This window comes from Rhodococcus koreensis (genome assembly GCF_900105905.1).
GTDB classification, from domain to species: Bacteria; Actinomycetota; Actinomycetes; order Mycobacteriales; family Mycobacteriaceae; genus Rhodococcus_F; species Rhodococcus_F koreensis.
In genome coordinates this window covers 1-57,250 of record NZ_FNSV01000007.1, presented here as the reverse complement: position 1 = coordinate 57,250, position 57,250 = coordinate 1, and the positions used below count along the sequence as shown (strand labels likewise).

The window sequence follows — 57,250 nt, the reverse complement described above, 5'->3', positions numbered from 1 at the left end:
CGTGACCGTGAAGTTCTATGTACTGGGCGATGGCGAAAGGTACGTCAGGGGAAAGGAGTTGGGCGAACCAGATCGCCTTCTGCGCGGCCGTCAGCGGAAGGAACTGCCGCGTGCTGCGCACTGCCTTGGTGGCCGCTTCTGTCCGTTCGCCGGCACGACAGTTGGTGTGGGGCGGCGTCATTTGACCGCCCGGATGACGACGAGTTCCTCGGTGGTTTGACCGGTCGTGATGAGGCCGCGCGTTTCGAGCATGGTCCGGCGTGATGACAGGACCGGTCCGAAGTGGATCTCGAAGCGTGCGGCGATGTCGATGCTCAGCCCCTGGTCCTCGAGTCGGCTCCGGGTCTGCTCGATCCCACTGAGCGAGGACTGGGTGAGCAGCAGGACTCCGCCTGAGGCGAGGACCGCGGGGGCCTCGGCACAGATGCGATCGAGCAGGGCCCGCCCGTTCCGTCCGGCGTCCCACGCGCGTTGCGGTCCCCGGTTCGGAAGTGTGTCGTCTTGGGCGGGGACATAGGGCGGATTGGAGATCACCAGGTCGAACTGCTCTCCTTTGACGGGGGCAGTGAGGTCTCCGTAGAGCACCCGGATTGGGTCCCGGTGCATTGTGGCATTGATCCAGGTGCTAAAGACTGCACGGCGTGACAGATCGACTGCGGTCACGTGGCCCGCACCGAGAGCGGCGGCCTGAAGACTCAGGCGACCTGTTCCGGTGCACAGGTCCAGCACCTGCGATGTCGGTCCGAGATCTTCCGATGCCAGTGCTCGTGCGAGAAGCTCCGTGTCGGCCTGGGGCGGGTAGACACCGGGCAGCCGCAACAGCATCTAGGACTCCTCCGCGCGGTTCCGAGACGACAACGCCTCGCAGTAGACGGTACGGTGTGGCATCAAAGCGTGCGCCATGAGCGAGGTCTCTTCGCTCGGCATCGTTGACCTGACGAGGAACGCCACCTCGTCCGGCGGGCGTGCCGTCTCGTCACACTCCCGTGCCGCCCCCACCAGCGGACCACACGCACCACTGCAACGCAGTCCGGTTCCACCATGAGGCTATTCATGTGATCGAGTGTCACTGATGAACTCCCAGCACGAGACAGGCTCTCAGCGTTCTTTCAGCTTCGGCGCCGACGGATATGGAAAAGGTGCAGCTCAGTAGCCGCCCTGTTGTGCTCGAGCGTCAGGGCAGGCCCTGAGGGGGGTGAGGCCTCGCCGCCACCCGATCTCGGTCGACGCCGATGGTGTGAGAGTCATCGTGGCCGCCGCGACGGCTCCTGCAAGATGGTGAGGGGTCGGTCAGGAACTGGTGCAGGCGATATCATGGGCGAAGGTCATCGCGTGGCCTTGTCTCGTGCGATTGTGGAAGATCACTCGAAGTCGGGGGTTCCCCCTCGAGTGTGGACATCGTGAACACTGGATCGTGAAGGTCCAGAGGAAGAGATGTCACTGATGGTCATGAAGGCGTACTCGGCGGAGTTCAAGGCCGATGCCGTCGCGTTGTACCTGTCCGATCCAAGCCACACGTTCGAGGGCATCGGCAACGACCTGGGAGTCAGCCGCGAGACCCTGCGCAACTGGGTGCGGGCCGAACGCAAACGCACCGGTACCTCCACGGCCGAGCTCCGGTCCGGCGGGGCGGAGCGGGCGGTATCGCCGGGCGCGGTATCGTCCGAGTCCGTGTTGGAGGAAGAGAACAGGCAGCTCAAGGCCCAAATCCGGAAGCTCGAAACCGAGCGGGAGATCCTGCGGAGGGCAGCAAAGTATTTCGCGGGCGAGACGTCTTGGTGAGCAGCCACTTCCAATTCGTTGACGACCACTGCGACACCTTTCCGGTGAAGTGGCTGTGCCAGATCCTCGAGGTCTCCCGCTCGGGTTTCTACCGGTGGCGGGCCTCCGGACCGGCCCGGGCCGCCCGCGCCCACTCCGATCAGGAGCTGGCCGAGCGGATCCGCACCATCCATGCCGATTCCGACGGCACCTACGGGGCCCCGCGGGTGACCGCTGAACTGCGCGATGCCGGGATCGAGGTCAATCACAAGCGGGTCGAGCGGGTGATGCGTGAGCACGGGATCGTCGGGGTGCATCTGCGCAAACCGGTCCGCACCACTATCCCCGCCCCGGATGCGGCGGCGGTGCCGGACCTGATTCGGCGGGATTTCACCGCGAGCGCCCCGAACACCAAATACGTCGGCGACATCACCTACCTCCCGGTGGGTGACGGTGAATTTCTGTATCTGGCGACGGTGCTGGACCTGGGCTCGCGCCGGTTGGCGGGGTGGTCGATCGCCGATCACATGCGTACCGAGTTGGTCACCGATGCGTTGCGGGCGGCGGCGGCCTGTCGCGGCGCCGCAGGGCTCGATGGGGCAATTTTCCACTCCGATTATGCCGAGGTTCTCGTTAAGCCGAGGAATTGTGAGTCTGTCTGAGCTGCTTAGATGTTATGAATATTCCTTCGGTTTAACGAATGCTCACCTGGCTTACGTTTGTCGTGTCCATGCCCCTATGGGAAGGAGACGGCGATGGATACGACGATCACCAGGATCGGTGCGGTTGTTGTTGCCGAGTTGCGTTCGGTCGGCTACATGGAATCGACGATAGGGCAGTACGGAAAGTCCATCAAGGCGCTCACCGAATATGCGAGGCGACGCGGCGCAAATGTCTACACGCCAGCGTTGGGTGCCGGCTTCGCGTCGATGACGACCAGCCCGCGCACGGGACGGTTCAGCGCGCAACGCAGGTTCGACTACCAACGACTGGTGGCCCTGTTCGACTCCTACGTGACCACCGGACGGGTCGACCTGTCGATGCGTAGTCGCGGCGGTGGTGGTCCGCGGCCGACATCGGGTAAGTTTGTGGTGCTTACTGATTCGTGGGAATCGGACATGGCTGAACGCGGTTTGGCTGCGGCAACGCGTGAGGCCTATGGCCGGATGTCCCGCAGCTACCTGTGCTTTCTCGAATCGAGAGGGACCGTCGATCTCGATGATGCCGACGGTGGCACCGTTTTGGAGTTCCTGGGTTCGTTGTCACCGAGGTGGGCGAAAACGTCGCTGTTCTGTGCGGTGTCGAACCTTCGCCCGTTCCTGACCTTCCTGGGCCGGGAAGATCTGATCGACGCGGTCAATCTGGCGGGAGTGAAACGACCCCATCCGATAGTGCCGGTCCTCGATGACGACGATCATCGGCGGATCATCGCCGCGTGCACGTCCGGCGGCGTGGGCGTTCGCGATGCCGCAATCACCTTGCTGGCACTGTCGACCGGGCTTCGGGCTTGCGACATCATTGCGTTGCGACTGGGCGATATCGACTGGCAGGGGCAGACGATCCGGCTCGTGCAGCAAAAGACGGGCAATCCGCTCACCGTCCCGCTGATCGACGTTCTCACCTCGATGCTCGCCGACTATGTTGTGCACGAGCGGCCCGAAACACAAGACGATCACCTGTTCGTGCGCCGGGTGGCGCCGCATGTTCGGCTTCGTGATCACGCCTCGATCCACCGGGTGACTGCGGCGGTGTTCACCGCTGCCGAGGTGACCGATGTCAAGGGTGGAACCCGTCTTCTGCGGCATAACGCCGCGTCTCGGATGCTGCGGGCCGCGACCCCGTTGCCTACCATCGCCGCGGTGCTCGGTCACGCCAGCGAGGAATCGACCAAGCAGTACATGAATATCGATGACGAACGGCTGCTCCGGTGCGTGCTGCCGGTGCCGCAAAGCGCACGGCCATGAACGGCCACGGATTCACCAGCGTGTTCGCTATGCAGTTGGCCGAGTACATCGAGTTCAAAAGAGCTATGGGCTTCGACGGTTCCTCGCGGATCTGGTATCTGAAGAAGTTCGACTCTTATTGCGCCGAGCACGCGCGGACCTCATTCGACCAGGAGACCGTCGAGGCTTGGGTGACAGCGCAATTGGCCACCTCAGGTCGGTACCGGTCGTGGATGTCATACATCCGCGACCTCGGCCGCTTTCTGCGCGCCAATGGGAACACAGACGCCTACGTACTCTCCGACAGATGGAAGGCCGCGGTCGTGCCCGCCCGTCCCTACCTGCTCACTGCCGAGGAGATCGACGCGTTCTTCACCGCCGCGGTACGGCTGAACACGGCATCGCCGTGGCGGTGGCAGGCGAGCGCATTCTTCACTCTGATGCACTCGTCGGGGCTGCGCACCTGCGAGGTCCGCCGCTTGCTGGTCGAGCAGGTGGACCTGCCGGGCCGGCACATCGACGTGATCTGGTCCAAAGGCAGACGCAGCCGCAGACTGCCGATCACCAGCGATGTCGCCGACGTGCTGGCCGCGTGCGACGACGCCTCGAGATCGACTATTGGTGCCGGGCGGGAAACGTTCTTCACCTCCTCGACCGGTCATCCGGTCACCGCCGCTACGGTCGGGGTGATGTTCAACCGGATCTGGGACGGCGCCGGCCTGCCGCGACCGGCGAGCGGACAGCGTCCCCGGCCCTACGATTTCCGGCACTATTTCGCCTACGCCAACATCGAACGATGGATGGCCGACGGCATCGACGTCGGCGCGATGTTGCCTTATCTGTCGACCTACATGGGTCACGCAACGGTCGAGTCGACCTACTACTACATTCACACCTCGCCCGACTTCATGGACGCCTACGGGCACCTCACCGATGGCGCCGGCTCGCTGCTCCCGGAGGTCGGATTCGAATGAAACACAACACCACAACCGGTGCGCCGGACTTCTACACATTCGCGCGTGGCTTCCTGCACACATACATGCCCACAGTCCGCAGACTCTCACCGAAAACAGTCGAGGCCTATCGGATCAGCTTGGAATGCTTCCTTACCTTCCTCACTGACCACGAACACATCGACCGCGCACGTGTCAGCTTCGATCACTTCGACCGAACACATCTGAAAGCTTGGATGATCTGGCTCGCCGACGACAAACAATATTCAGCGCGGACCGTCACCCTGCGGATCAGCGCCGTCAAGGCGTTTCTCGCCTATGCCGCCGCCGAGGACGTCAGCCTCATGGCACTGAACCAGGCGGCACGAACCCTCAAGGCGCCTGCAGCCCCGAAAATACCGATCGAATATCTCACCGAAAACCAGACGCGTGCCATCCTGGCCGCATTCACCGGGCGCACCGCAAAATCACGCCGCAACCGGATGCTCCTGATCCTGCTCTACGACACCGCCGCCCGGGTCAGCGAAATCACCACTCTCACACTGGCCGACCTGTCGCTGACCAAGCCAGGGCACCTCACGCTCACCGGGAAACGTGACAAGACCCGAATCGTGCCCCTGACCGACAAGACGATCGAGCACCTACGCGTCTATCAGAAAGAATTCCACCCGAACACCGCGAGCCAGCCCGCGACCCGTCCGCTGTTCTACAGCTTCCGCGACGGCCATCCCGTCGCCCTATCGGCCGACACCATCGCGGCAGTCCTCAAACAAGCCGCAGAGACCGCCCGAACAACCTGCCCCACAATGCCGGCCAGGATCCACTGCCACATGCTGCGCAAAACCAAGGCCATGGACCTCTACCAGAAAACGTCTCGACAACCGCGGCCTTCTACGCATTCGCCACCATCGACATGATGCGCGCCGCCATCGACGCCGCCACCCCAACACCCGGCGACCCCGCCGAACACCACCTCACCGAAGACACACTGCAGGCCCTCTACAGCCTGCGATGAACCTGAATCGTTAAGCCGAAGAATCCAACATAAACAGGCAACTGACCAGACTCAACCCGGACCCCTCGGCTTAACGAAAACCTCGGCGTAATCACGGTAGAAGTCACCGTGGGTGAGCATGTTCCAGGCGGCGACGAGCATCGCGTGCTCCACCGCCACGACTGCCTTCATCGGCCCCCGATGCGCGGCGATGCGCCGGAACTTCGCCGAGAAATAGGTTCCCTTGGAGCGGGAGACGGCGAGGGCGGCGGCGGGCGAGGGCGCCCTTGAGATACCGGTTTCCGGGCCGGGTCTTCGTGGATTTCACCCGACCGGCCGACTCGTTGGACCCCGGTGCGGCGCCCGCCCACGACGCCAGATGCCCGGCGGTGGGGAACACCCGCATGTCACCGCCGGTCTCGGCGATGAATATCTCGGCGACGGTCGTCGAGAAGCCCGGGATGCTGATCAGCAGGTCCCGGGCCGGCCGAAAAGGTGCCATGGCCTCGTCGATGCGGGCCGACAGCTTGTCGATGTCGGCGGTGTGGGCGTCGATCCGGCCTGGGAACAGCCGGGTCATGAACGCGTGGTGGGCGCTGAAATGCCCGGTCAGGGCCTCGGTCAACACCGGAATCTTCGACCGCAGTCGTCCCTTGGCCAACTGGGAAAGTTGGACCGGATCGTTACGGCCGTCGATGAGCGCCTCGAGCATCAACCGCCCGGAGACCCCGGTGACATCGGTGGCGACGGAAGACAGTTTGATCCCCGTGTCCTCGAGCAGCTTTTCGAGTCGTTGGATCTCCCGGGTCCGCTCGTGGGTGATCATGGTGCGGGCGCGGGTGAGATCGCGCAGCACACGAATCGGTTCCGGTGGCACGAACGAGGCCCTGACCAACCCGTGCGCCCCGAGATCGGCCAGCCAGGCGGCATCGGAGACATCGCTCTTGCGGCCGGGCACGGTCCTGACGTCATGGGCGTTGACCAGCATCACCTCGAGGAGTTCCTCGAGCAGGTAGTAGAACGGGCGCCAGTAGTTGCTGGTGGCTTCCATCACCACGCAGGTGACCTTCCGCTCGAGTAGGTGCTCGCGCAGGGCGAGGATCTGGTTGGTCATCGCGCCCCACGTCGTCACCGTGGAGGAGGTGCGTCTGTTGCCGCGGCCCTGGATCCGCACGCACACCTTCGCGTCCTTCTTGGAGATGTCGATTCCCGCGCATCGCGGGTGCACCACGTCCATCACCGCCACCGATCCCGGGCTGGGCCCGATACGTATCTGGTTGTATGGGTGCGTGTTCCGGGGAGGGCGGGGATAGAAACAGGACTCTGACACTCGTGCTCGAAGGCAACAGACCACGGTTCCCGCGGACGACGAACTGTGCCCTCCGCCACCAAACTAATCCACAGGCTCACCGGCACCCTAGAGAATCCGAGGTCGACCGAAACACCCCTCAAGTATCCCCCAACCAGCACCGACCCCACCAGACTGCGACCGTGACGATCACCGGCGAAGCACGAACGGACGGTGACCGACCGCCGCATTTTCCCTCACCACGGCGGAGCGCAGCGGCCCTGGCGAACTAATCTCGGATTCACCGATCGACTAATGGTCCGGTGCTGAGTTTCGTTGTGCGGTAGTGAATAGGGTGCGGTCGTGGGTGATTGTCCGACCACTGTGTCGGGTTGTTCCACAGTCTCTTTCGCGTCGAGTCGGGTCAGACGCCCGATGGCTGCAATTCCGCAAATCTTCTGCCGCAGTTTGTGGTTCGCGGGTCGCTATGCTGCGGTCGCTATGGACTCGATGGTGGGAATGCGTGGTTGGGGTCGTAGCGTTGGCAGGTGGCCAGGCAGTGGTGTAGTTGTCCGAGGAATTTGCTGAACAGGTTGCGTAGGGCTGCGGCGTGCCCGTCTCCGGCGTCGCGGCGGCGGTCGTAGCGCGCTCTGGCGTGGGCGAGGCGGTCAGTGCGGCGAAGGTCCATATGTACCGAGGCAGGCCCCCACGTGCACACGGGACGGTTGTCACCGGTGTATGTATGGTCGGCGCGCATCAGGGCGTGGTCGCCAGGAGTTGCTTCCAGCGTTCCGAGCCCCGATTCCACGGGTGAAGATGGAAGTGGCCTCCGGTCTTCCGAAAACACTCAGCGCCCCTTGATATTCGGATGCCTAAGGCCTGATGATGTCGGTGTCCTTCGCGTTGTCGTAGTCGTCGTTGATCAGCAGGGTGGTGCGTTCGGGCCGGTCGATCATCGACGCGGCGACGGAGGCGCGGTAGCCGGAGGCGCAGTGCACCCAGACCTCACCGGTAGGTATCTCGCCCATACGGCCGAGGAGTTCGTGGAGGGGAATGTTGATCGCTCCGTCGATGTGGCTCTCGGCGTGCTCGTTGCGTTGGCGGACGTCGAGCACGGTGATGTCCTTCTCGCGTAGTGCCTTCGCGAGGCCGGGGAAGTCGGCCACCCGGTGGGAGCGCAGTTCGGTGCCGGCGACGAGGGTGCGGATTTCGCCGACCGCAGCGCCGGTGAGGTCGTCGATCCCGATGCGGACCAATTCGCGGCGGGCGTCGGTGACCTGGTTTTCGTTCTCGCCGATCAGGGTCAAGGGTGCACCCCACCGGTAGAGCCAGCCGAGGTAGGTGACGAACGAGTCCGACAGCTCGAAGCCGAGGGTGCCGCCGAGGTGGCCAGCGGCGAAGGCGGTGCGCTCACGCAGGTCCACCACCCATTCCCCTTCCTCGATGCGGCCAATCTCGTCGACAACGGCCCGGGCAGTCCGGGACGGCTGCTGCGCAACGTCATCGAAGCCACCGAACCGGCCCGGCAGACCCTGGCGGTACTCGGCCGGCCCACTGACCAGCTGCTGTTCTACCGCACCGCGTGTCCGTCCCGCCGCGGACAGGAATTCGCGTTCGGCATCGCCAAAAACGTGGAGGTCGGGACCGAATCGGTGAGCCTGCGCCGGTTGCGGCGCACAGTGCAGGTGCTGATCCGCAAGGAACCCGCCCAGAACGCCCACCAGACACACGACACGGTCTACATGCTGCGGGATCCGGCCAGCCGAGACGCCGCCGGCGAGACGATCACCCAGGGACTCACCGACGCCGCCGAGCACGCCCACCTCCTCGGTGCGATGCGGCTCGTCCTCGGCACCGACGCCGAGACCTTGGTCGAGTTGTCCGACGATCCCGAACTCGCGGCTGCCATCCAACGAGGCGACCTCGACACCGCCACCGCGGCCTGCGCCGATTTCACCCACAGCCCACACAACGACCCCGGCCTACCGTGCACCGCGTCGTTCCTACTGTGCTTGGCCTGCCCGAACGCGGTCGCCACCCGACGGCATCTGCCGCGCCTGGTCCACCTGCACGACGGGATGACCGAACTGCACGCCGTCCTGGACACCACCGTATGGGACCGGCAGTGGCAGCAGCACTTCGAGCGGATCTCCGCGCTGTTGGACACCCACACCACCGCAGTCGAACGATCCGACGCCCGCGCCCGGGTCACCGATGCAGACCGCACGACCATCGACCGGCTGCTCCGCAGGACCTTCGACGCATGACCACCGCGGACGCATCGAACCCCGGCTGGTACACGACGCCGATCCCTTCCTCGATCCGCATCGACTGCCCGACACCTACGACGCCGACTCCGTATCCCGGTTCGCCCGATGCTCGCGGTCTCCTACCTCGCGGGACGTGCGAACGCCAGCAAGGAGCAGGCCAGCTCCGCCGTTCGGGCCTACGGACCGCACCTGCCCGTGGCAGGCGAGGCACCGCTGGACAGCCCCATTCGGGGGCGCCTGGACGGGCGAGCGTGGCTCGAGCACATCACCTTCCACGAGGCCCCGCAGCTCATGCACCGACTGTCCACCGCCTGCCTGATCGTCATCTTGTACCTGACCGGGATGAGACCCGGTGAAGCGCTCGAACTGCGGGTCGGGTGTTGCCCGGAACCCGGACCCGACGACCCGCGCCCCCACGGCTACCAAATCCACGGCAACTACTTCAAGGGCGCCCGCGACGGCGACGGCAAGCATGTGGTCGGTGGGCTTCCCCGGGACACGCCCTGGACCGCGATCGCGCCGGTGGTCCGCGCGGTACGCGTGCTCGAGCGAATGGCGGATGGGCCGTTGTTGTTCCCCGTGAAAACTGCCTGGGCCTCGACCACGTCGGGCTCCCGGAAGCGGCGTGGAGAGGCACTGACCTGTCAGGGCGCCAACGCGCGGATCTCGGCCTTCACCACATGGCTGAACGACTACACGGCCCGCACCCGCCCCGACGAACGCATCCCCGACGACCCGGTTCACGTCAACCGCTTCCGGCGCACCCTCGCCTGGCACATCGCCCGCCTGCCCGGCGGCCGCGTCGCGCTCGCGGTGCAGTACGGACACCTGCGCGCCTCCACGGTCACCGACGGCTACGCCGGACGAGCCCGCGACGGACTACGCCGGATCCTCGACATCGAAACCGCCCGCGCCATGGCCGACTACCTCGACACCGTCGCCGACCGCCTCCACCGCGGCGAACACGTCTCCGGACCCGCCGCCCGCCGCCTGATCAGCGCCGCCACCGGAGCCCGGAACCGATTCGAGGGCATGTTCCTGACACCCAAGCAGGCGCGCGCACTGCTCGCCGTCCCGCAATTCCACGTCTACGACAACCCGGAGGCGTTCCTCGCCTGCAACTACGATCCAGCCAAAGCGCTCTGCCACCCGGACCGTACCCATCCAGCAGGGCGATCGAAATCCCCGGCGATCGACCGGTGCGATCCGGCCTGCGCGAACATCGCGCGCACCGACACCCACATCGCCGCACTGCGCAGCGAGATCGCCCGGCTCCGCGAAGAAATCGTCGAGCCGGCCACCCCGATGCCGCTGCGCGAACGCCTCGGTCAACGAGCAGCCCAACCTGGACAAGCTCGTCGAGCAGCACGAGCGGACCCGTATCACGAACCGCGAGGAGACCGACGTTGACCGATGACGACCGGCGTGCCATCACCGCGGCCATGCAACGACTGTTCGCCGGAACACCGCTGCGCTCGTCCGGCAAGCTCGACATCGTCAGCCTCGCGCAAGAAGCCGGGGTGAAACGAAACAAGCTGACCCGCAAGCACACCGACCTCAAGGATCTCTTCTACACGCAGCGACGAACCCGCGACGGCGTCCCCGACAACGAGGTCAAGCTCCGCGAGCAGATCGCCGCCCTGCAGAAGACCAACCAGTCGCTGCGAGACGAACGGGACCGCTGCCGCCTGGACCAGCGAAACGTTCGCTCGCGCGTTGCACGTGCTGACCATCGAGAACGACAACCTCTGCCGCGACTCACCCAGCCGACCGTTCGGCCCGCGGTCAGCGGCTGAAGAATGAACGCAGGGTGCGACGCTGTTCCTGGACCGGGGCGGTGTCCTGACCGCAGGTGCAGCGATCGGCGGTAGGCACAGAGCGCATGACAGCGTCTACGTGTCGGCCGCAGCCGCCCCAGCCGGTGTTGCCGCAGTTCGGGCAGGTGACGGGGTAACACACGGGGATCCTCCTGGGTACGAGTACGGGGCTCGGGTAAACGGGTCTGGTCAGGCGCCGGCAACTGCGCGTCGTTCGGCGACCGTCGCGTGGACCCGAGCCATGTCGAGGGCCTTCACCTGGCCAATCAGGTCGTCGAGGGCGGGCGCAGGCAGCATGCCTGGCTGGGAGTAGACGAGCACGCCTTCGCGGAAGGCCACGATGGTGGGGATCGACCGGATGTTCGCCATGGCGGCGAGTTGGTGCTCGGCTTCGGTGTCGACCTTCGCGTGCACGATATCTGGATACATAGCCGAGGACTTCTCGAACACCGGGGCGAAGGCGCGGCAGGGTCCGCACCAGGAGGCCCAGAAGTCGACAAGCACGATGTCGCTGTCGGCGATCGTGGACTCGAAGTCCACGAGGGTGAGATTTTTCGTTGCCATCGGTTGGGCTCCTTGTCGATCGGGACTGCGTGTGGCCTGAACGATCAGGCGGGGACGTGAGCCTCGGCCCAGGCGTTGTAGCCGCCGAGCAGGTCGGACACGTTCTCGAAGCCCTGCGCCCGCAGCAGCGACGCGGCCACACTCGACCGCCAGCCACCGGCGCAGTGCACCACGATCGGCTTGCCGGTGGGTACCTGCTCCAGCCGGGTGCGCAACTGTGCCAACGGAATCGGCACGGCCCCCGGAATCGTCCCGAATTCCCGCTCGCCCGGATTGCGGATGTCGACCAGGGTCACCGCATCGGCGGGGAGCAGCGCGTCGAGCTCGTCGACGGTAGTGCGACGCGCCACCTGCACGAGATCCGCCAGCTCGGCGGGAAAAAGTCCGTCGCGGCCGACGGTGAGGTAACCGAGCGTATCGTCCGAGCCGATCCGCGCCAGCCGCACCGCCGCGTCCTGCTCCTCGCCCGGGTAGGTGATCAGCACCAGCTTCTCGCCCACTTCGGCGACCATCCCGCCGGTTTCGGCGAACCGGCCGTCGAACCCGACATTGACCGAGCCGTGCAGATGCCCGGCTGCGAAGTCGTCCACGCTGCGCGCGTCGACCAGCCGGGTGCCGGCGACGAGTTCGGCGCGCACCCGCTCCGGCGAGAGTTCGGGGATGGCCCGGTCTTGGGCGAGGAGAGGGTGGACCCGCTTGTTCATCGCGGCGTCGACCGAGAAGTAGGACGGCGCCGCGGGTTGGCCTTCGGTGACCAGCGCGACGAAGGCGTCCTCGCTCATCGGCTGCACCGACGGATTGGTGGCGCGCTGCTCCCCGATAGTGGAGGTCAGCTCGGTCGAGAGGTTCTTCCCGCAGGACGAGCCGGCGCCGTGGGCGGGCATGACGGTGACCTGGTCGGGCAGGGTCAGCAGCTTCTCGTGCACCGTGCGGTACATCGCTCGGGCCAGGTCGGTGGTGGATCCGTGGCCGAGGTTGACCAGGTCCGGCCGGCCCACGTCGCCGATGAACAACGAGTCGCCGGTCAGCACCGCGGTCGGGGTCACTCCCGCCCGCTCGCGCACCAGCACCGAGATCGACTCCCAGGTGTGTCCCGGGGTCGACAGGATCTCAAGCTCGACCTCGCCGAGGCGGATCTGCTCGCCGTCGCGTAGGCGGCGGATCGGGTAGTCGGTCTCGGCGGCCTCGCCGAACCCGATCCACGCCCCGGTTGCCTCGACCAATTCGAGGTGGCCGGAGACGAAGTCCGCGTGGAAGTGGGTGTTGATCACACCCTCGATGCGCAACCCGTGCTTGCCGGCGTCGTCCAGGTACTCGCCGATGTCCCGGCGCGGATCGACCACCACTGCTCGGCCGGTGCTCTCGTCACCGATCAGGTATGACGCGTGCGACAGGCACTCGATGTAGTACTGCTCGAGAATCATGCGTTCCTCCATCGGGTCGATGTCGTCCTCGGCAAGAACAACCTTGCCATATACCCCCCAGGGTATGGCAAGTACCCCCTGGGGTATCTATCCGATCTCGGCACCTCTGTCCGTGGAGTTATTCGACGGCGGAAGTCGCCACCCGACTCAGGCCCGATCCCCGGTTCAACTCCCCACCCGCTCCCGTCCGGCCGCCTGCGTGAGACACCCACGGCAACGCCCATTTTCAGTCGGCCCTCGGCCCCTCGGTCCCTCGGTCCCTCGGCCCCTCGGCGCCCCGCTGCCCCCAGCCTTGGAGGAGAGGAGCTTGCGTCCCGACATACCCCCGGGGGTACAGTAGTCGGCGAAGGGGATATACCCCCTAGGGCATCAAGGAGTTGAGGATGCGTGAGACAGACCTCGGTGAAATTCGCCGTGCGCTGGGCCCGACGGAGTTCCCGTCGTGGATGTGCGCGAGCCGGTGGGAGTACGTCGACGGGCACGTACCTGGGGGCCAAAGCGCACACGCCACTACCCGCCCGAAGATACCCCCGGGGGTAAAGTGGTGAGAGGTCTAGGAAAGGAACCCGCCATGGTCGGCGACGAAGACAGCATTGCGTTGGTACTCAATCGGCTCCGCCGTGCACACGGGCAGCTCGCGGGGGTGATCGCCATGATCGAGCAGGGACGCGACTGCAAGGACGTCGTCACTCAGCTCGCCGCGGTCTCCCGGGCCCTGGACAAGGCGGGGTTCAAGATCGTCGCGACCGGCCTGCGCGAATGCCTCACCGGCGACACCGCCGAGGGCAAGGAACCGATGACCGAAGGCGAACTCGAGAAGCTCTTCCTCGCCCTCGCCTGAGAAACCGATCAACCGACAGGAAAGGCGACCATGACCGACACACTCCATGCTCGCAGCTGGACGGTCGAGCGGGTGGTCCCGTTGCTGGCCGGAGTCATGGTGCTCGCGAGCATCGCGCCCACACTGGCGTTCTCGTCGTGGTGGCTGTTGCTCACCGCCTTCGTCGGCGCCAACCTGCTGCTGTTCGGTGCGGTGGGATGGTGCCCGGCAAGCCTGCTGCTGCACCGCCTCGGCGTACCGCGCCTCGCTGCGCCGGGTCCCGCCCCATCGGGGCGATGACCGGCGCAGCTAACCGACCGATCCCATCGGTCTTCTCCGAGAGAAAGGCAGAGCACGCTCATGACGCTCGCATTGTCGACCACCCTGCACACCTCATTTGCCGACGCGGTGGACCGCACCCGTCAAGCCCTGGCCGATCAGGGTTTCGGGATCCTCACCGAGATCGACATGAAGGCCACCCTGAAGGCGAAACTCGGTGAAGACATGGAGGACTATCTGATCCTCGGTGCCTGCAATCCGCCGCTCGCGCACCGGGCGGTCACCGTGGACCGGCAGATCGGACTGCTGTTGCCCTGCAACGTCGTCGTCCGCGCCGACCCCACCGATCCGGGCACGGTGCTGATCGACGCGATGAACCCGCAGGTGATGATCCAGGTCGCCGACCAACCCGGCCTCGGAGCGGTCGCCGACGACGCCACCGCCGCGTTGCAGGCCGCCATCGAAACCCTCTCCCGGGACAGCGGCAACCGGTAACCAGACCCGACCCTGCACACATAGGTTGGTGGCGTAAGGAGTTATGTGGACATAACGGTCGCACTCGCGCTCGGGGCGATCATCGGTGTCCTGCTCGGACTCCTCGGCGGCGGCGGATCAATCCTCGCCGTCCCGGCCCTGGTCTTCGGCCTCGGTCTCGACCTCGAACAGGCCATTCCGATCTCCCTACTGGTGATCGGTGTCGCTTCTCTCGTCGGAGCCATCCCGAAAATTCGCGAGCACCAGGTGAATTGGCGCATGGCCGGGGTATTCGCCGCCTGCGGCATTCCCGCCACCTTCGCCGGCAGCGCGGTCGGGCGCCTGCTGCCGCAAGCGGTGGTCATGGTCGGTTTCGCCGCCGTGATGGTCGCCGCCGGGGTCCGGATGCTGATGGACCGGGGGGACACCGGCACCGCCTGCGAGGTCGGGGACTCGGGGATCGACTGGCGCCGCTGCGCCCCCCGATCCATCCCAGCCGGAGCCACAGTGGGCTTTCTGACCGGCCTGTTCGGTGTCGGCGGCGGCTTTCTGATCATCCCCGCCCTGGTGCTGATGCTCGGCCTGGAGATGTCGGTCGCGATCGGTACCTCGCTGGTCATCATCGTCGCGAACTCGGCGGCCGGCCTGCTCTCGCACCTGAGCGGGGCGAGCATCGACTGGGTGATCACCGCCGCGTTCGCGGGCACCGCTATCGCCGGGTCCCTGATCGCCGGTCATTTCGGCACCAAGGTCGACACGGACCGACTGCAGCGCTGGTTCGCCTATCTCGTTTTCGTCGTCGCCGCGTATGTGCTGGTCGACACGATTCTCCTCCGCTGACGCGACGGCCGACCGCAGCACCGTTTCACCTATGCCCTCCCGGGTATATGAACACCAGAGAATATGTCAGGAAGGTACGAGTCATGGTGCACCCCGAACCCTGATCGGCGAGAACGAAGACCAGGTCGCCGACGCCCGCGCGGGTCGACCTCGATCAGCTCAACGCCCACCGGTTGCTGTGTTGCGGTCATGATGTCCTTCTCCTGTACTGTCTCGGGCGAGAACACCGGGCAGATAGTTGCTGCCCGGTGTTCTCTTGTTTTCCGGGTGGTTCCTCGTCAGCGAGGGGCCGGGGTATCGGCGGCGCCGTCCGCCTGCCGTGCCATCTGCCACCCGGTGGCGAAGCCGTCGTTGAGGGTGTCGAGTTCGGCGGCCATGTAGCCGAACTCGATGCCTGCACGTTCGGCGAGCACACCGGCGGTGAATCCCTGCTCGCGGATGATGCGGACCGTGTCCTCGGTCATCTCTGGTGGTCGCACCTCGAGCGCGCGCACATCCTGTCCCAGCCCTACCCGTGGCCGCACACCCGCAACCACGCCGCCATGCTCGTGCTCGCCCTGCGCCAACACGACCGCCGAGAAGCCCTTGGCCAGGTGGTACGGATCATAGTCGCAGCCCGGGGTCCGCTCTCGGCTGTTACCCGGAAGGCAATACCGGACCCGCGCCGGCCTGATGACACCCGTGCCGATTCACGCCGACCTCGCCGAAGCCCTCGCCGTATAGGCGTGACCAACCCGGGCGCTTGAGACGCCGATCGGTCAGTCGCACGTGCGCACCCGACCCCCGGCCTATCGTTGGTTGTGACGAGGGCGGCAGGCGCGCATGTCACTGCCCGAACAGGTGCCCCGGAAGTAAATGAGGCGGCAAATGCGTTACGACAACTGTGGAGGGATGGGTGGCAGCTGGGTGTGGCTGTTCGGCGCTTTGCTGGTGGCTGGGCTGGTGCTGCTGATCGTGGTCGGAGGACTGCTGTTGTATCGCGCAACATCTCGACCCGACAGCCACATCACGGACCGCACCGGCCGGCACCCCGCGCCGCCGGCGCAGGGCCGGGCCCGCGAGATCCTCGAGGAGCGTTTCGCCCGAGGTGAGATCGACGCCGAGGAGTTCCGTGACCGGCGACGCATGCTCGACGGCGGCGATTGATGGAACCGATCAGCCGCCGCCGCGCACTGCAACTCGGCGGCCTGGGCCTGGCCGGCGTGCTGACCGGCGCGCTCGGATTGGTCTGGCAGGGTAGCCGCGGCACCCGATTCGACGCGGCGGCGGGTGCGGAACTGTCCGAACCGAGCGTGCTCTCGAGCACCGGCGGAGAACTCGCGCTCGCCCTCGAGGCGGCCGAGGGGAACCTCCCGGTTGCCGGGGGCCGGGCAGGGGTCCTCGGGTTCAACGGCGGCGTACCCGGCCCCACCCTGCGCATCCGGCCCGGTGACCGGCTCCGGGTGACGCTGCGCAACCGCTTGACCGAACCGACCAACCTGCACCTGCACGGGCTGCACGTCTCCCCGGCAGGCAACGGCGACAACCCGTTCCTGCGGATCGAGCCGGGCCAGGACTTCGATTACGAGTACCGGCTGCCCGACACGCACCCGCCCGGGGTGTACTGGTACCACCCGCACCACCACGGCCTCGTCGCCGATCAGATCTTCGGCGGCCTGTACGGGGCCATCATCGTCGACGACACCGAGCCGATGCCGGTCACCCGGGAGCGGGTGCTGGTGATCTCCGATCTGACTCTCGACGGTGCCGGGCGGATCGCTCCCGTCTCGATGATGGACCGGATGCTCGGCCGGGAAGGCAATCTGGTGTTGGTCAACGGCCAGCACCGTCCGACCATCACTGCCGCACCCGGCACGCGGGAGCGGTGGCGCATCGTCAACGCCTGCGTCAGCCGCTACCTCCGGCTTCGACTGGACGGGCAACAGTTGCAGTTGCTCGGACTGGACTCGGGCCGCTTCACCGCGCCGCGGCCGGTCGAGGAGATCGTGCTGGCCGGTGGGAACCGCGCCGACCTGGTGGTGTCCACCACGCCAGGATCTGCGCAGCTGCTGACGCTGCCCATCGACCGGGGCGCCATGGACATGATGGGCATGGGAAACGCCGACATGCGCGATAACCCGCCGCGCGGCCAGGACGCGACCGAGACGATCCTCGCCGCCCTGGAGATCTCGGGTATTGCCGGCCCACAACCTGCACCGCTACCCCCGCAGCCCACACCACGCGACCTCAGAGGCGAAACCGTCGCCGCCACCGCGACGTTCACCCTCGACGTGGGAATGGGAATGGGCGTGGGCATGGGTGCCGGTGGGATGCGGTTCACGATCGACGGCCGAGAATTCGATCCCGACCGCACCGACCACACGGTACGGATGGGCACCGTCGAGGAATGGACCCTCGTCAACAATTCCCCCATGGATCACTCGCTGCATCTGCACGTGTGGCCGATGCAACTGCTGCGCACCGGCGGGCGAGAGGTCACCGAGATCATCCGCCAAGACGTGGTCAACCTTCCCGCCCGCAGCCGGGTGACGGTCCGCGTGGCGTTCGACGACTACCCCGGCCGCACCGTCTACCACTGCCACATCCTCGACCACGAAGACCTCGGCATGATGGGCGTCGTCGAAGCTCGATAACCCACCCCACACCGAGAACGAGCTCCAACGGCGCGGGTCAGGTCAGCGGCAGGGATTCACTGACATCCCAAGCCGGGACCAGAATTCGTGCGGCGATCAACCCAGCTGGGGTCAACTCAGGTGAGGCACCCAGCGGACCTTCGCCCCAGGCGGGATTGCAGCCGGGAATTGCGCCTCGTCCGCCAACTCACCTCGACACAACACGGCCACTTTCTGGGGAAGGTGCGACACCGGCCTGCGATTTCTCGACCGCGCCTGGGCGCAGTCGGCTGCCGACGCCGTCAACAATGGCGTGCCCAGGTGGGTCTACGTCGCCGAATCGCTTCTCCAGGCATTCACCGACTCCATCGAGTTCACGACACCGCCACAGGAAGACGAGCCTGGGGAGCAACTGGGACGAACCTGAGCGACCTCCGTGCGGTCTCTGGGTTGTGTCTCCAAGAGCGACTTCGACGCTTGAACATGCCTCTCATCCCCGAGGTTGTCGTCGATCGCACACTCGCCACCTCTTCGCGGTCTGCGAAGTGCTCACGGTGTCGTCGGGGTCGGGATGGCCGGTGCCGGGCAGCGGCCGGATCTGGGTGTCGTTCCCGCCTGGGGGTGAGTTGAGCGTCTCTGCGACCACGGCGCCACCAACTGTCACCCGTGATGCGGATGGGCTCCGGGCAGCGGGCCGATCGTCTGCATCGTCACCGTGCCGAGGAACGAGAACAGCCGTGATGAGCGCTGCCGGATCGGGCGGACACGACCGCGCGGTGACGGCGGCGACTTCGTCGGCATCCGGGGTGACGGCGTGCCGCGAGAAGCGCTGCTACCAACACGAACTGGCCCCTGGTGCGATTGCATGTAGTCGTCGACACTGGTCCCACCATGAGCGGAATCATCGGCTGTGATCGTCATACGCCGGCCCGAGGAGGCCGACACCTTCCTCGACGCCGGCACCATGCGATGCCCGCAGTACCGGGGCACGGTGGCCAGGTGGGGACACGGGCGTGCCCGCACCGTCCGCTCGGTGGGCGCGACGACCCTGACCGTGCGCCCACAACGGGTGCGCTGCCGCGACGGCGGCGCCACGCACATCCTGCTGCCCACCGCCCTGCAGGTACGCCGGGCCGACACCACCGAAGTGATCGGAACTGCGCTGGCCCACAAGGCGAACGGCCCGGGATTCCGGAGCATCGCCGAGCGGATGGGGCGCCCGGAATCGACCATGCGCCGCTGGCTACGCCGCGCTGCCGGTGAGCATGTGCAGTGGCTGCATCGCCGGGGCACCGAGCGGCTGGCCCTCGTCGCCCGCGAGGCGTTCGTCACCATCCGGTTCGTCGGGAATCCGCTCGGAGACGCGCCGTGCGTCCTGGCGGCGGCCGCGGTCGAGGATCGTCGCCGCTTCGGGTTCCCCGATCCACCGTGGGACCTGATCGGGATCTACACACAGGGACACCTGCTGTCCCCACCCCGCAGCGGCTGACAGAACCGTCCGGTCCTGTCTTACCGTGCCCAGATGCGTCCGTCATCATGCCGACGATCGACCATATTCACGTCTGCAAACTCGATGACGGTAGGCGTTCCGCGGTGATTCGGCTGATCGGGGGTGCCAGGTGCTGTTGTGGGTACACCACCTTCAGCCGCCATGGGAGTCGAGCCCGTGCGCGATCGAGCACCCCGGACGTACCTCTGCCGGTGCGGCGAGCGCGCTGGGCGCCGCGGCGGTGACCATCGGCGCTCCAGGAGGCCGGCCTGCCCTGGTCGCCGGTGGTGAGGAGGAGCAGATGATCAAGAAGAAGCACCCCGACCGGGACGGCGTGCGGGACTGGCGGAAACCGGTGCGCGTGGACGGACCCGCGGCCGCGACCGAGCCGGCGTGCCATCTGGTGGTGGGGTTCGACCGGTATCCCGCCAGCCATCAGGCGCTGTCCTTCGCCATGGGCCTCGCGGTCCCGCTCCGTGCGTATCTGCATGTCGCCCACGTCGTCGACCTCGACGATTTTCCGGTCGAACCGGACCGGGACGATTGGGAACGGCGCATCGTCGAGACGGTCGAGCGGGAACGGGCGGAGGCGTGCACCATGCTCGCGTCGCTGCCCGGGAATTGGAGCTACTACTCCCACGAGGGCAACCCGGCGCACCTGTTGGCGACGATCGCCGACGCGAATGACGCCCTGATGATCATTATCGGCAGCTCACGGGGTGGGCTGGTGTCCGTCCTCGAGCGGGCGTTGGGGGAGTCGGTGTCCTCGCATCTGACCCACCACGGCCGCCGTCCGGTGGTCCTGGTGCCCGAACACATAGGCACCGCGCCACCGACTGCGGGGCGCTGAATGAGTTGCCGCAGCGAGGTCCGGGGTGACCCGCACCGACCACCGGACGCCCGTGAGTCCGCTATTCACCCAGATGGGGTCAGCCGTGGGCGAGGCGGCGTACGGCGCCGCGGAGGGTGTGTTCGATCTGGGGCAGGTCGACGTCTTCGGGGGCGGTGGCGGTGTTCTGGGTGGGGTTCCAGCTGATTCGGCGGTCGATCCCGGTGGCCGCGGCGGCGAGTTCGGTGCTCCACTCGCTCAGGGTCGGTTCGGGGTTGTCGACGCCTTCCCACTCGAGAATCCAGTGGGCGAGTGAGTTCCACTGCAGATCGGCGGCGTGGATGGTGCGGGTTGTCATCGGGTCCTGGCTTCTGTTCGGGGTGGTGGCTGGTTTCTGCGGTCGGCGATGTCGGCGAGCATGGGTGGTGGTTCCGGTGCCGTCGCGTCGGCGACGCGCCGGGGGGCGAGGGTCGGGCACGGGGATGCGAGGGAGAAGGCTATCGGCCCAAGGTTCAGGCGTGGGACCTATTCGCGTTCCGGCGCTCCCATGGTTTGGTGGCTCAGCCGTTCGGTGATCTGGTCCGGTTCCACCCGCTCGAAGTAGCGCGGGTCGGGATTGGTTCGCGCCGCGACGATGTCGCCGTAGTTGATCATCCGGGTCGCAGCGCCGAGATGGATTCTCTCGTGGGTGCCGACGTATCGGAAATGTGGCATGACCTTCCTCCCTCGCGGGCGTGGCCGGTGATCGGGCGCACCGCCGGACGGATATGGCGCCGCCACTCACATGCGTGCCGATCCAGCCTGGGTGGTTTCGCCGAGCCCCGGTTCCGCGTCGCTCGATCCGGGAGGCGCGCATACCCCGCCCAGTTCATCGTCCATTCCATTTTTTCTACTTACGAAGATTAGCAATTAATCGGTTGGTAGTGAACTGGGTGGACCCCAGGATCTGGGGTGCGCCCCGGTTGTTTGCGGGTTCAGGGGGCGGATCGGTAGCGGGATTCGTAGGAGGCCTGCTCCTGGTCGAGTCGGCGTTGTTTGGTGGCGTTGAGGAGGCGGGGGTCGAGGCCGTGGCTGACGAGGCGGTGGCGGAGGTAGATGTTCTTCAGGGCGAGAAGGAAGTACACGAACGGCAGGAACAGCAGCAGCACCATGCCGGTGCGGATGATCCAGGGGCCGGGGATGAGCAGGAGCCCGGCGAGGATCGGGATCAGCGGGATGAGGCAGCGGGTGGCGTAGCGGCGGGTGGCGCCGGGGCCGGTGGTGTCCGCCACGACCCAGTCGTGGAACTCGGCGGGCAGGGTTCTGCCCAGGACGTAGCCGAGGCGTTGCCGCGCAGTGGGCGTCGGGGTGGGAGTGGCTGCGGGGTTCTCGGTCATGGTCGGTCCTCGTTCGTGGTGGGGGTGTAGTGGTGTTCGGGTAGGACGAGCGTGCGGGCGTAGGCGATGGCGCGCGGGGTGGTGTCGAAGAGGTGCCGGTTCTCGCTGTCGGTGGTGGTGAACACCCCGAGTGCTTTCAGGGGGCGGAGGTGTTCGGGTTTGGCTCCGGAGATCAGCACGGTGATGTGCCGGTGCTCGAGCTTGGTGATGACGTCCTTGAGGACGATCGCGCCGGTGGCGTCGATCGCGGTGACCCGCGACATCCGCAGGATCACCACCTTCACGTCGGAGACGTCGGCGAGTTCGAGTAGGAACCGGTGCGCGGCGGCGAAGAACAGGGCGCCGTCGATCCGGTACGCGACGATGTGCTCGCGGAGCAGGTCGTGTTCCTCGACCAGGTGGTCGTCGGTTTCGAGCGGGACCTGTTCGATGCGGGCGGATTTCGCGACCGCGCGGAGGGCGAGGATCGCGGCGAATCCGACTCCCACGGCGACCGCGGTGACCAGGTCGAAGACGACGGTGACCAGGAAGGTGGCGACCATGACGATCGTGTCGGCGCGGGTGGCTCGGGTGATGGCCAGGATCGAGGCGGTCTCGACCATCCGCACCGTGGTCGCCAGCAGCACCCCGGCCAGGGCGGCGAGCGGGATCTGCGCGACGAGCCCGGCCGCCGAATACACGATCGCCGCGAGGAGGAGTGCGTGGGTGAGGGCGGCGAGCCGGGTGCGGGCGCCGGAGCGCACGTTGACCGCGGTGCGGGCGATCGCCCCGGTGGCCGGCACCCCACCGAACAGCGGGGCGGTGATGTTCGCCAGCCCCTGCCCGAACAGTTCCCGGTCCGGGTTGTGGCGGGTTCCCACGGCCATCGAGTCGGCGGCGGTCGCCGAGAGCAGGGACTCGAGTGCGGCCAGTGCGGCGACCGCGAGGGCGGGCGCGATCAGGGAGGTCAGTTCGCCGAGGTGCAGGAAACTCAGGGTGGGCGCGGCGAACCCGGCCGGAATGGTGCCGATCCGGGCGATGTCGAGGTGAAAGAGTTGCGCGATCAGGGTGGCGGCAGTGACCGCGATCAGGGAGAACGGGACCCGGGGGAGGTAGCGACCGCCGAGGAGGATGACCGCGGCCACCGCCAGTGCGGTCGCCGGGGTCAGCAGGGTGGGGGCCTGCGCGAACTGATGGACGGCGTCGGCGGCGCTCTGCCACACCTTCTCCCCGGCGGCGTTCGTGATCCCCAGCGCGGCGGGAACCTGCTGCAACGCGATGACCACGGCGATCCCGGCGGTGAAGCCCTCGATCACCGGGGCCGGCATGTACCGCACGGCCCGGCCCACCCCGGCGAACGCCAGGACGACCAGCACCATTCCGGCGATCAGCCCGACCGCGAGGACCCCGGTCGGCCCGTACTGACCGACGATCGGCACCAGCACGACGGTCATCGCCCCGGTCGGGCCCGACACCTGGAAGCGGGACCCGCCGAACACGGCCGCCACCGCCCCGGCGATGACGGCGGTGGTCAGTCCGGCGGCGGCGCCGAGGCCGGAACTGATGCCGAACCCCAACGCCAGCGGCAGCGCCACCAGCGCGACGATCAGCCCGGCCAGCAGGTCCGCGCCCGGGGCACCGGTCGCGGGTTTCCACTCACCCCAGCGCGGCAGCAGCGCGGTCGCCGACCGTGCCACCCGCACGAGGGTGCTTCCGGTCGCGTCGGCGGGGCCGGTGGGGGTTAGTTCGGTCATCGACGTTCCTCGGTAGTGACGGCCAGCGGGCCAAATCCTCTATAATTGCTAATGTTAGCAAGTAATCATCATGGAAAGTTGGGTGAGGCGGGTAACCTCGATCACGCCCTGCGGGGGCGGATTCTGCGCTGCACCGACTGTGGGCGGTGGTGCCGGGTGTCGGCGCTGCGGGCCGGCGAGGACCGCTGCCCGGGATGTGAGCGCTGCGGCCTGCTCGTCGCCGGCACCGGACAATGGTTTGCGCCCGAACGGCATTCGGGCTGACCCCCGCGCGCCCGACGGCCGGGGCGCGCACCGGTGGACGGTGTCAGAAGCGGGGCTGCGACCACCGGGATTCCCCGCCTCCGGGCGCTAGGTCGAGTCGGGGATCGGTGGTGGCGGCGTGGCGGGACGCGGCCGCGGCGAGCCGCTGCCGGAGGGTCGCGAGTTCCTCGCGCAGGACGTCGGGCAGCCTGTTGCCGCCGATGGTGGCGAACCACTCGTCGATCAGCCGAAGTTCGGTGACCCATTCGGTGGGGTCCACCCGCAGCGCGGCGGCGATCTTGGTGTGGTCGAACTTCAGACCGGTCAGGTCGAGGTCGCCCGGGGTGGGCAGATTGCCGAGCGGGGTCGCCTCGGCTTCGGCGGTGCCCTCGATCCGCCGCAACGCCCACTCGAGGACCCGGGAGTTCTCCCCGAAGCCGGGCCAGAGGAACTCGTCGTCATCGCCGCGACGGAACCAGTTGACGTAGAAGATCTTCGGCAACAGCTCCGGGCTGGTCGTCTCGCCGATGTCGAGCCAGTGCTGAAAGTAGTCCCCGACGTGGTAGCCGAGGAACGGCAGCATCGCCATCGGGTCGCGGCGCACCACACCGACCCGCCCGGTGGCGGCGGCGGTGGTCTCCGAGGACAGGGTCGCGGCCAGGAACACCCCATGCCGCCAACTCAATGATTCGGTGACCAGCGGGATGGTGGTGGCGCGGCGGCCGCCGAAGAAGATCGCCGAGATCGGCACCCCGGCCCGATCGTCCCATTCGGGGGCGACGGTCGGGCACTGGGCGATCGGGGTGCAGTACCGGGAGTTCGGGTGCGCCGCAGCCTCTCCGGAGGTCGGGGTCCAGTCCCGTCGTTTCCAGTCCGTCAGATGCGGCGGCGGCGTGTCGGTCATCCCTTCCCACCAGATGTCGCCATCGTCGGTGAGGGCGACGTTGGTGAAGATCGAGTTACCCCGCTCGATGGTGGCCATGGCGTGCGGGTTGGTGTGGACGCCGGTGCCGGGGGCGACGCCGAAGAACCCGGTCTCCGGGTTGACCGCGTAGAGCCGGCCGTCGTCACCGAACCGGAGCCAGGCGATGTCGTCGCCGATGGTTTCGGCGGTCCACCCGCCCAGGGTGGGGTCGAGCATGGCCAGGTTGGTCTTGCCGCAGGCCGACGGGAACGCCGCCGCGACATAGCGCACCGTGTGTTGAGGGGAGGTGAGTTTGAGGATGAGCATGTGCTCGGCCAGCCAGCCCTCGTCCCTGGCCATCTTCGACGCGATCCGCAGCGCGTAGCACTTCTTGCCGAGCAGGGCGTTGCCGCCGTAGCCGGAGCCGTAACTCCAGATGGTGCGCTCCTCCGGGAAGTGGGAAATGTACTTGGTGTGGTCGCACGGCCACGGCACGTCCACCTGACCCGGGTACAGCGGGGCGCCGACCGAGTGTAGGCATCGGACGAAGTCGGTGCCCGCGGTGAGCCTGTCCCAGACCGGGGTGCCGGAGCGGGTCATGATCTGCATCGACACCGCCACGTACTCCGAGTCGGTGATCTGGACCCCGAACTTCGGCTCGGCCGCATCGAGGGGTCCCATGCAGAACGCGATGACGTACATCGTGCGCCCGGCCATCGCGCCGCGGTAGTGCTCGGTCATCACCGTCTTCATGTCGACCGGGTCCATCCAATTGTTCGTCGGACCCGCGTCCGCCTGGAACCGGGAGCAGAGGAAGGTGCGGTCCTCGACCCGGGCCACGTCCTCCGGGTCGGAGGCGCACCAGAAGGAGTTCGGTTTGCGCTCCAGCCGCACGAAGGTGCCCTTGTCCACCAATTGGGTGGTCAGCCGGTCCCACTCGCCGGCGCTGCCATCGCACCACACCACCTCGTCCGGTGCCGTGAGGGCGGCGACCTCGTTCACCCAGGACACGACGGCGGGATGCGCGGTCGGGGCAGTGCCGGCGCCGGCCGGGCCGGGGGCGGTGGGGGTGCTCACGGGTGTTCTCCTCACAAGAATCCGACAGAATGTGCTGCGTGCGGTGCGGTGCGCTGGATCACCGATGTGGATCGCGATACGGGACGGGATGGCCGAGGGCCCGGCTCACGTGGCGGGCGACCGCGGGCACCAGCAGCCGATCATCGAGAGACGGCAGCATCCGATCGGCGGGGGTGATCAGCGCCAACGCCCGCACACATGCGGCCACCGCCTCGACCGTCACGGTCCGCACGCCGTGCCCACACAGCGCGGCGAGCAGCCCCGGCAGCACCAGCGCGCCATGGACGAAGCCGTCGGCGGGGACCGTCACCGTGCGCCCGACTGCCGCACCGTCGGGGGCGCAGCCGGCGAGATCGACCAGGACATCGTTGTGGTCCATCAACCGGCGCAGCGGGAACGCCTCGGCATCGCGCTCGTGCCAGCTGCTCAGGTCCCCGACCCTGGAGGCGATCAACACCGGCGCCAGCAACGGCGCCCACGACGCGCCGGTGATGACGACCCGGCCGGCGCGTGGCGGGACGCCGCGGCGGCGCAGGGTGGTGATCGTCGCGGCCGCCACCGCCGCCGTCAGCACGTCCAGTTCGGTCAGGACCACGGGCCCGCCGCGCTCGATCACCTCACGCGCCACCGCCGCGGAGTCCACCGGCCCCAACCCGACCACGAACACCGCCGACACCCCACCCGGGAGCCCCCGGATGCGCTCGGTCAGCACGTGCGGGTCGCCCGTGGTCACCGGAACGCAGAGCGGGCGCATCGGTGTCCGCTCTCGGATGAGCGCCGCATAATCCTCCATCGCGACCCACGGCGACCGGGTCCGCGCCGACCCGGCCGTGCGCGAGCCGGTGGTGGACACCGCGACGACGCCAACGCTGATTCCGGTCAACGCCATGCCGGGGTCGTCGGGCAGACCGCTGGCACCACCGTCGTGATTGTTCGTCACCGCCCACTTCTCCTTTTCTCTTTCCCGATCGAGGGCGTCCCATGCCACCCGTATTCGCACGATGTACGCACTTAAGAAAATTCGCAATCAACTAAGGCAATGGAGGGATTCCTGCCTTGGTGGGCCCCCGTCAGCCCCCGGTTTCACCCACCAAGGCAGGAGGTTCGGGCACGTCCTCGAGTACCTCGGCCTGCCCGGCGACCACCCCGGTCAAGATCCCCCGCGCGACCCGCAGCAGCTCGGCGATGCGGGGGGAGGTCAGCGCGTAGGACACCGATAGGCCCTCGCGGCGGGCGGTGACCAGGCCGGCCCGGCGCAGGATCGACAGCTGCTGGGACAGGTTCGCCGGCTCGATGCCCACCTCGGGCAGCATCTCGGACACGGCGTGTTCGCGTTCGCTGAGCAGCTCGAGGACCCGGATGCGCGCCGGGTGCCCCAACGTTTTGAAGAAGTCCGCCTTCATCTGGTACAGCGGTTGGCGCGAGTTCGCGGCCATGGCTCCTCCTGTCGTCCGGGTCGAGCCAGCGGCGGCGAGGTGCGTGTCGCCCTCGCCGCGGCGCCGGGTCTGTTGCCTCGCCTGCAACCTAATAACTCCGTCTATGTTGCGTTACTTGCGAATCTTAGCAATTTGCTAGAATTCGCGCTGCAGGGCCCCTTCCGGCCCCGCATCCGGAAACCCGGGCGCCCGTAAAACCGTGTCGCGGCAGGCGCCTCGCCACCGAGGGGAGGACCGGGCCGACCGCGCTGGTCCACGATCCCCACCCTGTCCGATGCCGGCGACCTACCGGTGGTGAGAGAGCCGATGAGCACAACCGATGCAGAGATGACAGCGCGACCGCGGTCCCGGCGACCGGTGGAGACGATCGTCGCGATGCACCTCGGGTTCGTCGACGCCTTCGGGTTCGTCCTCCTCGGCGGGTTCTTCGTCTCCTCGATCGATGCCACCACTACCCGGACCGGCGTCGCCCTCGGCAGCAGTTCGTGGTTCGTCCTCGGACTCGGAGGGGCCATCCTTGCCGGGTTCGTCGTCGGTGTCGTCCTGGCCGCGGTGGTCGGCCGGATGTGGCCACGCCAGCGGGTGCCGCGGGTTCTGCTGCTCGCGGCGGTTCTCCTCGCGGCGGCCGGCGCCCTCCACGCGGTCACCACCACCGCACCCCCGATCGGATTCGCCCTCGCCCTGGCCATGGGAGCCGAAGCCACCCTGCTCGAGATCGGCGGCCTGCTCGCCGAGGCGGCGCGGTCCCTGACCGATCGCCTGTTCGGCCGGGGACCCCATCGATGGGTTCGATACCTGCGGCTCTGGGCTGCGGTCGCGGTGGGGGCGGCTGCTGGCGCGGTGACGTACCGGGTGCTCGGGTTCGGCGCCCTCTGGGTCGCCGCGGGGGCCGCGACCCTCGCCGCCTACGCCTTCAGGAACAGCCCCACCGACCCGACCGACGCCGCCGGCCCGTACGGGCTGGAAAGCTAGGCGCCCCACCGCCGATCGACCAGGGGGCGACTGTCGGCCGATCCGGAGCAGACCCGCGAAGCGGATACTCTCACCGGATTAACTTGCGGTAACCAATCACGTCGAACGGTGGAACGAGTGGGAGTCGACGGCGTGATGCGCCACCATGGGCCGATGAAGCCCCAGAAGAAGACCGCGATACGGCCCTCGTGGTCGGTGGGCTCTCGGGTGACGACACACCACTCGCCCGATCCGGCGCTCGCCGCGGATCAAAGGCCGCAGAAGAGCGGGGTGATCGTCGAAGATCACGGCGAGGTGATCGACTCGGTGACCCGGCCGTACGGGCGGGATTGGGCTCTTCCGCGCCGCTGGGCGGTGCTCCTCGACGAAGGACAGCTGGTCTTCCGCGACGGCGAGGAGCTGGAGGTCGAGGGAACGAGGAGTACGGAACGACGGAAGTAGGGACGCGGCGAGACGGCCCGGCTCCCTGCGCCGAGAGTCCGGCCCAGTCGCCGCCGTCCACCGCGCGCAGAGTCCTCTGATCAGAGCCGGAGCGCCGACCACCGGCGCCGCTTACCCAGCCCGACAGAGAAACCGGGCCCGAAAACTCTGGATCGACCCCCGATGGGAGTCGGTGCCCAAACCCCGCCGGGATCCGCCCTACGGTCTCCGGCGGAGTTTCCCCTGCCGTCACCGATCCCGGCGCGGCGATCGGCTCGGCGTCCTGCCGCGGCGCGTTCTCGCGGTCTGCGCTGGTGCGCCGTTTCGGCTCTGCCCCGCCTTGAGATTCACCGTGTTCGGGTCGTTCCGGCACCGGTACGGACGGTGTGCCGGCACGTCGGCTGCGTCCGGGTCGTGTGCGGTGTGTCCGTGCGCGACACACGACCCCTCACCCGGTGCACGTACCGGGGCTTGCCGACCGGGATGCGCTGGGGCACGTCAGGGCCGGTTGACCGCGGTCTTGGGTGAGCCCGATCTCGATTGCGCGGTGTTTGACGAAGTCGACGACCACGTCCCATCCGGTCGGGTCGGTGTCGGCGGGGTTCTCCGATACCGACAGCGAGTCGGTCAGGGTGTCGAGGACGTGCCACCCGATGCCCTGCCGCCTCGGCACCCCGGGGTGTTCCATGTGGGCGGCGATCGTGATCCGTAATCGGTGTTCGGCGGGCGTAATGGTGCAGTGGAGGTCGGAGCCGGGGCGGGCCGAGGCGATCAGCTGGGTGCAGACCTCGTCGGCGGCGAGGGTGATGTCCGCGACAACCGCGAGGGTGCGTGTCAGCGCCCGCACCACCGGTAATTGGTCGAAGTCCGCCGGGACGCGGAGCCGCACCGGCTCACCGTATTTCGCCATCCTGCAGGACATCTCGTCGACCCTACTCCCACCCGCCCGGTGCGCCTTGTCTCCTGTTGTCCGCGTACCCGGTCGGGACCGGTTCACATAGTTTCGCGGCGAGCTTTCCGTTCCGGGACACGAAGTCCCGACGACAGTAACGGCTAGGGTCGGCGGCGGGATCGTGCACGGCGGAAGTCGAGGGGGATGACGTCCGCCCGGTGGGCTCGATGCCGGCCGGGCGAGGATCAGCCGGACGGCAGCGGTGTGCGCGTGCACGGCGGCGGCGCGGGCGGTGGCGCCGGGGTCGCCGAGGAGATGGGCCGCGGTGCGGTCGCATCCGATCAGGAACTGTTCGTAGGCGAGCCGGGTGGGTGCGGCCTCGTCGAGCTGGGAGATTGCGACGTCCTCGATCAGCTGCAACGGGTTGTGCACCAGCCGGTAGTTGATTCGTGCAACAGCCTTGGGAAGGACGATCGGTCCCAGCATCGGCTGAGCCTATGGCACGAGCCGCCGGTGCGGAGGGAAACGTTGCAGAGGGAAACACGGAACGGTGCCGGGGTGTGCGCCGGCTCGAAACCACCTTCGTCGCCGGGGCGGGCCCGACTCGACGATATCGGCGCGGCGCCGAATTCCCCGGCCATCATGTTTTCGGCAGTTCTCATTCCGGTGCCGGTCGGGTGTGGTCTGGTGCCGCCCGGCTGGTCTTCCGGTGGTGCGTGGTATCAGCTCGAACGCGAGACTGTCCTCGGTGCCGGGGAATCGGAACGCGAGGGCCTGCGCGTCGAACAGGGCGAACTATTGCATCCAGGAATGTGCTCGAGACCCGATCCCGGGCGCAGACCGGCGAAGTCGACCAGCAGCGTTGTCGTCGCCGACGCGGGGCGGGCCGGGAGCCGGGTGGTCGTTGCGGGCGCCCCGTGATGGTGCTGGATCCAACAGCGGATTCGTTCGTGATCGGTGGTGGGCCCGACCGGTGGATTCTTGTGTGCCGTCATGACGGCTCCTGCTCTTTCCGGTTTGTCTCTCGCGGTTGGGCGCCGCAGCGGCGGTGTTCTGTGTTCGCGCCTGGTGGTTGTTGCCGCGGGTGTCTTCCATCCTGCTCCGCGCTCCGCGGCCCGGCGACGCGGGGCAGCGTTTCGCGCGCGGAATCAGCCGAACTCGTCTTGTCCGGATCGGCGCTGGCCGCGCAGACTGAAGATGTTGCGGCGGAAGCGCCGGCCGTGCGGGCCGATCGGGTCACGCCCCCTGTGGGCGCCTGCTGCTCGTCACTCGATCAGGAGTTCCCATGCCCAGTCCCAGCCCCGGTTATTCGATCACCGTCCGCGTCCATGCACCGGTCGGCGCCGGCACCACGTCGACGTTGGCGGCCGCGATCGCGTCGGTGAAGGGTGCGATGACGGCGCTCGATGTGGCCGAGAGCCATCCCGACCATATGGTCATCGACCTCACCTGTGACGCCTCGGACGTCGCGCACGCCGACCAGATCGCGACCGCCATCGCCGAGGTGCCCGGGGTGACCGTCGGCAAGGTCAGTGACCGCACCTTCCTGCTGCATCTGGGCGGCAAGCTCGAGGTGGTCCCGACGGTTCCGCTGACACACCGCGACGACCTCTCCCGCGCCTACACCCCCGGCGTCGCCCGGGTGTGTACCGCGATCGCCGAACACCCCGAGGACGTGCGCCGCCTGACGATCAAACGCAACACCGTCGCCGTGGTCACCGACGGGTCCGCGGTCCTGGGATTGGGCAACATCGGTGCCGCGGCGTCGATCCCGGTGATGGAGGGCAAGGCGGCACTGTTCAAACGGTTCGGCGGTGTCGACGCGTGGCCGGTGTGCCTGGACACGCAGGACCCGGATGCCATCGTCGAGATCGTCCGCGCCCTGGCGCCCGTGTACGGCGGGATCAACCTTGAGGATATTTCCGCCCCACGGTGTTTCGAGATCGAGGCGCGGCTACGCGGCATGTTGGACATTCCGGTGTTCCACGACGACCAGCACGGCACCGCGATCGTGGTCCTGGCCGCCCTGACCAACGCGCTGCGCGTGGTCGGCAAGACGCTCGACCGGGCTCGGATCGTGGTCTCGGGTGTCGGCGCCGCCGGGCACGCCGTCATCCGGTTGCTCGTCGCCCAGGGCGGCACGAACATCATCGGGTGCGGGCGGAAGGGAATTCTGTCCCCGGACGACACCGCCGACGAATTTCGTACCTGGATCGCCGAGCACACCAATCCGGAGGCTCGGACGGGATCACTGCGGGACGCGCTGGTCGGGGCGGACGTGTTCATCGGGGTCTCCGCGCCGAACATTCTCACGGGCGAGGACATCGCGGCGATGGCCAACGACTCGATCGTGTTCGCACTCGCCAATCCGGTCCCGGAGGTCGATCCCGTCGTCGCCGGCGAACATGCCGCCGTGGTGGCCACCGGCCGGTCGGACTTTCCGAACCAGATCAACAACGTCCTCGCCTTCCCAGGGGTGTTCCGCGGTCTGCTCGACGCGCACGCGGTCGACATCACCGACGAGATGCTGATCGCCGCGGCCCGCGCGATCGCCGACAGGGTGTCGCCGCCGGAGCTCAATGCCACCTACATCGTGCCGAGCGTGTTCGACGCGGGTGTCGCGCCGGCGGTCGCGGCGGCGGTGCGTCAGGTGGCCGAGAGGGGGCCACAGCCGCAGAAGTGAGCTACTCGATCTTCGTCGTGCGTGCGCCCGGGCGATCACCGCAGCGGGCACGAGGTGTCCCGATGCGTCGGCACGTGGGGAATCGATCGAGTCGCAATGCTCGCCGGCCTGGCGAGGACCTTCCGGGTCTCCTCCGCGGTGACCTCGGGGGCCGCGGAGATCGGCCGGTTCGCGATCTGCCCGTGCGTTCCGTTTACCGCGTCGGGTCTTCGGATGGACCGGTGGATCAGCGGATCAGCGGGCTCGGTGTGTCGCGTCAGTCGCGGAGCTCGCCGATGTCTCCGACCCCTCCCTGCAGGTGCATCCGGCCGTCGGACAGCTTGTAGGTGACGCCGGCAATAGCGCAGGCACCACTTCCGACGCGATCGGCGATGATGCGCGAACGCTGCATGAGCAGAGCCCCGGTCTCCACGACGTGGCGGCCTTCGAGTTCGTCGACGGTGGTGAGGCCCTCTTTGCGACCCACCATGATCGACGGCGCCACCCGTTCGACGATGCTGCGGATGAAGCCGTCCGGAACCTTGCCCTTGTCCAGCGCGTCGAGCGTGGACTTCACGGCGCCGCAACCGTCATGACCCAGCACGACGATCAAGGGCGCGTCGAGGGCCTGCACCGCGTATTCGATGGAACCGAGCACGGCGTCGTCGAGGACGTGGCCGGCCGTTCGGACGACGAACATGTCACCGAGTCCCTGGTCGAAGATGATTTCCGCGGCGACACGTGAGTCTCCGCATCCGAACACTACCGCGGTGGGGTGCTGCTCGGCGTCGAGCTGCGCGCGGTCGGCGATTCCCTGACCGGGGTGGATCGAGATTCCGCTGACGAAGCGCTCGTTACCCTGGCGGAGAGTTTTCCACGCGGCAACCGGGTTGGAGTGGGGCATGCGGTTATCGTGCACCCGCCCTGTTGCGGCTGCTCGGCGGGAACATTACGGCGACGGAAACTCCGGTTCGCGCCTCGCCGACGGGACGTGTGAGGAGAAGTGACGGGCGACGCCTCGTGCCGATCAGCCGGTGCGAGTCGGAGGCCTGGAATCTCCCGCGGCGTCGTGAGGGTGTGTGACCGCCCGACACATCCTGTGAGCGAGATCATGCTGCAGCAAACGCCCGTCGTCGGGTGGCGCCCACTGGGGGGATGGGTGCAGCGGTGGCCAGTCCCGCCAGTGGCGGGCGTCGAGTCAGACCGACATCCTGCGTGCTTCCGGCGGCCCACCATCGACGGGGGAGACAGCCCTCGATAGGCCTCGCGAGTCTCGTGTCCCGACCGAACCGCTGATCCGCAACCCGAGGGCCCACCCCGGCGCGCGAATCACGGCCCAGCAGGAAGCCATGAACACGATGATGTGGATTGGGGCGGCGCCCTCCTGGTGGTTGACGGCGCGGTCAGCCTGCTGGCAGGGCACATCACCTAGTGGGTCCTCCGACGGCCGGACAACCTCGAGCAGGGCCACCACATCGATGTCCTGCGGCCACCTGGCCTCGTCCGGCCACAGATTTATCACATCCTGGCGGCCAACCTCTCGATGAGCCTCACCCGATCCGTGCCGGAAACGTCCACCCCGGAAACGACATCGCCCGCCCGCCGTCTCTCCACCCCCCGCGACCAGATCGCCCGGCCGCCGTACCACCACCGTCCGGGAACCCGCCGGGACGTCGAGTCATCACGCTCGATCGTCCACCTGGCGTTCGCGCACCCGCGCATAGCCACTGGTATCCGAGTCGGCGAACCGTCCTCGCACCTGATCCACCACGGCCGCCGCCCGGTGGTCCTCGTCCCCGCACACACACCAACACCGCGCCACCAGCAGCCGGTCGCTGAGTTGAGACGACCGACAGTCGGTCGCCGAGTCAGTCAGTGCCCCTGCGTCACCTCGTCTTCCGGAGCACATGCGCGTGAGGGGGCGCCCCGGAAGCGGGATCCGTCGGAGGCCTGCTCCTGGTCGCGCCGGCGTCGCTTGTGGAGACCGAGCAGGTGGGGGTCGAGGCGGTGGCCGACGAGCCGCTGCGGAGGTAGATGTTCTCTCAGGGCGAAACGGGAAGTACACGAAGGGCCGGAACAGCAGCAGCACCATGCCGATCAGGATGAACAGGCGGACATCGGATGCCAAAACCATTGAGCCTGACAGGAACTCGATCACCGTAACGGTAAACCGCGGTAACCAACCATTGGGCGAACAGTGGTAGGTCCCGGCAGTCGGACTGAGGCGCAAGCCTCCATGCATGGCGAGAAATCGCCTGTTGCGAGGAGGGCGGCGGAGCAAACCTGCCGATTGCTGATCGTCTCGCCACCTGGCGAAACCCCTACTGCGGCGGGCTGACCGCACACTTCGGCGAGATCGGTACACCGGCGTGGTTGCCCGCACCCTCGGCGCTGGCCGCGTTGCCGTTCCACCGTGCTCCCGCCACCCCCGCTTGTCCGCGCTTGGGGATGCGACCCGGTGAGGATCGAAACACGCCGCCAGCGCGGCATCCTGGCAATCGATATGCTCCCGCCCCGCAACGAGCCGAACACCCACCCGCCCACAACACCGTTCACACGCCGGAGAACCGATGCTGCCGTCCTTCGTGCCCCAGACGGTGCCTCCCACGTATCGCCGCCGCCCAGCGCTCTAGAATGTGACGGTGGTCATTGTTTTCGAGGTGTTGCTGGTTCTCGCGGCTGTGCTCATCACGTGGTTCTCCCTGTACGTCATCTACCGCTTGATCGACGGCGAATCGAACCGCCGATACCGGTAACCCTGCAGGGGTCGCCCGCACACGCATGATTGGGCGAGCGTCGACTCGATCGAGCGGGCCAAGGGCTGGCTGAGTTCGGCTAATCCAACCTGCCTACCCACGTCAGACGTCCTGAAGCGTCGGGCAGCCGCTGGGATCAACGAAGTCGACGCCATCGTTGAAGCGCACAGTCGCTTCGCGGTCGCGCCGATGCTCACGGATGAACCGGCCGGGATCTCCGCTGAGGCTTTCTCGCCGACCCGGGAAGCGAAGCCCACCCCACGTGCCTGACGTGACCGAAGACGATGTTGCGGTCGAGTAGATCAAGGCAGTGGGGGAGGGAATGGGTCGGCGACGTACATCTGTCGGTGTGCTGTCCCGACGCGGGCACAGTATCGACATTGCGGGTAGGCCGGGACATGCGGGCAGGCCGGGACATTCGGTGAAGGCCCGGCCCAGTTCTTGATCGACGCGGTCCTCAGCGTCGATCATCAGTGATGCCGTGCTCGGGGAGGGGAAGGCTGTGGATCGCGGTCCGGATGGTTGGTGGTTAGCCTTCGCCGGACGTTCGTCGAGCGGTTGGTGCGGGTGACGATGAGCCCGTCATCGGTGGTGAACGGGAAGTTCGGTAGATCGCCGAGGTGGGTGTTGAAGGTGGCGGCGAGGACTTCGGGGGAGCGCAACAACGACCGCGTGTCGGCCGATGTTCATGGCCATCGAAGGTCGGCCGAATCGTGCTGCGGCCAACCGGCGGCCCGGATCGATGTCGGGGACCCCTCGACCCTGTAGCAGCGAGAAGAAACGCCCCGGCATCCCCATCGGTATCCCGCGGGGCATCAATCACCGAGGGGGCCTCCGCCGACAGGTCCTGGTCATCGGCAAGCTCTACGGTGGACTTTCAGCGAAGGTGCCGGTCGCAGGGCCGGCGGACGCTTCCGTGCGGACGAGTGCGCAGCCGCGCGCAGTATCGACATTGCGTGTCACACCGGTTGGGCAGAACTGAATTTCGATACCCTCCGGATGTGGAGCTGCCTCGATCAGCCGCTCAGCGACCGGCTCGACGCCGCCAGGGTCACCCCGGAGGCGCTCGGCGAATGCCGTCGGCAGGTCACCGCGGTCGCCCAGCTGACTATCAGTGCGGAGGACCTCTCGAACTCCAGACCGTTCGTCCCCGCTGGTGATTGAACATCGGACGCAGCTCAACCCAAACCACCGGCGACATCCCAAACAGTGACCCGTTGCACCCGGTTCCTCACTTACCCCACCGGCGACGTCACCGGCATCGACCAACTCACGCTGGAGCGCTACCTGGACGACCTGGCCAACGATCGTCTCGGCCGGGGTAGGGGAAGAGGAGGATAAAAGGGTATGGCCGATCCGACGAGCATCTACCGGGAGAATGCGCGGGACGCTGAGGAGATGGTGTTGGCGCTCCGGGACCGGCTCCTGCGGGTGCGGGCGGAGATCGAGGATTGGCCGGACGCCCGCCATGGTCTGCGGAGTGTCGGGGAGGGTTCGACGACCGATCCGGATGCCTTGGCAGCGGTCGTCGCGGCTCAGATTCGGGACGCACGGGCTGCGCTCGCGCATGTCGATGCCGCGCTGCAGTATGCGTGGGCGACCGCGAAGTGTCTGCACATTTAATGATCGGGAGCGGCGACGATCCCGGCGGATTTGTTCGCGGTGCCGGCGGCTGTCGTCACGGTAGCCATTGCACGGCGGTGTCCGCGCGCCACTGCCGGTAGGGGTCGTGGCTCCGGCGCGCTGGCAGTGCACGAGTTGAACAAGGTCTGCCACGGTCGTCGATGGCCGCCACACAGAATGTGCCAGTAGTCGGCGTACCGCTGGACGGGTCGAGTGGGTGTTCACGACGTCCGACGAAGTGATGGTCGTCAATCAATAGGTGCTCACCTGACCGCCGCCGCGCAGTATCCGCGCTCGCGGCCGCCCTGAATCCATATAGGTACTTTTGTTTTTCCAGTGCGTGCCGTCGAACGGTCTCACCCGGCAGAAACCGATCAGGGCCGACGGGAGCGAAACAAGGTGGTGGCGACCTCACCCTAGGGTGGCTGCCCTTCGTCGGCGGCGGTCACGACACTGGAGGACACAACCCACCCAGCAGACGCGGACGGCGAGTGCTGCTGGTCGACCAACGGAGTGCGCCCGTGGCAATTCCGATCACGAACTGCCAGGAAATCCAGAACAGTTCGATCCTCGGACTGGGGGTGTATCGACCCTCTCGGGTGGTCACCAACGACGACATCTGCCGTCAGATCGACTCCACCGACGAATGGATTCGGGTCCGATCGGGAATTCGGGTTCGGCGCTTCGCCGGACCGGACGAGACCTTGATCGACATGGCCGTGCGCGCCGGTCGAGACGCCCTGCGCTCGTCCGCGGTGCCCCCGGACCAGATCGGGTGCGTGATCGTGGCGACCTCGACCTTCCCCTACCAGACGCCCGCAGCCGGCCCGCAGATCGCGCACCAGCTAGGGATCACCGGAAGCGCATTCGACGTCTCCGCCGGGTGCGCCGGTTTCTGCCTTGCACTCGCACTGGCCTCCGATGTCGTGCGCGGGCGCACCGCCAGCCATGTGCTGGTCATCGGCGTCGAGCGTCTCAGCGAGTTTGTCGACTTCACGGACAAGTCCACCGCGTTCATTTTCTCCGACGGCGCGGGCGCTGTGGTGGTCGGTCCCTCCGACGAACCGGGCATCGGACCGGTGGAATGGGGTTCGGACGGATCCCAGGCGCACGCCCTCACGCAACATCCGTCGCTGACGACGTTCCGCGACAATCCGATGGGCCCACCGCCCACCGTGAGGATGGACGGGCCCGCGATATTCCGATGGGCGGTGTCCGAGATGGAAAAAGTCAGCCGATCTGCCCTCGACCGGGCAGGTGTCGCGATCGACGAAGTCGATGCCTTCATCCCACATCAGGCGAACCTGCGGATCACTGAAGCGATCACCAAGCGACTGAAGCTGAAACCCGCCACGGTTGTCGCACGGGACATCGTCGAGGCGGGCAACACCTCCGCCGCCTCCGTGCCGCTCGCCATGGAAACCTTGCTCCGCACCGGGGATTCGCACGCCGGGGACACTGCACTGCTCGTCGGGTTCGGCGCCGGCCTGACCTACGCCGCCCAGGTGGTCACCCTGCCCGCCGCACCACAGCACTCCTGAGAAGCTGATCTCGAACCGCCACCACCACTTTCAGCCCTGGCGTTCCTCACCGGTCCGAGCCACGCGCCCGCCGATGCACCCGTCCCGGAATGCCGAAACGTCGACGGCCAGCCGTGCCTGCGGGCATGCTCGGCCACCGCGACGTCCGATCCGATAGACACCGGATACCGACCGGAAAACACCGACCACCTACCGGGAGGGTCGGCCTCCACTCGAGCATCCCGGTCGGTTCCCCGCGGCGGCGGGCGCGGGTCACACGCTACGCGTTGCGCCCGGTGGTCCGGGGTCGGTGAAGTCGGAGCCGACCGTCGGCCCGACCCAGCGCCGCCGCGGGCACCGTGAATGCCGGGTCGAAGAACAGGAAGCTGAGCAGGCCCCCACGGTCGGTGGCCTCGCCGCCGATGAACCGGGCCAGCACGCTCAGCTGCGGATGCCGCAGCCGCCGCAGCCCGCGATACCGTTGGCGGAACACCTCGTCCGCCAGGACCGCGAGCGCATCCGCCCGCTCGAGCGGCGGACCGGCGAATTCGACATCGATGGGCCGGAAGGGCGCGCCGCCCGGGTCGGCGTGCGCCTGTGCGTTGCGGGACTCGAGACGGTGCAGGTCTTCGACCATCCGATCGGCGAGCATGGCCCGCAGGATCACCCCGGCGGCGTTGAAAATGTCCGGTTCGCCGGTGCCGGTGTGTTGCTGCGACGGCAACCCGGTCGGCCAGTGGCGGGGCCGGGTGGAGACCATGCCCAGACGGTCGGCGCCCATCTGGACGGCCGGCTTGAGCGGCATGTTCAGCCGCAATCCGCCGTCGACGTACCAGCCGGCCCACGCCGGCGGGGTTCCGATGTGGATGGGCCGGAACAGCCCCGGCACCGCCGCGGACGCGAGCACGTGCTCGGGCCGCAGCTCGGTCTCCACGTAGCTGATGTTGCGGTTCGCGTCATACCGGGGCAGCTCGATCGAGGGGTGCTTCTCGACGAAGACCACGGTGCCGCCGGTCGCGACCGAGGTGGCGGCGACGGCGACCGCCTCGACGATCCCCCGCTCGATGTTTTCGTGCACCCGCTCGAACGGCACCAGCTTGGTGATGGTCTCGGTCATCCGGGTGGTGTCGAACGGGCTCGACAGTCGCACGTGCAGCCCCGCGAGCTGCCCCAGATACCGCAGGCCGCCGCCGGCGATGCTGCTGACCACTCCGAACACGTCGTCGAGCGCCACCGAACTCCACCGGGACACCACGTGTTCGGCGGCCTGGTCGAGGCCCAGATCGGCATCGGCGGCGAGACCGGTCACGGTCAGTGCACCGGCGCTGGTACCGACCAGAATCGTCGGCGGACGGCCGAGTCGGGGCAGCGGCGAGGTGATGGCGCCGGCCTCGTAGGCGCCGCGGGCGCCCGCCACCCGAGACGACGAGTCCCACGCGCTCGGCCACCCGCTGACGGTAGCGAGCCGCTCTGGACTGTGGGAGCGTTTGACTGGTTTCGGGCTGTCGCTGTGACGGCGCCCGTCGGAGGTGCGTTTTACCGTCGGCTGCGCGGTATCACACGACAGCATCCCTCCGGAACTCCTCCGGATGCGGCGACTGACGTCCCACCTCGGCATCCCTTCCCGAAACTCTCACGATCCATTGTCGAGGTGTCCACCCCAAGTGGGCAGTCTCAGTTTCGTCCTCGTTAACGCCGACCCGACACCATCGCTCACATGACCTGGACGGCTCATGGAACAGGGGAGGTGGTAACTGTCTGACCGGTGCGGAGATGGGCATCCCAAGGCCCGGTATCCCGCCACACCGAACTCTTTCCCGCACCGATATCGGCGGCTGCATCCCGAAGCATGCAACCCACATTTCCGAGTTGCAGGCGGATACCTCGTGAGCGTTTCGTCGCACAACTACTTCTCCAGGAGAGAACATGACCACTGCACTGGCAACCCCCGGCCTTTCCACGGGCACCTGGGTCATCGACCCGGTCCACTCCACCGTCGGCTTCACCGTCCGCCACCTGATGGTGAGCAAGGTCCGCGGCACCTTCGAAGATTTCTCCGGTCAGATCACCATCGCCGAAGACGGCACTCCGTCGGTTCAGTCCGAAATCGCGGTTGACTCTGTCAACACCAAGAACGCGCAGCGCGACGGGCACATCAAGTCCGCCGACTTCTTCGAGGTCGAGAAGTTTCCGAAGGCCACCTTCACCTCGACGTCGGTGCGCTCGAAGGGTGACGCCTTCATTCTCGAGGGTGACTTCACCCTGCACGGCATCACCAAGAAGATCGAGCTGGAACTCGAGGTCAATGGCGTCAATCCCGGCATGGGCAACGGACCGGTCGCTGGCTTCGAGGCCACCACCGTAATCAACCGCAAGGACTTCGGAATCTCGATCGACATGCCCCTCGAAGGCGGCGGCGCGGTCGTCGGCGACAAAATCACCATCAATCTCGAGATCGAGGCGGGCCTGCAGGCCTAGCTTCGCCCAGTGGAGTGCGTGTGACTACCTCTTGGCAGGTGGCCGCACCCACTCTGCGGTTCCCTTGCGGGCCCTTCCTCCGCACATCAAAATCGGAGATCGGCACTACACCCGCGGGATGCCTCGGTCGGGGGGCATCCCGCGGAAAGTCGGACCGCTGTTCGAGCTATGTGAGATGAGCGGTCGCTGGAGCACACTATGTGTAACTGGCGGGCAAGAGAGCGAAGCGTCATGCAGGAACCCAGCAAGATCGTCAAGGGGCGGGTGCGACCACCTCCCCTCCCTGCTCCGCTGGTCTCCCGACCTCGGATCGAGGGGCTACTTGCGCGACTGATCGAGGACTATCCGGTCGTATACATATACGCCACCGCGGGGGCTGGAAAAACGACCGCGGTACTGCAAGCCGCCCAGACGATCACCCGCCCGGTCGCCTGGCTGAGCGCCTCTCGCACCGACGAGACCACCGGACAGTTCTTGACCTACCTGGAGGAGGCATTGGCTAGGCAGGTACCAGGGGTAGCCGGTGTTGCTACAGGGGCCATGGCCGCTGGCCTTCCTCACACAAATGTGGCCGGTCTCCTCGCCGAAGCACTCGGTGACGCGCCGGTCGTCCTGGTCCTCGACGACGCCGAGCGCCTGGCGACCGCTGAGGCGACCTTGGTCGTGCTCGGCTCGTTCCTGAGATATCTTCCGCCGACTGCCCGGACGGTGCTGGTTGGCCGCAGCGAGCTGTCGATCGACCTCGGTTCCCGAACCATCCGCCTGGTAGCCGGCATCGGCGAAGACGATCTGGCATTCACCCGGGAGGAAGCCGCCCAAGCACTCGTCGCCGCCGGGAATCCGGATACTGACCCGGACAAAGCCATGAAGGCGACAGGTGGATGGGTGGCTGGGGTTCTCTTCGAGGCCTGGCGGTCGGCCGACCATGTTCCCGGCATGGGCGGCGAAGCCGACCCCCTGCACGGCTATCTCTCCACACAGATCCTCTCCCCTCTCACGCCTGAAGAAGTCGACTTCCTTGTCACGACCTCCGTACTGGACCAGGTGACGCCGGCCTTCGCAGAGGCGCTCGGTCCGGCAAACCCGGCGGCTCGACTGCATCAGCTTCGTGCACGCCACCTCCCGGCAAACTGGAGCCGGGACGGCCACGCATTGCGTTGCCATCCCCGATTTCGGGAGTATCTGCTCGAACTTCTCAATCGCCGCCCCTCGGCCGAGGCCCGGGAGATAAGGCACCGTCATGCCGCGTTGTTGGCACGGCACGACCATTACGAGGAAGCTGTCGCCGAGTTCCTGGAAGTCGGAGCACTCCCCGAGGCCTTGGTCGCCGCCGAGCACTGTCTCGAGGCCGTCACCGAACGGGCCGACTTGCAATTGGCCGAGCAATGGTTGGCAGCGTTGGCGCCAGTGCGCGACAGTCGACGACGGCTCGCGCCCGCCGAGTTGATGCTGGCCGTTGCCGGCGAAAACTATCGAGAGGCTGTCGAGCTGGCTGACGACCTTGCGGACGACGGTGAACGCGAAAGTTTAGCCCGGTCGTCCAGTCGCGCTGGCGCTCTCATGTCTTGGTCGTATATGCACGTCGGTGAACTGGGACTTGCCCGTTCGATGCTCGACTTCACCGCACCCGGCCCATCCCGTGACGCGATGCAATACTGTCTGACGCTGGTAGATGACGGTCCGCCACGTATCCCCCCCGCCCGCGCCCTCTGTGGCGACAGCTTCGATGCACTCGTCATGCGAGTGCACTACTACCGGGGATATTTCGGTCTGACTATGGAGCATTGGACGACTGGGTGGGCGGCCAGAGTCGGCGAATCCTGGCGTATCGGAGCCCTCCTCGATATGGGCCGCACCGAGGAAGCCGTCCGGCTGTTCGACGCGACATCCGCGGGCGCGGGTGAGGGTGTGTGGTTCTCGGCCATCCTGACTGTGAAAGTCATGTGTCGATTGGGGCGCGTCGACGAGGCGCGGCGCGCGTTGCAGATGGGGCGGACCCGTATTCGTACCAGCGGATCGATCATGCTCAAGATGTTCAGCTATCTGGAGGAAGCGGACCTGGAACTACGTGTCGGAGGCGACCTCGCGGCCGCGAAAACTGCACTCCTCCACATCCTGGACCTGCCGGAGTCCAAACAGTATCTGTTCGTCCGTGAACAGGCACTGGCCTCGCTCGGGTTGATCATGCTCCGTGATGGTGACGCCGCCACCGCGGCAAAGCATCTTCGCGAGGTAGTCGCCGCAGCCGTTCGCAGTGACCGTGTGTTCTCCCTGGCCCACGCCGGTGTCTACCTGGCCGAGGCCGAATGGCGCCTCGGTAATCCTGACGCGGCTGACCGCGCCGCCGATGTTGCGCTCGATGCCGCATATCGCCAGGGGACGAACCACCCTATTCTGCAAGCACTCACAGATTATCCGGGGGTTCTCTCACGCCGACTGGACGCTGAAGCCGACAGGGATTCGGATTGGCATGTTCTTGGGCGGGCATGGGGATCGAGCCACGGTGGGACGACGGCCACGGTCGGAGCGAAGATCGTGCTGACCGAGTTCGGTGCAGTTGCCCTCAGTGTGAACGGCGCCGATGTCAAGCCGCGCATCAAGAAGAGCTACGAACTGCTCGCCTATCTTCTCGATCGACGGGCCAGCGAGGCGACACGAGACGAACTTCTCGGTGCGCTGTTCGACGGCAGAACAAGCGACTCGAATCTGTCCTACCTGCGCCAGGCGATTCATCATCTACGGCAGGTTCTCCCCGAGGACGCACGTCTTGAAGTGGTTGCCGGCGGCGTCCGGCTCGGCTCGGAGGCACTCATCACCAGCGAATCGTTACGGTTCGAGGAACTGGTTGCCGAGGCCGCCGCACTGCGCGGTGGAGATCGGCTGGGCACGATGCGACGAGCCTTGGAGCTCGTCGGCCGCGGCCCGTACCTACCCGGTGTGAAGTCGGTCTGGGCCGAAGAGCACCGTGCGCATCTCAGAGACCGGGCCACCAGCCTGCGCTTCGAGGCCGCTGAGACTGCAGTCGGTCTCGACGAGCTGGTAGAGGCTGAGAAGTTTATTGCGCAGGTCCTGCGGGAAGATCCGTTCCACGAAGCCGCCTACCGCTTGGCGATGAGGCTTGCCGACGCAACCGGGGACGAGACCCGAGTCGTGGCCGTCTATCGGTCGTGCGAGCACGCTCTCGCAGAGATTGGGGCGGCACCATCGGCAGCTACTCGGGACTTGTTGACGAGGCTGCATCGCTAAGGATCGTCTATAGCGATCCGACGTCTCGCCTCAGGTGCCACCGATGCCTACACGAGCGGTGAAGGCCATCGAGGCCGGCGTTTCAGAATCCAACATCGCCAAGAGTGCCGGCACGGCGTCTAAGCGCAGTAGCCGTGCCGAAACCCGCCAATACCTTCCCTGGGCGGGGCGACGACCACAATCTCGACGGTCACCTCGACCGCACTGCAGAGTGCTTCGCAGCGTGAACCCCTGAGGTGCTCGGGCCATGATGTCGAACTGAAGGTGTTCTCGTCGAACCGGCCGGTCTGGCTGGCGCTGCCGCGGTTTCGAGTCGGTTAACAGTGCCCTGGGATCTTAGTCACATGACACAGGTCACCTCCGATGCGCGGGAAGGTCCACGCGGACGCCAGTTTTCGAGTCGATCAGGCGTAGCCGCGACTCGAGTTTCACGGCCCATTGCCGCAGCTCGGTTCGGCGCTGCACTCGATGGCGGATGAACGGCTGACGGTGGAGATCGTCGACGACGACAAACAGAGGGAGAAGAACGAGATGAAGACCGCCGACAGCACATTGTTCCGACGCACCATCAGTCGTTTCGCCAGCGGAGTAACGGTTATCACCACCAGCCACGGCGGCACCAACCAGGGAATGACCGCGAGCGCTGTCACCGCGCTCTCCCTGAATCCTCCGATGCTGGTCCTCTGCGTCAATCGGGAAGCTCCAACTCACGAAGCGATCAGCACGGCCGACAGTTTCGTCGTCAACGTGCTCTCCAAGAGTCAGGAACCTTTGGCGCGACAGTTTTCTCGCCCCTCCGACGACAAGTTCGCGGGAGTCGAGACGTACACCAGCGCACTGGGACTGCCGGTGATCACCGGCTGCCTGGCTAATTTCGAATGCTCGGTCACCGCCAGAACGACCGGTGGCACGCACACCATCTTCATCGCCGACGTCCGCGCCGCTGCCGCCTACGACGAACGCAAGCCCTTGCTCTACTACGCCGGCCGCTTCGGTCGACTCGTACTGGCCGAGGACGACCTGCGGGATCTCAACCGACTCGAGAAGGCCGAGTCGGGGTGGACATCGGACTGGTTCCGCATGGCCTGAACAATCGTCCCACTCTGACCCCTAAACCCGCTTCACCGGCACAACCCATGGAGGTATCTCATGTCCACATCAACAAACCCACAGGCCGACACCGGCGTGGCTTCCCCGGCCGACGTCAAAGAGCCACCCACTGGCGCTGAGTTCCTGGAATCGCTTCGGGACGGCCGCGTCATCTACTTCGACGGGGAAGAGATCAACGACGTCACCACTCACCCGGCATTCGCCACCAGTGCCCGTAGCTACGCCCGCATGTACGACTCGCTCCACGATCCAAAGCGACGGGACGTCCTGACCTACGTCACCGAGCGCAACACACGCACCCACAAGTTCTACAAGATGGCAGAAACCAAAGAGGACCTGTACCAGGCGCGAGACGCAATCGCGGAGTGGGCTCGCATGAACTTTGGGGCCCTCTCTCGTGGGCCGGATTACAAGGCCGCCCTGGTCGCATCCTTGGCCGCAGACGCCGATTTCTACGGTGAGTACGCAGGTAACGTGCGCCGCTGGTATGAAAAGGTCACCGACGAAGTAGCGTTCGTGAACCTGAGCTTGCTCAACCCAGCGGGCGACCGGTCCAAGCGTCCGGCCGAACAACGCGACGTGTACATGCACGTCGTCAAGGAACGCGAGGACGGCATCGTGGTTCGTGGCGCGCGCATGATTTCCACTGGTGCCGCCTTCAGTCAGGTCACCTACGTCAGTCAGTACATCCCCGCGGGTGGACTCGCGGACGACGAAGCCGACTTCGCACTGGGCTTCTTCCTACCCATGAACGCGCCCGGCGTGAAGTTCATCGGACGCGGATCCTATGAGAGCTTGGCCAAGAAGGTGGGATCCCCCTTCGATTACCCGCTCTCGAGCAGATTCGATGAATCCGACCTCGGCCTTGTGTTCGACGATGTCTTTGTTCCATGGGAGAACGTGACAGCGTATCGAAGCCCGGAGGCGGTCAATGGCCTGTTCTCGCGCGGCTTCGCTCAGCGCTTTACCTTCCACGCCGCAGTGCGCACGGCGGTGAAACTCGACTTCATCTGTGGTCTCCTGCTCAAGGCGACCGAAATGCAGGGCATGAGCGGTTTCCGCGGCGTACAGGCCCAGGTGGGCGAGCTGATTGGATTGCGGCACGGCATCTGGGGATTGAACGCCGGCATGATCGCCGATGCCCACCCCGGTCCGGGCGGCTACCTGCTTCCCAACACCGAATACGGGATGCAATGGCGCCAGATCTATGGAGAAACCTTCACCAAGGCCCGTACCGTCTTCCTGAACATCCTGGCTGGATCATTCATCCAGATACCCTCGTCCGCCAAGGATTTCAAGAATCCGGTGATCCGCGGCTACCTGGATCAGTACTGGAAGGCCTCGAAGGGCACCGCCGAGGAGCGGGTGAAGCTCATGCGAATCATCTGGGACATGTTCAGCACCGAGTTCGGTGGTCGAACCGAGATCCACGAACGCACCTTTGCCGGTAGTTACGAGGCCAACCGGATCGAGACGTGGAGCGCCGCCGAGCACAGGGGCCTCAGCGACCAGTTCAGGTCCATGGTCGACGAATGCATGAGCCAGTACGACCTGGACGGCTTCACCGATCCGGCGTGGTCATCGGTTCCGTGGACCACCAACGCCCCGGTCGCCATCCAATGATCGCGGTGCGAGGCCTGAATCACGCTGTGCTGTTCGTCAGTGACCTCGAGCGGGCCATCAGCTTCTACGGCACGACTCTCGGATTGGCGGTGGCTGCCCGCGAACCTCGAGCCAATGCGGCTTTCCTGCGAGCGAAGGATTCGGATAACCATCACGACCTCGGGTTGTTCGGTCTCGGGGCTGGCGCCCGGCGCCCCGCCTCGGGCCACACCGGCCTCTACCACCTCGCCTGGCAGGTCAACACCATCGACGAACTGGCGGAGGCACGCGACGCACTCCTGAGGTCAAATGCCTACCATGGTGAGTCGAGCCACGGCGCCACCAAAAGCATCTACGGCTTCGACCCCGACGGCAACGAGTTCGAAGTGATGTGGATGTTGCCACGCGAAGAATGGGGAACGTACGAGTTCGGCGCGCCCGTCGAACCGTTGGATCTCGAAGCGGAAGTGGAACGCTGGGCAGGGGTGGCAACCGCGCAGCGGTACTCGGCCCACGCGCGAGAGGAACAGTTATGACCGCCAAGCAATTCCCCGCGCCGGTCGTCGCCGAGTGGGGCTCAACGGACCCCTCGGCCCCACTCGTGGTGCTGTTACACGGGCGAGGCAGCGACGAGGCCGCCATGGGCACACTGGTGTCGTTCCTCCCACCGGGTCCGCGGTACGTGGCTGTCCGCGCCCCATTGTCGGAGGGAGGCGGGTTTGCCTGGTTCGCGAATCGAGGAATCGGCCGCCCGATCCAGGAGAGTCTCACCGCGACAATGTCCTGGTTTCGATCCTGGTTGGACTCCGTCACGACACCGAAACAACCCGTCATTCTCGTCGGGTTCAGTGGAGGCTCAGCCTTTGCCGGTGGCTTGCTGCTGGCCGACCCCAGTCGGTTCACCGGTGCCGGCCTGCTCTACGGAACCCTCCCGTTCGATGTCGGCCTGCCCCTCACCCCGGGACGTTTGACCGGAGTCCCAATCTTCCTGGTTCACGGCCTCCACGACACCGTCATCCCTCCCGAATTGCAGGAGTGGACATGGGAATACCTCGTCAAGTACAGCGGCTCCCCGCTGTGGGCGGAACGCGAACCGACCGGCCATGAGCTCACCGAACGCACCATCCGTGCCCTTGGGTGGTGGGTGTCCGAACGGTTGAACTTCATCACGCGGCCGACGGACGAACACGGCGGCACTTCCGGTAGGGAGGCGTACTGGCCGACGCTGCCGGACGGCACACTCCCGCACCGCGTTGGGCCGGCGCCGGAGATCAGCGTCACCACACCGCAGCAGCAGGAGACGCAGAACGCCCCGCCGGAACTTCAAGAGAAGCTCTTCGAGCGGATCCGGCGACTCCCCGGTGTCACCACCGCGCCCAGCGAGATCTCCGTCCCCGGTGCGCGGGCCCTGCAGCTTGGACCTGAGGATGCCCGGGGCGGCCAGGAGGCGTTCATCGTTCCGTCAGTGGGGGAGTTCGCCCACCTTCATCCTCACTTCGACGGCAGCATGCACATCGTGCTCCCGCCCGCTCTTGCAGTCGATGCCCTGCAGAAGGGGTGGGCGGTGGCCCACCCGCTGGCCGGCCTTCGACTGTCGGAGGGCATGGTCTTGATCTACGGACCCCGCGACACCGCCGAATTGGATGTGGTGACCGGGATCGTCGGCGCAAGCCATGCCTTCGCAACCAAGACCGGGCACGGGGTACACGATGAACTCCGTCCACTCTAGCAGCGCGCAATGACGTAAATCGGGTGTGGTGAAGAACTCCTCCGGTTGGAATGGCCTTCTGAGGGGCCCATCCCCACCGGAGGTCAACCGAAACTCTGGGACGACCTGGAAGGTACTGAGCAACCTCATTCAGGGATTCCGATGTCCGCCCACGCGTCCTCGCGACCTGACAGATTACTGGTCCGCCGCGCGCAGCACAGCGGTTATGACCGTGCATCATGGACGCCGCGAGACTCCATCGCTGCCGATCCCCAGTCTCCGGGTCATGTGACCGCACCCATCGACAACTGGAAGACACTGAGAGACATCGAAAGACGGGACGAGTCGACCATGACAGACCGAACGGCAGAACCGCACGGCACGGAAGGCGCCTACGTCGAATCCGGCGCCGAGTTCACGCGCGACACGCACTACATCCCCACCCGCATCACGGCCGACGGCCGCGACGGCTATCCCGTCGAACCCGACCGCTACCGACTCGTGGCCGCCCGCGCCTGCCCCTGGGCCAACCGCGCCATCATCGTCCGGCGGCTGCTCGGGCTCGAAGACGTGTTGTCGATGGGGCTGTGCGGCCCCACCCACGACAAGCGCAGCTGGACCTTCGATCTCGACCCGGGCGGACTCGACCCCGTACTGAAGATCCCGCGCTTGCAGGACGCGTACTTCGCGCGCTACCCCGACTACCCGCGGGGCATCACCGTGCCCGCGATCGTCGACGTCCCCACCGGGCAGGTGGTCACCAACGACTACCCCCGGATCACCCTGGACCTGTCGTCGGAATGGACGCGGTACCACCGCGACGGCGCGCCCGACCTCTACCCCGGGCCGCTGCGCGACGAGATCGACGAGGTCGCCGACCTCGTGTTCCGCGACGTGAACAACGGTGTGTACCGGTGCGGTTTCGCCGGATCCCAGGAGGCGTACGAGTCCGCCTACGACCGCCTGTTCGCCCGCCTCGACTGGCTCGAGGAGCGGCTGACCGACCGCCGGTACCTCGTCGGGGACACCATCACCGAGGCCGACGTGCGGCTGTTCACCACCCTGGCACGGTTCGACGCGGTCTATCACGGGCACTTCAAGTGCAACCGGAACAAGCTCGACGAGATGCCCGTCCTGTGGAGCTATGCGCGCGACCTCTTCCAGACGCCCGGGTTCGGCGACACCATCGACTTCACCCAGATCAAGCAGCACTACTACATCGTGCACACCGACATCAATCCCACGCAGATCGTGCCGAAGGGCCCCGATCTGTCCGGCTGGCTCACGCCGCACGGCCGTGAAGGGTTGGGCGGCAGGCCGTTCGGGGACGGCGCCCCGCCGCCTCCGCCGAAGCCCGGCGAGGAGGTCCCGGCCGGGCACGGCGTGTGATCGGGCGAGTCTAGGCGCCGGCGTAGGTGCCGAAACTCCAGAACACGCCCTCGGGGTCGCGGCAGGTGAATCCGCGCGAGCCGTAGTCCTCGTCCCGGAGTCCACGGACGATCGTGGCACCGGCGGCCACGGTACAACTCAACACGTGGTCGACTCCGCAATCCGATCCAGCCACACGAAGGTATTCGAACTCATGACACAGCTCGATCCGGCACTGATCGCAAGGTCCCTGCTCACCGCATATGACGACCGTGAGCCGATCGCTCACCGACATTCACCCCGACATGACGCTCGACGAGGCGTATGCGGTACAGCTGCATCAGGTGCGCCACTGGGTCGGCGAGGGTCGCCGGATCCGGGGACACAACGTGGGACTTACGTCGGCGGTGATGCAGCGTCAGCTCGGTGTCGACCAGCCGGACTACGGCCACCTGACCGACGACATGTTCTATCTGGAATCGCTGCCGATTCCGTTGGACCGCTTCATCATCCCCAAGGTGAAACCCGAGATCGCGTTCGTGTTGAAGAAGCCGCTGACCGGTCCCGGAGTCACCGCCGCGGATGCCCCGTCCGCGGTGGACTACGCACTCCCGGCGCTCGAGATCATCGATTCGCGGATCCGGGACTGGAAGATCACGCTCGCCGACACCACCGCCGACAATGCGTCGTCCGGTGGTGTCGTCCTCGGGTCGACGCCGGTGAGGCTGTCGCAGCTCACGCAGTCGGGGTTGTCCCTGCGCACCATGGGTTGCGTTGTCCACCAAGGCGGACAGGATGGTGGGCACGGGCGCCGGCGGCGCAGCGCTCGGGTCTCCGCTCAACGCCTTGGTGTGGCTGGCGAACACCGTCGGCCCGCTCGGCATCACCCTGGAGGCCGGGTCGGTGATCATGCGGGGATCGGTGACCGCGGCCGCCCGGTCGCCGGCGGTGACTCCGTGACCGCAACGTTCGCCGGACTCGGCAGCGTGACCGCCGATTTCGCGGAATCGAAGGAGAAGTAGTGGCTACAGCAGCGATCGTCGGTCCCGGGCAACATCGGCACCGACCTCCTCGTCAAACTCCAACACACCACCGAGTCGGCGAACCTCGTGAGACAGGCCCGGATCATGGACGATGCCGGTGCGTCTACGTCGTGGACTCCGCCGGCGCGTTGCTGCCCGACGGAGTGGCCGACCGCGTCGCCGTCCTCGTGGCCGAACTCACTCCGACGCGCAGGTCGGGGTGCAGGCGCACCAAATCTGTCGCTCGGTGTCGCGAACTCCATCGCCGGAGTGAAGGCGGGCGCCCGGCAGATCGATGGCACCTCGTGCGCTCTGGGTGCAGTCGCAGGACACTCGCCCACGGAGATCCTCGCCGGCGCATTCGAACGCCTCGGTGTAGCAACCAGGGTGGACACCGACGCCGTCCTCGCGTCGCCGCGAAAGTGACGAAGCCGTTCACCCCCAGACTGCCCGTGGCGGATCGGAATTCGATCATTCAGGGCAAGTGCGGGATGTGCAACTCGTTCCTCTTCCACGCCGAACGAGCCGCGGGACGTTACGGCGTCCCCGCCCACGAGATCCTCGCCCGCGTCGGCGAAGCCGGCTACGCCGGCGGGCAGGAAGACATGATCATCGACGTCGCGATCGAACTCGCCGGACAACGCGCCAACCAGAAGGAAGCATTCACCGTATGAGCACCGACACCACCGCGTGGAACGTCGACACCGCCGCCGAGGTCCTCCTCCGCGCCGAGGAGACCAGAACCGACCGCCACCCCATCAGCGACGACTGGCCCGAACTCGACGTGGACACCGCCTACCAGGTGCAGGCCGCGCTGATCGCCCGCAAGGTGACACAGGGCGAGAAGATCATCGGCGTGAAACTGGGGCTCACCTCCCGTGCGAAGCAGCAGCGGATGGGCATCACGTCGCCTCTCACCGCGTGGCTGACCGACGGCATGGTGCTCGAGGCCGGCGTCCCGATCCCTACCGGCGAGCTGATTCATCCGCGGGTGGAACCCGAGATCGTCTTCGTACTCGGCGAACGTCTCGAAGGTCCCGGGGTCACCGCCGCCACCGCGATGGCGGCCGTCCGTTCCGTCTACGCGGGCATCGAGGTGATCGACAGTCGCTTCACCGACTTCAAGTTCACCCTGCCCGATGTTCTCGCCGACAACGCGTCATCGTCCCGCTTCGTCATCGGTGGCGTCGAACGGGACCCGCGCGACCTCGACCTCGCACTCGAGGCCTGCGTGCTGTCAGTGGACGGCACGGTCGTGGACTCGGCGACGGGCGCCGCAGTGCAGGGCCATCCGGCCGAAGCTCTCGCGCTCGCCGCGAACGCCCTGGCCGATCGCGGGCTCGCACTCGAAGCCGGCTGGATCGTGCTGACCGGCGGCATGACCGACGCCGTCTTCGTCGAACCCGGCAAGCAGATCGTCGCCGAATTCACCCACTTAGGGTCCGTCGCAGTCGCTGGCGAGTGATGACAGCGATGGAGCGATGCGAAACGCCTCGTCGCATACTGCAAGAGACCCCTTGCGATCTGTGGCCGGGGCGCTATTCCGCCATGAACTTGAGTGGCAACGCTTGGCCGCCTTGGCATTGCGGCGGGACTGCACCAGCATGTCGAGCACATTGCCGTGCTGGTCGACCGCCCGCCACAAGTAGCGTTCTTCGCCATCGATCCTCATAAAGAGGGTAAGTCCCACGGCGTGGTGTGAATTCGGTGGGGCAGCGTAGCCGCAGCTCGGGCGTGTCGCTCCGAGTGTGTGGGTGGGCCATCGCGTAGTGATGAACGAGTTACCGACCAAAGTGACTCGACCAAAGGACCACGCGATGACCCACGACCATTCTGCCCTGATCACCCAGCTCGATGCACTCAGGGGCGCCGACCCGGCGAGCGTGTTCGCCGAACTGATCCGAACCGGACTGCAAGCATTGATCGACGCCGAAGCCACCGAAGCCCTCGGCGCCGGCCGCTACGAGCGCACCGCTGAGCGCACCAACTATCGCAACGGCACCCGATCCAAGACCGTCGCCACCACCAGCGGAGACGTCGAAGTGCAGATCCCGAAACTGCGGTCCGGCTCGTTCTTCCCCAGCCTGCTCGAACGCCGCCGGCGGATCGATCAGGCGTTGTACGCGGTGATCATGGAGGCCTACGTCCACGGCGTCTCGACCCGCAACGTCGACGATCTCGTCACCGCACTCGGAGTCGAATCGGGAATCTCCAAGTCGCAGGTCTCACGGATCTGCGCCGGACTGGACACCGAGATCGCCCGGTTCCGGGACCGCACATTGACGCATACGACCTTTCCGTACATCTTCCTCGACGCGACCTACTGCAAGGTGCGGATCGGCGCTCATGTGGTCTCTCATGCCCTCGTCGTGGCGACCGGTGTGTCGATCGACGGGACCCGGGAAGTGTTGGGGACCGCGGTGGGCGACAGTGAGTCGTTCGATTTCTGGCGCGAGTTCCTCGTCGGGTTGAAGGCACGGGGGTTGTCGGGGGTGCATCTGGTGATCTCCGATGCGCATTCCGGGTTGAAAGCTGCTGTGGCGCAGCAGTTCACCGGAGCGTCGTGGCAGCGGTGCCGGGTGCATTTCATGCGCAACGTCGGGTCTGCGGTGACGTCGAAGCAGGTGCCGCCGGTGATGGCGGCGATCAAGACGATCTTCGCTCACACCGATCCCGAGGCTGTGGCCGCGCAATGGGATCAGGTCGCGGACACGTTGGCGAAGTCCTTTCCGAAGGTCGCGTCGATGATGCGCGACGCCAAGCACGACGTGCTCGCGTTCCGGGCGTTCCCGAAAGCGCACTGGCAGAAGATCTGGTCGAACAACCCGAGATCGGTTAACCGGCTCTCGGGCGACACGATTCTGTCCGCGGCGTGAGGTCCGGGGCCGCCGCCCGGATGGGGCGCATGCTGACGGTGGCGGCTCGATTCACGAGAGGAGCAGACGATGGCCGTTCGGGTGCAGACGGCGGGCGACGGTTATGTGGTCGACGGCGAGTGGGAGGGTTGCGCGGCGGCGAACGCGTTCCTCAAGCATCTGGCCGGGCGGGCGTTCAGCGTGGCGACGGTGCGGGCGTATGCGTTCGATATGCTGAATCTGGCGCGGTTCCTGATCGACCGCGATGTCGGATTGGCGGCGGTGACGCCGGTGACCGTGTTCGAGTGGATCGACTGGCAGGGCGTGCGCCGTGATCCCCGACCCGGTGCAGCACCGAGGAACGGCCGGCAGCGGACGACGGCGGCGTCGACGATCAACCGGCGGGTCGCGGCGGTGCGGGCATTGTTCGAGTACCTGGTGATGACCGGGGTGCGCGCCGACAATCCGGTGCCCTCACCCCGGCGCGGGCAGGGGTTACGTCCGTCGGGGCGGGGTTTGCTCGGGCATCTCGGGCCCGGCCGGCCCCGGGCCGGAGGCCGGCTGGTGCGCCAGCCGCGGTTGCTGCCCGAGTCCCTCGACGCCGACGCGGTGGACGTGTTCGTCTCGTCGCTGCGCACCCATCGGGACCGGGCGATGGTGTGGGCGATGCTGCTCGGCGGTCTGCGCAGCGCCGAGGTGCGGTCGCTGCGGCTGGCGGAGGTCGACTTCGGTCGACGTCGGCTGCGGGTGCTCGGCAAGGGTTCGAAGGAGCGGGTGGTGCCGGTCGATGCGGTGTTCTTCACCGAACTGTCGGCCTATCTGCGCCTCGAGCGGCCACCGGGGTTGGCGACACCGGAATGTTTTGTGGTGCTGCGCGGCCCCACGCTGGGGGCGCCGGTGACCGAGGCCGGGCTGCGGTCGTTGTTTCGGCGGCACCGAGAGCTGTCCGGCGCGGGTCGGGTGCGTCCACACCGGCTGCGACACACCTACGGCACCGAACTCGCCTCCGCGGGAATCGATCTGATGGTACTGCGGGAGTTGATGGGGCACGCGTCCCCGGAGACCACCGCCGAGTACGTGCACCTGTCGATCGAGCAGCTCGCCGCCGAATACGGCGCCGCCCGGGCCAGTCTCGCCGGGGAACGGCGATGACCACCGGCTATTCCACCGTCGTCGCGCCGGGCCTACCGCAATCGGATCGCGGGTCTGCGGCAGGTGCTGTTCGAGGCCCGCATCGTCGACACACCACCACGGCGCCGCGTCTGGGCCCGCAGCTATGGCCAACGGTTCGCCGACGTTCCGATGGCCGACGCGATCCGCGAGACGCTATTGCGCTATGTCACCGTCCGGGCCGCGTGCTTCGCCCGAAGTCCGTCGAATCACTGATCAACGACCTGCTGCCATTCGCAGACTATCTCACCACACACCACCCCGAGGTCACCTCCCTCGACGGTCTCGACCGCAGTCACATCGAGGGCTTCCTCGTCTGGAACCGCACCCGCACCTGGCGCGGGCAACGCGCCGCCGCCGGCGCCGGACGCACCATCTCGATGGCGGTGATCCAATCGACGGTGCTGAGCCTGCGCAACCTGCTCGACGACATCACCGCATGGGGCTGGGAGCAGGCACCGCCGCGCCGGCTGGTCTTCGCCGCCGACGTCCCCAAACTCGACCAACCCTTGCCCCGCGCACTGGCACCCGACGTCGACGGCGTGGTGATGAACGCTGTTGCCGGGTTGGAGGATCCGTTCGCTCGCATCGGGTTGACGGTGCTCCGCGGTGCGGGGTTGCGGGTCGGGGAACTGCTCGACCTCGAGCTCGGCAGCGTCGTCGACTACGGCCCGGCCGGGACCTGGCTGAAGGTGCCGCTGGGCAAACTCGCGACCGAGCGCATGGTGCCGCTGTCGGCGGCCACGGTCGCGGCGTTGGACGAGTGGAGCGGCGGGCGCGGCGTCTGCCGGCCGCTGCCGCATCCGCGGACCGGAGCTTTGACCGATTTCCTGTTCGTCGCGCACGGCCGCCGCCTCGGCCAGACCCGGCTGCGCAATGGGCTGCTCGCCGCCGTCGAGCAGTCCGGGCTGCGCGGCGCCGGCGGCGCACCGTTGGTGGTGACACCGCATCAGCTGCGGCATATTGTCTCTGCTTAGTTCCCGTGTTGCATTAGACCCGAAGGTGAGGGCGACCTGGGGGTTTGGTTGTTGCGCCGAGCCGTGTGGTGTTTCTACTGTCAGCGCCCATGATCTTGAGCTACTTCTCGTCGCTGGACTGGCGGTCCTGGGACCTTGAGCATCGTCCCGTGATCCCGGAGGGGATGGCGTTCCTCATCGATGACGATCTGTTGTTCGAGGACGGCCCGGCCGCGCCGCGGCAGGCGTCCGTGGTGAACCGGTGGCTGCGGGAGCTTCCGGCCAGCGGGGCTCCGGCGCCGAGTTCGTGGGAGAACTACGCGCGGGCGGTCAAGGAATGGGCGGAGTTCCTCGCCGAACACGGCGTGGGGTTGTTCGATACCCGGGAACGGTTGAAAGCTGGGCTGAGTCGCTATGCGGAGCACCGCGCAGCGGGGCCGGCGCGGTCGCGGTTCGCGGCGACCACATGGGGCCAGCACATGAGCATCCTGTCGCTGTTCTACCGGTGGGCGATGGAGGAAGGGTTCGCGTCTGCCGAACCGTTCACCTACCGGTCGGCGCGGGCGGTCTTCGCCGGGACCGGCCGGGAGGTGCGGGTGAATCTGGCGGTGCGCCGCACCCCGAAACCGCATGTGACCATCAAGTATCTGGAGCCGGACTTCACCGACCTGTTCCGGAAAGGGTTGCGGGGGCTGGCGCCGGACGGCAACCGCGACACCGGGTTCGCGGGCCGGGAGATGACCCGCAACGCCGCGATCGGTGATCTCGCGCTGGCGACCGGGTTGCGGTTGGGCGAGTTCACGCATTTGCTGCCGTGGGAGATCCCGGCACTGCCGCCGGCGCGGACGGCGATCCCGATCCCATTTCCGGTGCCGGCGGGAATCACCAAGGGCCGCAAGTTCCGCACCACCTGGATCTCCTACGACGCCCTGGCCGGGCTGCACGACTACCTGCAGCTCGATCGCGCAGCCGTCACCGTCGAATCGAGCTGGCGGCCACCACGACGGTGGGGCGAGCCGATGCACGTGAGCGAACCGGACGCCCGCGGCGGCCGGATCAACGGCATCCGCCGGTCGTGGGAGTCATTGACCCCGCCGGAGCGGCGGCGGCTCGTGGCACCGGAGGGCGGGTCGTGCCTGCTGGCGGTCAAGGCCGACGGTGGACCGTTCACGGCGTGGGCGACGGTGTTCGAGCGCACCGCCGACCGGATCCGGGCCCGGTTCGAGCCGCGGTTCCCGCACGTTCACCCGCACCGGCTTCGTCACTGCTTCTCGATGCAGACTTTGGAATATCTGGTGACCGGCTACTACCGGCAGGCAGCGAAGCTGGTGCGCCACACCGATGCCGACGCGGCGCTGATCTTTTACCTGACCAAGGCCGATCCGCTGCTGGTGCTGCGAGATTTGCTCGGGCATTCGACCGTGTTGACCACCGAGAAATACCTGAAGCGTCTTGATACCACACGGATTTACCGGCAGGCCTACGAAACCGAGGGCGCGGCAGCCGGACTCATCGATGCTACCGCAGCCCAGTGGGAAGCCGACGCCGAATTCGACCATGACACCGACGGGGATCTGTGATGCCGACGAGAGTGACCGACGAACCGCTTGGCTTGAGCTGTGTGTTCAGCGACGGCAGCCGGGCGGAGTTCGACCTGGCGGGGTTGCCGAACCCTCGGTTGGCGCGTGATCTGGCAGTCGGGCTCCTGGAGCTGATTCATCCGCACGGCAGCGCGAACTCGGCCGGAACGGTCGATGCCTACGC

The 57,250-nt window shown here is 66.8% G+C and carries 49 protein-coding genes and 10 pseudogenes (1 of these 59 cut by a window edge); 39 read left to right on the top strand and 20 right to left on the bottom strand.

Annotated features, from left to right (window positions below; translation table 11 throughout):
* Together BLV94_RS46720 and BLV94_RS46715 are read right to left on the bottom strand one after the other, a co-directional pair.
* Positions 1-181 carry the 5' end (the start) of a non-ribosomal peptide synthetase gene (locus BLV94_RS46720; protein ID WP_072950012.1) on the bottom strand. Its footprint begins 4,343 nt before the window's first position, so 181 of the gene's 4,524 nt are visible here — the first part of the coding sequence; it begins with the start codon at positions 179-181; the stop codon falls past the left edge of the window.
* Complete coding sequence (locus BLV94_RS46715; RefSeq protein WP_072950009.1) at positions 178-825, bottom strand: HemK2/MTQ2 family protein methyltransferase; 648 nt, start codon at positions 823-825, stop codon at positions 178-180. Before BLV94_RS46715 ends, BLV94_RS46720 begins: the two co-directional genes overlap by 4 nt.
* 618 nt (positions 826-1,443) lie before the next feature.
* Here BLV94_RS46715 and BLV94_RS48185 point away from each other — a divergent pair.
* The 4 genes and pseudogenes from BLV94_RS48185 to BLV94_RS46690 all read left to right on the top strand — a co-directional run.
* Positions 1,444-2,378, top strand: a pseudogene (locus BLV94_RS48185) (IS3 family transposase); the annotation flags it as partial.
* A 138-nt stretch (positions 2,379-2,516) separates the two neighbouring features.
* A complete protein-coding gene (locus tag BLV94_RS46700; protein ID WP_072951713.1) occupies positions 2,517-3,725 on the top strand; it encodes a site-specific integrase in 1,209 nt (402 codons plus the stop codon).
* Positions 3,722-4,678, top strand: a complete 957-nt coding sequence (locus BLV94_RS46695; RefSeq protein WP_072951715.1) for a tyrosine-type recombinase/integrase — start codon at positions 3,722-3,724, stop codon at positions 4,676-4,678. Before BLV94_RS46700 ends, BLV94_RS46695 begins: the two co-directional genes overlap by 4 nt.
* Positions 4,675-5,574, top strand: coding sequence for a tyrosine-type recombinase/integrase (locus BLV94_RS46690; RefSeq protein WP_244163946.1), 900 nt, complete (start codon positions 4,675-4,677; stop codon positions 5,572-5,574). The genes BLV94_RS46695 and BLV94_RS46690 overlap by 4 nt, the downstream gene beginning before the upstream one ends.
* Before the next feature lie 188 nt (positions 5,575-5,762).
* Here the strand turns inward: BLV94_RS46690 and BLV94_RS46685 are convergent.
* The 3 pseudogenes from BLV94_RS46685 to BLV94_RS46680 form a co-directional block, all read right to left on the bottom strand.
* Positions 5,763-6,888, bottom strand: a pseudogene (locus tag BLV94_RS46685) (IS110 family RNA-guided transposase); the annotation flags it as partial.
* Between the two features lie 550 nt (positions 6,889-7,438).
* A pseudogene (locus BLV94_RS51355) lies at positions 7,439-7,632 on the bottom strand (IS110 family transposase); the annotation flags it as partial.
* Between the two features lie 179 nt (positions 7,633-7,811).
* Positions 7,812-8,387, bottom strand: a pseudogene (locus BLV94_RS46680) (rhodanese-like domain-containing protein); the annotation flags it as partial.
* On the opposite strand from BLV94_RS46680, the gene BLV94_RS46675 reads away from it, so the two are divergent.
* From BLV94_RS46675 to BLV94_RS46665, 3 genes are all read left to right on the top strand, one after another.
* Complete coding sequence (locus BLV94_RS46675; protein WP_167372259.1) at positions 8,325-9,206, top strand: hypothetical protein; 882 nt, start codon at positions 8,325-8,327, stop codon at positions 9,204-9,206. The pseudogene BLV94_RS46680 and the gene BLV94_RS46675 sit on opposite strands and share 63 nt — an antisense overlap.
* A 108-nt stretch (positions 9,207-9,314) precedes the next feature.
* Positions 9,315-10,619, top strand: a complete 1,305-nt coding sequence (locus tag BLV94_RS46670) for a site-specific integrase (RefSeq protein WP_072949823.1) — start codon at positions 9,315-9,317, stop codon at positions 10,617-10,619.
* The gene (locus BLV94_RS46665; protein WP_083395997.1) at positions 10,616-11,005 is read left to right on the top strand and encodes a hypothetical protein; all 390 of its coding nucleotides are present in this window, start codon (positions 10,616-10,618) and stop codon (positions 11,003-11,005) included. The genes BLV94_RS46670 and BLV94_RS46665 overlap by 4 nt, the downstream gene beginning before the upstream one ends.
* 210 nt (positions 11,006-11,215) lie before the next feature.
* On the opposite strand, the gene trxA is transcribed toward BLV94_RS46665, so the two are convergent.
* Positions 11,216-11,590, bottom strand: coding sequence for a thioredoxin (trxA, locus tag BLV94_RS46660; RefSeq protein WP_072949825.1), 375 nt, complete (start codon positions 11,588-11,590; stop codon positions 11,216-11,218).
* A gap of 44 nt (positions 11,591-11,634) precedes the next feature.
* Positions 11,635-13,014 carry an MBL fold metallo-hydrolase gene (locus tag BLV94_RS46655; protein ID WP_072949900.1) on the bottom strand — a complete coding sequence of 460 codons (1,380 nt, stop codon included), beginning with the start codon at positions 13,012-13,014 and terminating at the stop codon, positions 11,635-11,637.
* Positions 13,015-13,585: 571 nt separating this feature from the next.
* Here BLV94_RS46655 and BLV94_RS46650 point away from each other — a divergent pair.
* From BLV94_RS46650 to BLV94_RS46635, 4 genes are read left to right on the top strand one after another with little or no spacing between them, the layout of a single operon-like run.
* On the top strand, positions 13,586-13,855 hold the full coding sequence (locus tag BLV94_RS46650) for a metal-sensitive transcriptional regulator (protein ID WP_072949827.1): 270 nt from the start codon (positions 13,586-13,588) through the stop codon (positions 13,853-13,855).
* Between the two features lie 30 nt (positions 13,856-13,885).
* A complete protein-coding gene (locus BLV94_RS46645; protein WP_072949829.1) occupies positions 13,886-14,134 on the top strand; it encodes a YgaP family membrane protein in 249 nt (82 codons plus the stop codon).
* 60 nt (positions 14,135-14,194) lie between these two features.
* Complete coding sequence (locus BLV94_RS46640) at positions 14,195-14,608, top strand: DUF302 domain-containing protein (protein WP_072949831.1); 414 nt, start codon at positions 14,195-14,197, stop codon at positions 14,606-14,608.
* Between the two features lie 45 nt (positions 14,609-14,653).
* Positions 14,654-15,427 (top strand): sulfite exporter TauE/SafE family protein, encoded by a 774-nt coding sequence (locus BLV94_RS46635; RefSeq protein ID WP_072949832.1) that lies wholly within the window; start codon positions 14,654-14,656, stop codon positions 15,425-15,427.
* Positions 15,428-15,705: 278 nt separating this feature from the next.
* On the opposite strand, the gene BLV94_RS46630 is transcribed toward BLV94_RS46635, so the two are convergent.
* Positions 15,706-15,891: a hypothetical protein gene (locus BLV94_RS46630; RefSeq protein ID WP_072949834.1), complete on the bottom strand. Its 186-nt coding sequence runs from the start codon at positions 15,889-15,891 to the stop codon at positions 15,706-15,708.
* On the opposite strand from BLV94_RS46630, the pseudogene BLV94_RS46625 reads away from it, so the two are divergent.
* The 5 genes and pseudogenes from BLV94_RS46625 (at position 15,856) to BLV94_RS46600 (ending at position 20,378) form a co-directional block, all read left to right on the top strand.
* A pseudogene (locus tag BLV94_RS46625) lies at positions 15,856-16,150 on the top strand (DUF3703 domain-containing protein). The gene BLV94_RS46630 and the pseudogene BLV94_RS46625 sit on opposite strands and share 36 nt — an antisense overlap.
* Before the next feature lie 144 nt (positions 16,151-16,294).
* Complete coding sequence (locus BLV94_RS46620; protein WP_072949836.1) at positions 16,295-16,573, top strand: SHOCT domain-containing protein; 279 nt, start codon at positions 16,295-16,297, stop codon at positions 16,571-16,573.
* Complete coding sequence (locus BLV94_RS46615) at positions 16,573-18,060, top strand: multicopper oxidase family protein (protein ID WP_072949838.1); 1,488 nt, start codon at positions 16,573-16,575, stop codon at positions 18,058-18,060. The genes BLV94_RS46620 and BLV94_RS46615 overlap by 1 nt, the downstream gene beginning before the upstream one ends.
* Positions 18,061-18,949: 889 nt before the next feature.
* The gene (locus tag BLV94_RS46605) at positions 18,950-19,528 is read left to right on the top strand and encodes an RNA polymerase subunit sigma-70 (protein ID WP_072949840.1); all 579 of its coding nucleotides are present in this window, start codon (positions 18,950-18,952) and stop codon (positions 19,526-19,528) included.
* A gap of 301 nt (positions 19,529-19,829) precedes the next feature.
* The gene (locus tag BLV94_RS46600; RefSeq protein WP_072949842.1) at positions 19,830-20,378 is read left to right on the top strand and encodes a universal stress protein; all 549 of its coding nucleotides are present in this window, start codon (positions 19,830-19,832) and stop codon (positions 20,376-20,378) included.
* Positions 20,379-20,457: 79 nt separating this feature from the next.
* Here BLV94_RS46600 and BLV94_RS46595 read toward each other — a convergent pair whose 3' ends face one another.
* The 4 genes from BLV94_RS46595 to BLV94_RS46580 form a co-directional block, all read right to left on the bottom strand.
* On the bottom strand, positions 20,458-20,715 hold the full coding sequence (locus tag BLV94_RS46595; protein ID WP_072949844.1) for a hypothetical protein: 258 nt from the start codon (positions 20,713-20,715) through the stop codon (positions 20,458-20,460).
* A gap of 167 nt (positions 20,716-20,882) precedes the next feature.
* Positions 20,883-21,071 (bottom strand): hypothetical protein, encoded by a 189-nt coding sequence (locus tag BLV94_RS46590; protein WP_072949846.1) that lies wholly within the window; start codon positions 21,069-21,071, stop codon positions 20,883-20,885.
* 260 nt (positions 21,072-21,331) lie between these two features.
* A complete protein-coding gene (locus BLV94_RS46585; RefSeq protein WP_072949848.1) occupies positions 21,332-21,733 on the bottom strand; it encodes a DUF5313 family protein in 402 nt (133 codons plus the stop codon).
* A complete protein-coding gene (locus BLV94_RS46580; protein WP_072949850.1) occupies positions 21,730-23,466 on the bottom strand; it encodes a SulP family inorganic anion transporter in 1,737 nt (578 codons plus the stop codon). The genes BLV94_RS46585 and BLV94_RS46580 overlap by 4 nt, the downstream gene beginning before the upstream one ends.
* Before the next feature lie 78 nt (positions 23,467-23,544).
* On the opposite strand from BLV94_RS46580, the gene BLV94_RS49095 reads away from it, so the two are divergent.
* Entirely contained in the window at positions 23,545-23,730 is a 186-nt protein-coding gene (locus tag BLV94_RS49095) for a hypothetical protein (RefSeq protein ID WP_143051535.1), read from the top strand.
* A gap of 43 nt (positions 23,731-23,773) precedes the next feature.
* On the opposite strand, the gene BLV94_RS46575 is transcribed toward BLV94_RS49095, so the two are convergent.
* From BLV94_RS46575 to BLV94_RS46565, 3 genes are all read right to left on the bottom strand, one after another.
* Entirely contained in the window at positions 23,774-25,690 is a 1,917-nt protein-coding gene (locus tag BLV94_RS46575) for a phosphoenolpyruvate carboxykinase (GTP) (protein ID WP_072949853.1), read from the bottom strand.
* 58 nt (positions 25,691-25,748) lie between these two features.
* The gene (locus BLV94_RS46570; RefSeq protein ID WP_072949855.1) at positions 25,749-26,630 is read right to left on the bottom strand and encodes a hypothetical protein; all 882 of its coding nucleotides are present in this window, start codon (positions 26,628-26,630) and stop codon (positions 25,749-25,751) included.
* 130 nt (positions 26,631-26,760) lie between these two features.
* Entirely contained in the window at positions 26,761-27,126 is a 366-nt protein-coding gene (locus BLV94_RS46565) for an ArsR/SmtB family transcription factor (RefSeq protein ID WP_072949857.1), read from the bottom strand.
* A 306-nt stretch (positions 27,127-27,432) separates the two neighbouring features.
* On the opposite strand from BLV94_RS46565, the gene BLV94_RS46560 reads away from it, so the two are divergent.
* Positions 27,433-28,098: a DUF1275 family protein gene (locus BLV94_RS46560; RefSeq protein WP_244163944.1), complete on the top strand. Its 666-nt coding sequence runs from the start codon at positions 27,433-27,435 to the stop codon at positions 28,096-28,098.
* Between the two features lie 153 nt (positions 28,099-28,251).
* The gene (locus tag BLV94_RS46555) at positions 28,252-28,539 is read left to right on the top strand and encodes a hypothetical protein (protein WP_072949906.1); all 288 of its coding nucleotides are present in this window, start codon (positions 28,252-28,254) and stop codon (positions 28,537-28,539) included.
* Between the two features lie 427 nt (positions 28,540-28,966).
* Here BLV94_RS46555 and BLV94_RS51915 read toward each other — a convergent pair whose 3' ends face one another.
* A complete protein-coding gene (locus BLV94_RS51915) occupies positions 28,967-29,896 on the bottom strand; it encodes an ATP-binding protein (protein WP_307718330.1) in 930 nt (309 codons plus the stop codon).
* A 156-nt stretch (positions 29,897-30,052) separates the two neighbouring features.
* Here BLV94_RS51915 and BLV94_RS49825 point away from each other — a divergent pair, with 156 nt between their 5' ends.
* Together BLV94_RS49825 and BLV94_RS46535 are read left to right on the top strand one after the other, a co-directional pair.
* Positions 30,053-30,331 carry a hypothetical protein gene (locus BLV94_RS49825; protein WP_167372261.1) on the top strand — a complete coding sequence of 93 codons (279 nt, stop codon included), beginning with the start codon at positions 30,053-30,055 and terminating at the stop codon, positions 30,329-30,331.
* A gap of 364 nt (positions 30,332-30,695) precedes the next feature.
* Positions 30,696-32,093, top strand: coding sequence for an NAD-dependent malic enzyme (locus tag BLV94_RS46535; RefSeq protein ID WP_072949862.1), 1,398 nt, complete (start codon positions 30,696-30,698; stop codon positions 32,091-32,093).
* A 256-nt stretch (positions 32,094-32,349) separates the two neighbouring features.
* Here BLV94_RS46535 and BLV94_RS46530 read toward each other — a convergent pair whose 3' ends face one another.
* Positions 32,350-32,976 carry a carbonic anhydrase gene (locus tag BLV94_RS46530; protein ID WP_072949865.1) on the bottom strand — a complete coding sequence of 209 codons (627 nt, stop codon included), beginning with the start codon at positions 32,974-32,976 and terminating at the stop codon, positions 32,350-32,352.
* Positions 32,977-35,827: 2,851 nt separating this feature from the next.
* Here BLV94_RS46530 and BLV94_RS49820 point away from each other — a divergent pair.
* From BLV94_RS49820 to BLV94_RS46505, 3 genes are all read left to right on the top strand, one after another.
* Positions 35,828-35,992 (top strand): hypothetical protein, encoded by a 165-nt coding sequence (locus BLV94_RS49820; RefSeq protein WP_167372258.1) that lies wholly within the window; start codon positions 35,828-35,830, stop codon positions 35,990-35,992.
* A gap of 183 nt (positions 35,993-36,175) precedes the next feature.
* Positions 36,176-36,451 (top strand): hypothetical protein, encoded by a 276-nt coding sequence (locus BLV94_RS46510; RefSeq protein WP_072949875.1) that lies wholly within the window; start codon positions 36,176-36,178, stop codon positions 36,449-36,451.
* A 521-nt stretch (positions 36,452-36,972) separates the two neighbouring features.
* Positions 36,973-37,992: a beta-ketoacyl-ACP synthase III gene (locus BLV94_RS46505; protein WP_072949909.1), complete on the top strand. Its 1,020-nt coding sequence runs from the start codon at positions 36,973-36,975 to the stop codon at positions 37,990-37,992.
* A 259-nt stretch (positions 37,993-38,251) separates the two neighbouring features.
* Here BLV94_RS46505 and BLV94_RS46500 read toward each other — a convergent pair whose 3' ends face one another.
* The gene (locus BLV94_RS46500; protein ID WP_072949877.1) at positions 38,252-39,388 is read right to left on the bottom strand and encodes a patatin-like phospholipase family protein; all 1,137 of its coding nucleotides are present in this window, start codon (positions 39,386-39,388) and stop codon (positions 38,252-38,254) included.
* 509 nt (positions 39,389-39,897) lie between these two features.
* On the opposite strand from BLV94_RS46500, the gene BLV94_RS46495 reads away from it, so the two are divergent.
* From BLV94_RS46495 to BLV94_RS46465, 7 genes are all read left to right on the top strand, one after another.
* Entirely contained in the window at positions 39,898-40,449 is a 552-nt protein-coding gene (locus BLV94_RS46495) for a YceI family protein (RefSeq protein ID WP_072949879.1), read from the top strand.
* Positions 40,450-40,680: 231 nt separating this feature from the next.
* Positions 40,681-43,695, top strand: a complete 3,015-nt coding sequence (locus BLV94_RS46490; RefSeq protein ID WP_167372260.1) for an AfsR/SARP family transcriptional regulator — start codon at positions 40,681-40,683, stop codon at positions 43,693-43,695.
* Between the two features lie 468 nt (positions 43,696-44,163).
* Positions 44,164-44,784 carry a flavin reductase family protein gene (locus tag BLV94_RS46485; protein WP_143051532.1) on the top strand — a complete coding sequence of 207 codons (621 nt, stop codon included), beginning with the start codon at positions 44,164-44,166 and terminating at the stop codon, positions 44,782-44,784.
* Between the two features lie 60 nt (positions 44,785-44,844).
* Positions 44,845-46,428 (top strand): 4-hydroxyphenylacetate 3-hydroxylase family protein, encoded by a 1,584-nt coding sequence (locus BLV94_RS46480; protein ID WP_083395994.1) that lies wholly within the window; start codon positions 44,845-44,847, stop codon positions 46,426-46,428.
* Entirely contained in the window at positions 46,425-46,943 is a 519-nt protein-coding gene (locus BLV94_RS46475) for a VOC family protein (protein WP_072949885.1), read from the top strand. Before BLV94_RS46480 ends, BLV94_RS46475 begins: the two co-directional genes overlap by 4 nt.
* On the top strand, positions 46,940-48,136 hold the full coding sequence (locus BLV94_RS46470; RefSeq protein WP_072949887.1) for a luciferase domain-containing protein: 1,197 nt from the start codon (positions 46,940-46,942) through the stop codon (positions 48,134-48,136). Before BLV94_RS46475 ends, BLV94_RS46470 begins: the two co-directional genes overlap by 4 nt.
* 330 nt (positions 48,137-48,466) lie before the next feature.
* Positions 48,467-49,504: a glutathione S-transferase family protein gene (locus tag BLV94_RS46465; protein WP_072949915.1), complete on the top strand. Its 1,038-nt coding sequence runs from the start codon at positions 48,467-48,469 to the stop codon at positions 49,502-49,504.
* A gap of 10 nt (positions 49,505-49,514) precedes the next feature.
* Here the strand turns inward: BLV94_RS46465 and BLV94_RS46460 are convergent.
* Positions 49,515-49,634: pseudogene (locus BLV94_RS46460) on the bottom strand (VOC family protein); the annotation flags it as partial.
* Between the two features lie 63 nt (positions 49,635-49,697).
* Here BLV94_RS46460 and BLV94_RS46455 point away from each other — a divergent pair.
* The 4 genes and pseudogenes from BLV94_RS46455 to BLV94_RS46440 all read left to right on the top strand — a co-directional run bounded on the left by BLV94_RS46455 (position 49,698) and on the right by BLV94_RS46440 (position 51,970).
* Positions 49,698-50,505, top strand: a pseudogene (locus BLV94_RS46455) (2-keto-4-pentenoate hydratase).
* 105 nt (positions 50,506-50,610) lie between these two features.
* Entirely contained in the window at positions 50,611-50,931 is a 321-nt protein-coding gene (locus tag BLV94_RS51345) for a hypothetical protein (protein ID WP_072949890.1), read from the top strand.
* Positions 50,928-51,179 (top strand): hypothetical protein, encoded by a 252-nt coding sequence (locus BLV94_RS51340; RefSeq protein WP_072949892.1) that lies wholly within the window; start codon positions 50,928-50,930, stop codon positions 51,177-51,179. Before BLV94_RS51345 ends, BLV94_RS51340 begins: the two co-directional genes overlap by 4 nt.
* A complete protein-coding gene (locus BLV94_RS46440; protein WP_072949894.1) occupies positions 51,176-51,970 on the top strand; it encodes a 2-keto-4-pentenoate hydratase in 795 nt (264 codons plus the stop codon). The genes BLV94_RS51340 and BLV94_RS46440 overlap by 4 nt, the downstream gene beginning before the upstream one ends.
* Before the next feature lie 99 nt (positions 51,971-52,069).
* Here the strand turns inward: BLV94_RS46440 and BLV94_RS46435 are convergent.
* Positions 52,070-52,156: pseudogene (locus BLV94_RS46435) on the bottom strand (DDE-type integrase/transposase/recombinase); the annotation flags it as partial.
* A gap of 166 nt (positions 52,157-52,322) precedes the next feature.
* On the opposite strand from BLV94_RS46435, the pseudogene BLV94_RS46430 reads away from it, so the two are divergent.
* The 4 genes and pseudogenes from BLV94_RS46430 to BLV94_RS46415 all read left to right on the top strand — a co-directional run.
* Positions 52,323-53,333, top strand: a pseudogene (locus BLV94_RS46430) (IS256 family transposase); the annotation flags it as partial.
* Positions 53,334-53,450: 117 nt separating this feature from the next.
* A complete protein-coding gene (locus BLV94_RS46425; RefSeq protein WP_072951824.1) occupies positions 53,451-54,512 on the top strand; it encodes a tyrosine-type recombinase/integrase in 1,062 nt (353 codons plus the stop codon).
* A gap of 6 nt (positions 54,513-54,518) precedes the next feature.
* Positions 54,519-55,492, top strand: a pseudogene (locus tag BLV94_RS46420) (tyrosine-type recombinase/integrase); the annotation flags it as partial.
* A 104-nt stretch (positions 55,493-55,596) separates the two neighbouring features.
* On the top strand, positions 55,597-57,066 hold the full coding sequence (locus BLV94_RS46415; RefSeq protein ID WP_072951791.1) for a tyrosine-type recombinase/integrase: 1,470 nt from the start codon (positions 55,597-55,599) through the stop codon (positions 57,064-57,066).
* Positions 57,067-57,250: the final 184 nt, after the last annotated feature.

Coding starts and splice junctions, on each gene's coding strand:
- BLV94_RS46715 (WP_072950009.1), bottom strand. CDS start 825: ATGCTGTTGCGGCTGCCCGGTGTCTACCCGCCCCAGGCCGACACGGAG.
- BLV94_RS46700 (WP_072951713.1), top strand. CDS start 2,517: ATGGATACGACGATCACCAGGATCGGTGCGGTTGTTGTTGCCGAGTTG.
- BLV94_RS46695 (WP_072951715.1), top strand. CDS start 3,722: ATGAACGGCCACGGATTCACCAGCGTGTTCGCTATGCAGTTGGCCGAG.
- BLV94_RS46690 (WP_244163946.1), top strand. CDS start 4,675: ATGAAACACAACACCACAACCGGTGCGCCGGACTTCTACACATTCGCG.
- BLV94_RS46670 (WP_072949823.1), top strand. CDS start 9,315: ATGCTCGCGGTCTCCTACCTCGCGGGACGTGCGAACGCCAGCAAGGAG.
- trxA (WP_072949825.1), bottom strand. CDS start 11,590: ATGGCAACGAAAAATCTCACCCTCGTGGACTTCGAGTCCACGATCGCC.
- BLV94_RS46655 (WP_072949900.1), bottom strand. CDS start 13,014: ATGATTCTCGAGCAGTACTACATCGAGTGCCTGTCGCACGCGTCATAC.
- BLV94_RS46650 (WP_072949827.1), top strand. CDS start 13,586: ATGGTCGGCGACGAAGACAGCATTGCGTTGGTACTCAATCGGCTCCGC.
- BLV94_RS46645 (WP_072949829.1), top strand. CDS start 13,886: ATGACCGACACACTCCATGCTCGCAGCTGGACGGTCGAGCGGGTGGTC.
- BLV94_RS46640 (WP_072949831.1), top strand. CDS start 14,195: ATGACGCTCGCATTGTCGACCACCCTGCACACCTCATTTGCCGACGCG.
- BLV94_RS46630 (WP_072949834.1), bottom strand. CDS start 15,891: ATGACCGAGGACACGGTCCGCATCATCCGCGAGCAGGGATTCACCGCC.
- BLV94_RS46620 (WP_072949836.1), top strand. CDS start 16,295: ATGCGTTACGACAACTGTGGAGGGATGGGTGGCAGCTGGGTGTGGCTG.
- BLV94_RS46615 (WP_072949838.1), top strand. CDS start 16,573: ATGGAACCGATCAGCCGCCGCCGCGCACTGCAACTCGGCGGCCTGGGC.
- BLV94_RS46600 (WP_072949842.1), top strand. CDS start 19,830: ATGATCAAGAAGAAGCACCCCGACCGGGACGGCGTGCGGGACTGGCGG.
- BLV94_RS46595 (WP_072949844.1), bottom strand. CDS start 20,715: ATGACAACCCGCACCATCCACGCCGCCGATCTGCAGTGGAACTCACTC.
- BLV94_RS46590 (WP_072949846.1), bottom strand. CDS start 21,071: ATGCCACATTTCCGATACGTCGGCACCCACGAGAGAATCCATCTCGGC.
- BLV94_RS46585 (WP_072949848.1), bottom strand. CDS start 21,733: ATGACCGAGAACCCCGCAGCCACTCCCACCCCGACGCCCACTGCGCGG.
- BLV94_RS46580 (WP_072949850.1), bottom strand. CDS start 23,466: ATGACCGAACTAACCCCCACCGGCCCCGCCGACGCGACCGGAAGCACC.
- BLV94_RS46565 (WP_072949857.1), bottom strand. CDS start 27,126: ATGGCCGCGAACTCGCGCCAACCGCTGTACCAGATGAAGGCGGACTTC.
- BLV94_RS46560 (WP_244163944.1), top strand. CDS start 27,433: ATGAGCACAACCGATGCAGAGATGACAGCGCGACCGCGGTCCCGGCGA.
- BLV94_RS46555 (WP_072949906.1), top strand. CDS start 28,252: ATGAAGCCCCAGAAGAAGACCGCGATACGGCCCTCGTGGTCGGTGGGC.
- BLV94_RS51915 (WP_307718330.1), bottom strand. CDS start 29,896: ATGCTGGGACCGATCGTCCTTCCCAAGGCTGTTGCACGAATCAACTAC.
- BLV94_RS49825 (WP_167372261.1), top strand. CDS start 30,053: ATGTTTTCGGCAGTTCTCATTCCGGTGCCGGTCGGGTGTGGTCTGGTG.
- BLV94_RS46535 (WP_072949862.1), top strand. CDS start 30,696: ATGCCCAGTCCCAGCCCCGGTTATTCGATCACCGTCCGCGTCCATGCA.
- BLV94_RS46530 (WP_072949865.1), bottom strand. CDS start 32,976: ATGCCCCACTCCAACCCGGTTGCCGCGTGGAAAACTCTCCGCCAGGGT.
- BLV94_RS49820 (WP_167372258.1), top strand. CDS start 35,828: ATGTGGAGCTGCCTCGATCAGCCGCTCAGCGACCGGCTCGACGCCGCC.
- BLV94_RS46510 (WP_072949875.1), top strand. CDS start 36,176: ATGGCCGATCCGACGAGCATCTACCGGGAGAATGCGCGGGACGCTGAG.
- BLV94_RS46495 (WP_072949879.1), top strand. CDS start 39,898: ATGACCACTGCACTGGCAACCCCCGGCCTTTCCACGGGCACCTGGGTC.
- BLV94_RS46490 (WP_167372260.1), top strand. CDS start 40,681: ATGCAGGAACCCAGCAAGATCGTCAAGGGGCGGGTGCGACCACCTCCC.
- BLV94_RS46485 (WP_143051532.1), top strand. CDS start 44,164: ATGGCGGATGAACGGCTGACGGTGGAGATCGTCGACGACGACAAACAG.
- BLV94_RS46480 (WP_083395994.1), top strand. CDS start 44,845: ATGTCCACATCAACAAACCCACAGGCCGACACCGGCGTGGCTTCCCCG.
- BLV94_RS46475 (WP_072949885.1), top strand. CDS start 46,425: ATGATCGCGGTGCGAGGCCTGAATCACGCTGTGCTGTTCGTCAGTGAC.
- BLV94_RS46470 (WP_072949887.1), top strand. CDS start 46,940: ATGACCGCCAAGCAATTCCCCGCGCCGGTCGTCGCCGAGTGGGGCTCA.
- BLV94_RS46465 (WP_072949915.1), top strand. CDS start 48,467: ATGACAGACCGAACGGCAGAACCGCACGGCACGGAAGGCGCCTACGTC.
- BLV94_RS51345 (WP_072949890.1), top strand. CDS start 50,611: ATGGACGATGCCGGTGCGTCTACGTCGTGGACTCCGCCGGCGCGTTGC.
- BLV94_RS46440 (WP_072949894.1), top strand. CDS start 51,176: ATGAGCACCGACACCACCGCGTGGAACGTCGACACCGCCGCCGAGGTC.
- BLV94_RS46425 (WP_072951824.1), top strand. CDS start 53,451: ATGGCCGTTCGGGTGCAGACGGCGGGCGACGGTTATGTGGTCGACGGC.
- BLV94_RS46415 (WP_072951791.1), top strand. CDS start 55,597: ATGATCTTGAGCTACTTCTCGTCGCTGGACTGGCGGTCCTGGGACCTT.